Annotated in this window: 45 protein-coding genes (1 of these 45 running past the window's edge); 25 read left to right on the forward strand and 20 right to left on the reverse strand. The window is 65.7% G+C overall.

Translation table 11 applies throughout. The features are described 5' to 3' along the window. The 3 genes from DVU99_RS17495 to ahpC form a co-directional block, all read right to left on the reverse strand. Nucleotides 1-648, reverse strand: a 648-nt coding sequence (locus DVU99_RS17495) for a TonB-dependent receptor plug domain-containing protein (protein WP_198670380.1), incomplete at its 3' end; no start/stop codon positions are given. Between the two features lie 399 nt (nt 649-1,047). Then, the gene (ahpF, locus tag DVU99_RS17500; protein WP_114241521.1) at nt 1,048-2,637 is read right to left on the reverse strand and encodes an alkyl hydroperoxide reductase subunit F; all 1,590 of its coding nucleotides are present in this window, start codon (nt 2,635-2,637) and stop codon (nt 1,048-1,050) included. A gap of 157 nt (nt 2,638-2,794) precedes the next feature. Beyond that, nucleotides 2,795-3,358: an alkyl hydroperoxide reductase subunit C gene (ahpC, locus tag DVU99_RS17505; RefSeq protein WP_114241522.1), complete on the reverse strand. Its 564-nt coding sequence runs from the start codon at nt 3,356-3,358 to the stop codon at nt 2,795-2,797. Between the two features lie 391 nt (nt 3,359-3,749). On the opposite strand from ahpC, the gene DVU99_RS17510 reads away from it, so the two are divergent. The 11 genes from DVU99_RS17510 to DVU99_RS17560 all read left to right on the forward strand — a co-directional run bounded on the left by DVU99_RS17510 (nt 3,750) and on the right by DVU99_RS17560 (nt 19,754). Then, nucleotides 3,750-6,047: a TonB-dependent hemoglobin/transferrin/lactoferrin family receptor gene (locus DVU99_RS17510; RefSeq protein ID WP_114241523.1), complete on the forward strand. Its 2,298-nt coding sequence runs from the start codon at nt 3,750-3,752 to the stop codon at nt 6,045-6,047. 12 nt (nt 6,048-6,059) lie between these two features. Further along, complete coding sequence (locus DVU99_RS17515) at nt 6,060-7,148, forward strand: hemin-degrading factor (RefSeq protein WP_114241524.1); 1,089 nt, start codon at nt 6,060-6,062, stop codon at nt 7,146-7,148. Then, nucleotides 7,141-7,998, forward strand: a complete 858-nt coding sequence (locus DVU99_RS17520; RefSeq protein WP_114241525.1) for a hemin ABC transporter substrate-binding protein — start codon at nt 7,141-7,143, stop codon at nt 7,996-7,998. The genes DVU99_RS17515 and DVU99_RS17520 overlap by 8 nt, the downstream gene beginning before the upstream one ends. Beyond that, complete coding sequence (locus DVU99_RS17525) at nt 7,995-9,053, forward strand: iron ABC transporter permease (protein ID WP_114241526.1); 1,059 nt, start codon at nt 7,995-7,997, stop codon at nt 9,051-9,053. Before DVU99_RS17520 ends, DVU99_RS17525 begins: the two co-directional genes overlap by 4 nt. Next, nucleotides 9,050-9,868: a heme ABC transporter ATP-binding protein gene (locus DVU99_RS17530; protein WP_198670370.1), complete on the forward strand. Its 819-nt coding sequence runs from the start codon at nt 9,050-9,052 to the stop codon at nt 9,866-9,868. Before DVU99_RS17525 ends, DVU99_RS17530 begins: the two co-directional genes overlap by 4 nt. 230 nt (nt 9,869-10,098) lie before the next feature. Further along, nucleotides 10,099-13,545, forward strand: a complete 3,447-nt coding sequence (locus DVU99_RS17535; RefSeq protein WP_232823645.1) for a GH92 family glycosyl hydrolase — start codon at nt 10,099-10,101, stop codon at nt 13,543-13,545. A gap of 235 nt (nt 13,546-13,780) precedes the next feature. After that, nucleotides 13,781-14,557 carry a ferredoxin--NADP reductase gene (locus DVU99_RS17540; RefSeq protein ID WP_114241527.1) on the forward strand — a complete coding sequence of 259 codons (777 nt, stop codon included), beginning with the start codon at nt 13,781-13,783 and terminating at the stop codon, nt 14,555-14,557. Nucleotides 14,558-14,746: 189 nt separating this feature from the next. After that, nucleotides 14,747-16,672 (forward strand): 1-deoxy-D-xylulose-5-phosphate synthase, encoded by a 1,926-nt coding sequence (gene dxs / locus DVU99_RS17545; protein ID WP_114241528.1) that lies wholly within the window; start codon nt 14,747-14,749, stop codon nt 16,670-16,672. Then, nucleotides 16,669-17,598 (forward strand): 4-hydroxy-3-methylbut-2-enyl diphosphate reductase, encoded by a 930-nt coding sequence (gene ispH, locus DVU99_RS17550; protein WP_114241529.1) that lies wholly within the window; start codon nt 16,669-16,671, stop codon nt 17,596-17,598. The genes dxs and ispH overlap by 4 nt, the downstream gene beginning before the upstream one ends. Next, a complete protein-coding gene (ispC, locus tag DVU99_RS17555; protein WP_114241530.1) occupies nt 17,595-18,806 on the forward strand; it encodes a 1-deoxy-D-xylulose-5-phosphate reductoisomerase in 1,212 nt (403 codons plus the stop codon). Before ispH ends, ispC begins: the two co-directional genes overlap by 4 nt. 9 nt (nt 18,807-18,815) lie before the next feature. Further along, nucleotides 18,816-19,754, forward strand: coding sequence for a polyprenyl synthetase family protein (locus DVU99_RS17560; RefSeq protein WP_198670371.1), 939 nt, complete (start codon nt 18,816-18,818; stop codon nt 19,752-19,754). A gap of 56 nt (nt 19,755-19,810) precedes the next feature. On the opposite strand, the gene DVU99_RS17565 is transcribed toward DVU99_RS17560, so the two are convergent. The 6 genes from DVU99_RS17565 to DVU99_RS17590 form a co-directional block, all read right to left on the reverse strand. Next, complete coding sequence (locus DVU99_RS17565; protein WP_114241532.1) at nt 19,811-21,466, reverse strand: copper resistance D family protein; 1,656 nt, start codon at nt 21,464-21,466, stop codon at nt 19,811-19,813. A 47-nt stretch (nt 21,467-21,513) separates the two neighbouring features. Next, on the reverse strand, nt 21,514-21,888 hold the full coding sequence (locus tag DVU99_RS17570) for a copper resistance CopC family protein (protein WP_114241533.1): 375 nt from the start codon (nt 21,886-21,888) through the stop codon (nt 21,514-21,516). A gap of 27 nt (nt 21,889-21,915) precedes the next feature. Next, nucleotides 21,916-24,528 (reverse strand): MMPL family transporter, encoded by a 2,613-nt coding sequence (locus DVU99_RS17575; protein WP_114241534.1) that lies wholly within the window; start codon nt 24,526-24,528, stop codon nt 21,916-21,918. A gap of 78 nt (nt 24,529-24,606) precedes the next feature. Next, nucleotides 24,607-25,344, reverse strand: coding sequence for a purine and other phosphorylase-like protein, family 1 (locus DVU99_RS17580; RefSeq protein ID WP_198670372.1), 738 nt, complete (start codon nt 25,342-25,344; stop codon nt 24,607-24,609). After that, nucleotides 25,341-27,326, reverse strand: coding sequence for a squalene--hopene cyclase (gene shc, locus DVU99_RS17585; protein ID WP_114241535.1), 1,986 nt, complete (start codon nt 27,324-27,326; stop codon nt 25,341-25,343). Before shc ends, DVU99_RS17580 begins: the two co-directional genes overlap by 4 nt. Before the next feature lie 14 nt (nt 27,327-27,340). After that, on the reverse strand, nt 27,341-28,504 hold the full coding sequence (locus DVU99_RS17590) for a phytoene/squalene synthase family protein (protein WP_343126336.1): 1,164 nt from the start codon (nt 28,502-28,504) through the stop codon (nt 27,341-27,343). A gap of 313 nt (nt 28,505-28,817) precedes the next feature. Between DVU99_RS17590 and hpnA the strand changes: the two genes are divergently transcribed. Next, entirely contained in the window at nt 28,818-29,795 is a 978-nt protein-coding gene (hpnA, locus tag DVU99_RS17595) for a hopanoid-associated sugar epimerase (RefSeq protein ID WP_232823647.1), read from the forward strand. Here the strand turns inward: hpnA and DVU99_RS17600 are convergent. The 5 genes from DVU99_RS17600 to hpnI all read right to left on the reverse strand — a co-directional run bounded on the left by DVU99_RS17600 (nt 29,792) and on the right by hpnI (nt 35,263). Then, nucleotides 29,792-30,685, reverse strand: a complete 894-nt coding sequence (locus DVU99_RS17600) for a ferritin-like domain-containing protein (protein WP_114241538.1) — start codon at nt 30,683-30,685, stop codon at nt 29,792-29,794. The two genes, hpnA and DVU99_RS17600, sit on opposite strands and share 4 nt — an antisense overlap. A 14-nt stretch (nt 30,686-30,699) precedes the next feature. Continuing rightward, entirely contained in the window at nt 30,700-31,734 is a 1,035-nt protein-coding gene (locus tag DVU99_RS17605) for a lysylphosphatidylglycerol synthase domain-containing protein (protein WP_114241539.1), read from the reverse strand. Then, nucleotides 31,731-32,561 carry a hopanoid biosynthesis-associated protein HpnK gene (hpnK, locus tag DVU99_RS17610; RefSeq protein WP_114241540.1) on the reverse strand — a complete coding sequence of 277 codons (831 nt, stop codon included), beginning with the start codon at nt 32,559-32,561 and terminating at the stop codon, nt 31,731-31,733. The genes DVU99_RS17605 and hpnK overlap by 4 nt, the downstream gene beginning before the upstream one ends. Nucleotides 32,562-32,581: 20 nt before the next feature. Then, nucleotides 32,582-34,009: a hopanoid biosynthesis associated radical SAM protein HpnJ gene (hpnJ, locus tag DVU99_RS17615; protein ID WP_114241541.1), complete on the reverse strand. Its 1,428-nt coding sequence runs from the start codon at nt 34,007-34,009 to the stop codon at nt 32,582-32,584. An 87-nt stretch (nt 34,010-34,096) separates the two neighbouring features. Continuing rightward, nucleotides 34,097-35,263 (reverse strand): bacteriohopanetetrol glucosamine biosynthesis glycosyltransferase HpnI, encoded by a 1,167-nt coding sequence (gene hpnI, locus DVU99_RS17620; RefSeq protein ID WP_114241542.1) that lies wholly within the window; start codon nt 35,261-35,263, stop codon nt 34,097-34,099. Nucleotides 35,264-35,309: 46 nt separating this feature from the next. Here hpnI and DVU99_RS17625 point away from each other — a divergent pair, with 46 nt between their 5' ends. The 4 genes from DVU99_RS17625 (at nt 35,310) to DVU99_RS17640 (ending at nt 39,020) form a co-directional block, all read left to right on the forward strand. After that, entirely contained in the window at nt 35,310-35,900 is a 591-nt protein-coding gene (locus tag DVU99_RS17625; protein ID WP_114241543.1) for a DUF2147 domain-containing protein, read from the forward strand. A 139-nt stretch (nt 35,901-36,039) separates the two neighbouring features. After that, nucleotides 36,040-36,654 (forward strand): isopentenyl-diphosphate Delta-isomerase, encoded by a 615-nt coding sequence (gene idi / locus DVU99_RS17630; RefSeq protein WP_232823648.1) that lies wholly within the window; start codon nt 36,040-36,042, stop codon nt 36,652-36,654. 120 nt (nt 36,655-36,774) lie between these two features. Further along, nucleotides 36,775-37,917 (forward strand): adenosyl-hopene transferase HpnH, encoded by a 1,143-nt coding sequence (gene hpnH / locus DVU99_RS17635; RefSeq protein WP_114241544.1) that lies wholly within the window; start codon nt 36,775-36,777, stop codon nt 37,915-37,917. Nucleotides 37,918-37,922: 5 nt separating this feature from the next. Beyond that, complete coding sequence (locus tag DVU99_RS17640) at nt 37,923-39,020, forward strand: glycosyltransferase (protein WP_114241545.1); 1,098 nt, start codon at nt 37,923-37,925, stop codon at nt 39,018-39,020. Between the two features lie 11 nt (nt 39,021-39,031). Here DVU99_RS17640 and DVU99_RS17645 read toward each other — a convergent pair whose 3' ends face one another. Continuing rightward, nucleotides 39,032-40,123, reverse strand: a complete 1,092-nt coding sequence (locus tag DVU99_RS17645) for an XdhC family protein (RefSeq protein ID WP_114241546.1) — start codon at nt 40,121-40,123, stop codon at nt 39,032-39,034. Nucleotides 40,124-40,296: 173 nt separating this feature from the next. Here DVU99_RS17645 and DVU99_RS17650 point away from each other — a divergent pair, with 173 nt between their 5' ends. The 4 genes from DVU99_RS17650 (at nt 40,297) to DVU99_RS17665 (ending at nt 44,238) form a co-directional block, all read left to right on the forward strand. Next, nucleotides 40,297-41,091: a TOBE domain-containing protein gene (locus DVU99_RS17650; protein ID WP_114241547.1), complete on the forward strand. Its 795-nt coding sequence runs from the start codon at nt 40,297-40,299 to the stop codon at nt 41,089-41,091. Between the two features lie 158 nt (nt 41,092-41,249). Further along, nucleotides 41,250-41,789 (forward strand): molybdopterin-dependent oxidoreductase, encoded by a 540-nt coding sequence (locus DVU99_RS17655; RefSeq protein ID WP_157971476.1) that lies wholly within the window; start codon nt 41,250-41,252, stop codon nt 41,787-41,789. A 78-nt stretch (nt 41,790-41,867) separates the two neighbouring features. Further along, the gene (locus tag DVU99_RS17660; protein ID WP_114241549.1) at nt 41,868-43,190 is read left to right on the forward strand and encodes a hypothetical protein; all 1,323 of its coding nucleotides are present in this window, start codon (nt 41,868-41,870) and stop codon (nt 43,188-43,190) included. Nucleotides 43,191-43,374: 184 nt separating this feature from the next. Then, nucleotides 43,375-44,238: a fumarylacetoacetate hydrolase family protein gene (locus DVU99_RS17665; RefSeq protein WP_114241550.1), complete on the forward strand. Its 864-nt coding sequence runs from the start codon at nt 43,375-43,377 to the stop codon at nt 44,236-44,238. A gap of 13 nt (nt 44,239-44,251) precedes the next feature. Here DVU99_RS17665 and DVU99_RS17670 read toward each other — a convergent pair whose 3' ends face one another. The 3 genes from DVU99_RS17670 to DVU99_RS17680 all read right to left on the reverse strand — a co-directional run bounded on the left by DVU99_RS17670 (nt 44,252) and on the right by DVU99_RS17680 (nt 47,911). After that, entirely contained in the window at nt 44,252-44,950 is a 699-nt protein-coding gene (locus DVU99_RS17670) for a glutathione S-transferase family protein (RefSeq protein WP_198670374.1), read from the reverse strand. Nucleotides 44,951-45,130: 180 nt separating this feature from the next. Further along, a complete protein-coding gene (locus DVU99_RS17675; RefSeq protein WP_114241551.1) occupies nt 45,131-47,140 on the reverse strand; it encodes a BCCT family transporter in 2,010 nt (669 codons plus the stop codon). A 126-nt stretch (nt 47,141-47,266) separates the two neighbouring features. Continuing rightward, a complete protein-coding gene (locus DVU99_RS17680) occupies nt 47,267-47,911 on the reverse strand; it encodes a TetR/AcrR family transcriptional regulator C-terminal domain-containing protein (RefSeq protein WP_114241552.1) in 645 nt (214 codons plus the stop codon). A gap of 106 nt (nt 47,912-48,017) precedes the next feature. On the opposite strand from DVU99_RS17680, the gene DVU99_RS17685 reads away from it, so the two are divergent. Together DVU99_RS17685 and DVU99_RS17690 are read left to right on the forward strand one after the other, a co-directional pair. After that, entirely contained in the window at nt 48,018-48,995 is a 978-nt protein-coding gene (locus DVU99_RS17685; protein WP_114241553.1) for a zinc-binding alcohol dehydrogenase family protein, read from the forward strand. A gap of 181 nt (nt 48,996-49,176) precedes the next feature. Then, entirely contained in the window at nt 49,177-50,889 is a 1,713-nt protein-coding gene (locus DVU99_RS17690; protein WP_198670375.1) for a thiamine pyrophosphate-dependent enzyme, read from the forward strand. 68 nt (nt 50,890-50,957) lie between these two features. On the opposite strand, the gene DVU99_RS17695 is transcribed toward DVU99_RS17690, so the two are convergent. Beyond that, entirely contained in the window at nt 50,958-51,239 is a 282-nt protein-coding gene (locus DVU99_RS17695; protein ID WP_157971477.1) for a DUF4880 domain-containing protein, read from the reverse strand. Nucleotides 51,240-51,323: 84 nt separating this feature from the next. After that, on the reverse strand, nt 51,324-53,816 hold the full coding sequence (locus DVU99_RS17700; protein WP_114241580.1) for a TonB-dependent receptor: 2,493 nt from the start codon (nt 53,814-53,816) through the stop codon (nt 51,324-51,326). A gap of 1,114 nt (nt 53,817-54,930) precedes the next feature. Here DVU99_RS17700 and DVU99_RS17705 point away from each other — a divergent pair. From DVU99_RS17705 to efeB, 3 genes are all read left to right on the forward strand, one after another. Then, complete coding sequence (locus DVU99_RS17705; RefSeq protein ID WP_198670376.1) at nt 54,931-56,322, forward strand: carbohydrate porin; 1,392 nt, start codon at nt 54,931-54,933, stop codon at nt 56,320-56,322. Nucleotides 56,323-56,437: 115 nt separating this feature from the next. Next, nucleotides 56,438-57,493 (forward strand): hypothetical protein, encoded by a 1,056-nt coding sequence (locus tag DVU99_RS17710; protein WP_198670377.1) that lies wholly within the window; start codon nt 56,438-56,440, stop codon nt 57,491-57,493. Further along, nucleotides 57,490-57,671, forward strand: the beginning of a protein-coding gene (efeB, locus tag DVU99_RS17715; protein WP_114241558.1) for an iron uptake transporter deferrochelatase/peroxidase subunit. 1,108 nt of this gene lie beyond the right edge of the window; only the first 182 of its 1,290 coding nucleotides appear in the window; the start codon lies at nt 57,490-57,492; its stop codon lies off the right edge, out of view. The genes DVU99_RS17710 and efeB overlap by 4 nt, the downstream gene beginning before the upstream one ends.

The raw sequence follows: 57,671 nt of genomic DNA on the forward strand, positions 1-57,671 counted from the left end.
GTACTGGGCACTGTAGCCGCCGGTGTAGATCTCCTGCTGGTCGATCGCGCCGTAGGGCAGGGTGATGCCGCCCAGGCCGCGCTGCGGGTCGGTGGTGTTGAAGCCGTTGATGTAATACGCGTTCTCGCTGGCCGCCGAGCCGCCGAAGCTCACCAGCGATTGCCCGGTGGGGCCGGTGTAGCCGCCGCTGTTGTTGGTGACGCCGGGAGCCAGCTGCGCGATGGCCTCCGCCGAGCGCGCCAGCGGCAGGCGGGCCAGCTCCTGCGCGGTGATGACGGTGCGCGAGTCGACGCTGGTGACGTCGATCTGGGGCGTGGCGTTGGCGGACACGCTGACCGCACCGAGGTTTTTGGCAGATGCGGTGTCGAACGAGACTTCGGTGCCGCTGCCCACGCGAAGGCTGACGTCGCTGCGCGTATCGACCACTTTCCCGTCGTGCAGCAGCGATATGGTGTAGGTGCCCAGCGGCAGTTCGGTGGCGTTGTAGCGGCCGCGGTCGTCGACCGTCACGGTACGGCTCAGGCCGGTGGTGCTCTTGATTTCCACGGTCTGGCCGCCGTTGGCGGGGACCTGTCCGAAGATGCTGCCGGTGGTGGACTGGGCAAAGGCCGGCAAGCTGCCCACGGTCATCAGGGTGGCGAGCGCCATGGCAATGGCGCGCGGCCGTAACGCAGTCTGGTTGTTCAAGTCTCGCCTCTCGAAGGATGCACGGTAAGGTGCTGGCACCGAGCGCATCCATGCGCATGCGGAAATCGTCGACTCCCGCACCGGCGGCAGCGTCTGGAGAAATGGATCCCCTGGTGCCGGGCATGGGGATGCCCGGCGCTCGACGGTGTGCCGGGCGCAAGCGCCCCGGCGTCGAGCCGTGTTGTTATGAAAACGCGAGATTTGAACGATTGAAAGGCTTTGCGAGATGAGCGTTTCTCATGTCAGTAGAACGCCCGGTTATAAGCCTTGTGCCAGTTGGCCTGACGCAGGTTCGTGCGCGCAAAAAAAAGCCCCGCGGCATCGCGCGGGGCGAGGCCACGGGGCTCTGTGCGGGGCGGATCAGGCCGCGACGCTTTCCTTCTGCTCCTGTTCCACCGGCAGGCGGATCAGGTAATCGAAGGCACTCAGCGAAGCCTTGGCGCCTTCGCCCATGGCAATAACGATCTGCTTGTACGGCACTGTGGTGACGTCGCCGGCGGCGAACACGCCCGGCACCGAGGTCTCGCCACGGACGTCCACTTCGATCTCGCCGCGCGGCGACAGCTGCAGCGTGCCCTTGAGCCACTCGGTGTTGGGCAGCAGGCCGATCTGCACGAATACTCCTTCCAGCGCCACCGTGCGGCTTTCGCCGCTGCTGCGGTCGGTGTAGCTCAGGCCCGTCACCTTCTGGCCGTCGCCCTGCACCTCGGTGGTCTGCGCGCTGACGATGATGTCCACGTTGGGCAGGCTGCGCAGCTTGCGCTGCAGTACCTCGTCGGCGCGCAGCTTGCTGTCGAACTCAAGCAGGGTGACGTGGCCCACGATGCCGGCCAGGTCGATCGCGGCCTCGACGCCGGAGTTGCCGCCGCCGATCACCGCCACGCGCTTGCCCTTGAACAGCGGGCCATCGCAATGCGGGCAGTAGGTCACGCCCTTGTTGCGGTATTCCTGCTCGCCGGGCACGTTCATGTTGCGCCAGCGGGCACCGGTGGAGAGGATCACGGTCTTCGCCTTGAGCGAGGCGCCGTTGGCCAGCACCACTTCATGCAGGCCGCCTTCGCGGTGAGCCGGGATCAGCTTCTCGGCGCGCTGCAGGTTCATCACGTCCACGTCGTATTCGTGCACGTGCTGCTCCAGCGACGCGGCCAGCTTGGGGCCTTCGGTGTAGGGCACGGAGATGAAGTTCTCGATCGCCATGGTGTCCAGCACCTGGCCGCCGAAGCGCTCGGCCGCCACGCCGGTGCGGATGCCCTTGCGGGCCGCATAGATGGCTGCAGCCGCGCCGGCCGGGCCGCCGCCGACCACCAGCACCTGGAACGGTGCCTTGGCCTTGATCTGCTCGGCCGCACGCGCGGAGGCGTTGCTGTCCAGGCGCGCGGCGATCTGCTCGATCTGCATGCGGCCGGTGTCGAACAGTTCGCCGTTGAGATACACGGTGGGCACCGACATCACCTGGCGCTCGTCGACCTCGTTCTGGAACAGTGCGCCGTCGATCGCCACATGCTTGATGTTGGGATTGAGCACGCTCATCAGGTTCAGCGCCTGCACGGTGTCCGGGCAGCTGTGGCAGGACAGCGACATGAAGGTCTCGAAGCGGAAGTCGCCATCGAGGCTGCGCACCTGGTCGATGACTTCCTGCGAAACCTTGGGCGGATGGCCACCCACCTGCAGCAGGGCCAGCACCAGCGAGGTGAACTCGTGGCCCATCGGGATGCCGGCGAAACGCACGCTGACATCGGTGCCGGTGCGATGGATGGCAAAGGACGGCTTGCGCGCGTCGTTGCCGTCCAGGCGCAGGGCGATCTTGTCCGACAGCGGCGCGATGTCTTCCAGCAGGCCCTTCAGCTCCTGCGATGACTCACCGGCGTCGAGGGAGGCCACCAGCTCGATCGGGTGGACGACCTTTTCGAGGTAAGCCTGCAACTGGGACTTCAGATCGGCATCCAACATGGTGACTCCATCGGTTTATTCGGGGTGAGCGCCACGGGCACCCGGTATGTTGGCCGGGCGTCTGCGCGCCTTGGTCTAGGGGGTAAAGCGGACCCGGCAGGACGCCGGGTCCAGGGCGGCCCGATGCAGCGGGCCGCAAGATGGTGAAGCGATGAACTTAGATCTTGCCAACCAGGCTGAGGGACGGCTTGAGGGTCTTCTCGCCTTCCTTCCACTTGGCCGGGCACACTTCACCCGGGTGGGACGCCACGTACTGGGCGGCCTTCACCTTGCGCAGCAGCTCCGACGCGTCGCGGCCGATGCCGTTGTCGTGGATTTCGCACAGCTTGATCTGGCCTTCCGGGTTGATCAGGAAGGTGCCGCGCAGGGCCAGGCCTTCTTCCTCGATCATCACGTCGAAGTTGCGGGTGATGGCGCCGGTCGGGTCGCCGATCATGGTGTAGTTGACCTTCTTGATCGCGTCCGAAGTGTCGTGCCACGCCTTGTGAGCGAAATGGGTGTCGGTCGACACGGCGTAGATCTCAACGCCCAGCTTCTGGAACTGCTCGTAATGGTCGGCCAGGTCTTCCAGCTCCGTCGGGCAGACGAAGGTGAAGTCGGCGGGGTAGAACACCACCACGGACCACTTGCCCTTCAGGGAGGCATCGGTCACTTCGACAAACTGGCCATTCTTGTAAGCCTGGGCCTTGAACGGTTTGATTTCGGTGTTGATCAACGACATCGTTGGTTTTTCCGTTGGTTGTGGTTGGTGAGGGGCAAAGCGTAAAGCTTTCATCTTGATAGGGCCAATTGATTGTTGGCATTGTGGCCATTGACTGTATCTATGATCCAGTCGGGGTGCGCGTATCGCGCTGATCTATCAGGGAAAGCTGTCCGGCCACTTGAAAATGGCGGCGCGACGCCGTTTTTCCAAGGCGGCTGCGACGTTTCGCCGGTCTCATGCCCGATGTGACGAAAGAGTTTACGACTCATATGCAAATGCGATACATTCGCATTTGCAGGGGCGCCGGAAGGCGCTCCGTCCCCACATCGGCCGCCAGCCGGGGCACCTCTCCCAGCCCCTTTGCCAGCTAGCCGCGTGAACTCCACGCTTGGCAAAGGAATGATTTTCCATGTTGCGTCCCACTCCGTTGGCCGCCGTCATCGGCGCGCTGCTGTCCCTCCCTGTCCTGGCCGCCGAACCGGCGGCTCCCGAAGCCTCCGCTGCCACCGATCTGCCCAGCGTGCAGGTCACCGCGCTGGCGCCCACCATCCAGCTGTCCACGCCCGGCACCGTGTCGGTGATCGATCGCGTGCAGATGGATCGCCACCTGGTACTCAATATCCGTGACCTGGTGCAGTACGAGCCGGGTGTGTCGGTGATCGGTACGGCCGGCCGCTTCGGGCTGGACAGCTTCAACATCCGCGGCTTGTCCGGCAACCGCACGCGCATCGAGATCGATGGCGTGTCCATGCCGGCCTCGTTCGGCGCCAATGTGGCGGGTGGCAGCTTCCGCGCCGGGCGCAACTTCATCGACCTGGACGAGATCAAGCAGACCGAGATCGTGCGTGGCCCGGTATCGGCGCTGTATCCGTCCGACGCGCTGGGTGGCGTGGTGAGCCTCACCACCAAGGACCCTGCCGATTACCTGCGTCCGGGGCATGGCGTCTACACCTCGCTCAAGGAGCAGTACGACAGCACCGACCGCAGCCTTACCTCCACGCTCACGCTGGCCGGTGGCGATGCGCACAACGGCGTGCTGTTCGTGGCGAACCACCGTGAAGGCCATGAAACGGACAACATGGGGGACGTGGGCGGCAGCGGTGCCACGCGCACGCGGCCGGATCCGCAGACTTACGGGCAGGACAGCTTCCTGGGCAAGTACGTGCATGCCGCCGACAGTGGGCGCACGGATCGCGTGATCGTGGATGGCTCGCAGACGCGCGTGCGCACCGACGCCCTGTCGAACATCACCTCCGCGGCCAAGTACTACAACTCGCAGGACGAGGATCGCCGCGTGCGGGTCAGCGTCGGGCAGTCGTACGCGCAGCTCAACAGCGCGCTGGCCGACACGCTGGACTGGAATGCGTACTGGCAGCAGAGCCGCACGCGCACCAACACCCAGACCGAGACCGCCACGGTGGCCCGCTTCTACGAGAGCCTGCCGCTGCAGGAGTCCGTCGCTGGCGGCAAGCTGGTGGCGGTGAAGCAACTGGGCGAGGGTTCGGCGGTCAGCCAGAACATCAGCTACGGCGTGGAGCTGTCGCGCACCGATGCCGAGTCCTATGCAGGCGGCTACGGCATCAACAAGAAGACCGGCGCCACCGGCAGCACCAAGGCCTTCCTGCCCGGCAATTATCCGTTGCACCTGATTCCCGACAGCACCACCGACCGCTATTCGGTGTTCGGCCAGGACGATATCGGCCTGCTCGACGGCCGCCTGACGGTTACGCCGGCATTGCGCGTGGATCGCTACGAATACAAGCCCGACGAGGACGCGCTGTATGCGGCCTACAACCCGGGCTACGTGCGCCAGAACTACGAAAAGACCCATGCGTCGCCGAAGCTGGGCGTGCTGTGGCGCTTCAACGACACGCTGAGCGCGTACGCCGATTACGCCTACGGTTTCCGTCCGCCGCTGTACAGCGAGATTGCCGGTGCGTGGAGCGAGCAGCCGATCCCGAGCATCAACATCGCCTATCTGCCGAACGACAAGCTCAAGGCGGAGACCAGTCGTGGCGCCGAGATCGGCCTGCGCGGCAAGGGCGACGCGGGCTGGTTCAATCTGGCGGCGTACTACAACCGCTATCGCAACTTCATCTGGTCCGGTTACGCCCTGAAGGCGTCGCAGGTGCCCGACTGGGTGCAGGTCAATCCGGGCATGAACCTGTTCTACCAGGCGGTCAACGCGCCCAAGGCCTATATCAAGGGTGTGGAAGCCAGTGGTGCACTGAGCCTGGGCCGCTTCAGCGACGCACTGCAGGGCTGGACGCTCAAGGGCAATGCCGCCGTGGCGACAGGGCGCCTGGTCCAGCCGGGCGACAGCGGCTACAGCCCGCTCAATACGGTGGACCCGGCCAAGCTGGTGCTGGGCATCAGCTACGACGCGTCGAACTGGGGCGCGGAACTGATCGGCACCGGCGTGCGGCGCCACCCGCAGCTGAGCGATCCCACCACGTTCCGTCCGCCGGGCTACGCCACCTTCGACCTGTACGCGCATTACACGCCGATCGAAAACCTCGAGCTGTACGCCGGCATCAGCAACCTCGGCGATCGCAAGTATTGGGACTGGGGCAACCTCAACAGCGGTGCGCTGGGCAACCTGATCAGCGGCAACGGCCTCAACGATGCCGGCACCGGCGGCATTCCGGCCGACCGCCTCACCATGCCCGGCCGCACCTTCAGTGTCGCCGCCAAGATCGCCTTCTGACGGGAGTTCCCCATGTACAACGAAACCTCTCAGGGCGCGACGCCTGCCCATTCGCTGCCCGAACTGCTGGATGCCTGGCGCCAGTTGCGCGAGAACGAGCCCGGGCTGCGCGCCCGCGACCTCGCGGCACGCCTGGGCGTGAGCGAGGCCGAGCTGGTGGCCAGCCGATGCGGTGATGGCGTGACTCGCCTGGAAGGGCCGTGGCCTGCCTTGGTCGAGGCCTTGCCCGAGCTGGGCCACGTCATGGTGCTGACCCGCAACGACAGCTGCGTGCACGAGAAGAAGGGCTGCTTCGACCATATCGAGATCCCCGGCATCATGGGGCTGGTGCTCAACGAGGCGATCGACCTGCGCCTGTTCCTCAAGCACTGGGTGTTCGGCTTCGCGGTCCGCGAGGAGTCGCGCGGGCGCTGGTTGCAGAGCCTGCAATTCTTCGATGGCGATGGCCGCGCGGTGCACAAGGTCTACCTCACCGAACAGAGCCGGCACGATGCGTGGGCGGGGCTGGTCGCGCGTTTCGCCGCGCCGGTGCAGTCGCCGTTGCTGGAACTGCTGCCGGTGGAGGATCCGCTGCCGCGGCGCCTGGACGATGGCCAGGTGGACGTGGACGCCCTGCGCGAGCGCTGGGGCCGTATGCGTGACCCGCATGATTTCTTTGCGCTGCTCAAGAAGCACAAGGTGACGCGCACGCAGGCGTTGCGGCTGGCCGGAGGCGATTACGCACGGCGCGTCGGCAACGATGCGATCCGCGTGGTGCTGGAGTCCGCGGCCGCGAGCGGGTTGCCGATCATGGTGTTCGTGGGGTCGCCGGGCGTGGTGCAGATCCATACCGGACCGGTACGCAACATCAAGCTGATGGGGCCGTGGCTCAACGTGCTGGACGAAGACTTCAACCTGCACCTGCGTGAGGACCACGTGGTGGAGAGCTGGGTGGTGCGCAAGCCGTCGCCGGAAGGTCACGTGACGTCGCTGGAGCTGTATGACGCCGCCGGCGGGCAGATCGTACAGGTGTTCGGCAAGCGTAAGCCGGGCGTGCCCGAGCTCACCGAGTGGCGCGCGCTGGCCGACGGGCTGCCCGGCCGGGAGACCGCCCATGCGTAAGCGACTGGCAAGCTCGATGTTGTCCTGCGTGCTGGCCCTGTTGCCGCTGGCAGCGTCGGCGGGCACCGCGCCGGCGCGTATGGTGGCCCTGGGGGGCGATATCACGGAAATCGTCTACGCGCTCGATGCGCAGCAGGGGCTGGTCGGCGTGGACAGTACCAGTCTGTGGCCAGCGGCCACGCGCCAGTTGCCGGATGTCGGCTACGTGCGCCAGCTTGCAGCCGAAGGCGTGTTGTCGTTGCGTCCGCAGCTGATCCTGGCTACGCATGATGCCGGCCCGCCCGCCGTCATCAGCCAGCTGCGCGATGCCGGCGTACGCATCGAGGTGATGCCGACCACGCGCACGCCGGCGGCGGTGGTGGCCAAGGTTCGCCAGGTGGGGCAGGTGCTCGGGCGCAAGCCTGCGGCCGATGCATTGGCCGGCAAGCTCGAAGTCGAGTACGCCGACCTCGCGCGTGCCGTGGCAGCGATGCCCAGGCACCCTCGCGTGCTGTTCCTGCTGTCCGCGGGCGCTGGCAGTCCCAAGGCGGCGGGGCAGGACACTGCTGCCGACAGCGCGATCGCCCTGGCGGGCGGCGTGAATGCGGCTGGCGCATTCACCGGCTACAAGGCCGTGTCGCCGGAGTCGCTGGCAGTCATGGCGCCCGATGTCATCGTGCTGATGCGTGAGCGTGCCGAGGAACTGGGCGGGGTCGATGGCGTGCTCAAGCTGCCGGGCGTGGCGCTTACGCCGGCGGGCAAGGCGCGTCGCGTCGAGCTGGTCGATGGCCAGGCGCTGCTGGGCTTTGGTCCGCGCAACGCCGAGCACGAGCTGGCGCTGCAACGCAGCTTCGTGGCGGCGCAGCCATGAATGTCGTGGCCCTGCCGCGCGGCGAGGGGCGTGCTCTTCATGGCCTTACCCTGGGCGGGCTGGTGTTGCTGTTGCTGCTGATGGCCATGGCGGGCCTCGCCAGCGGCGCCATGCCGCTGTCCTTCGTCGAGGTCGCCGGCGCGCTTTGGCGCTGGCTGACCGGCGCGGCGGCACAGGGTGATGATCAGGTGGTGCTGATGCTGCGACTGCCACGCGTGCTGATGGCGACGCTGGTGGGAGCCTCCCTGGCGTGCAGCGGCGCCACCATGCAGGGTCTGTTTCGCAACCCTCTGGTCGAGCCGGGCTTGATCGGTGTGTCCGCGGGTGCTGCGCTCGGGGCGATCGGGATGATCGTGCTGGGGGGCAGCGTGCTTTCTGCCGCACCGGCGGTGATGGGGTCGTTTGGCATCGCCGGTGCGGGTTTTTTGGGCGGACTCACCGCCACGATCGTGGTGTACCTGATCGGGCGTCGTCGGCCCGGCGTGGCTACCTTGTTGTTGGCCGGCGTGGCGATCAACGCCATCGCCATGGCCGGCGTGGGCGTGCTCACGTTCCTGGCCAACGAACACCAGCTGCGCGACCTCAGTTTCTGGACGCTGGGCAGCCTGGGCGGCACCGACTGGTCGAAGCTGGCCGCGGTAGCGCCGTTGATGTTGTTGCCGCTGTGCCTGTTGCCGCGTTATGCGGCGGCGCTCAACGCCTTGTTGCTGGGCGAGCGGGAAGCGGCCCTGCTGGGCTTTCGCACCGAACGCCTGCGCCGCCAGCTGATTGCCATCGCGGCGCTGGCCACCAGCGCTGCGGTGGCAATGTGCGGTGTGATCGGCTTCGTCGGCTTGCTGGTACCCCATGTGATCCGCATGGTGTGGGGCCCGGACCATCGATTGCTGCTGCCTGCGTCGGCCCTGGCAGGGGCTGCGTTGCTGATCGGCGCCGATGCGGTGGCGCGCGTGGTGGTAGCGCCGGCAGAGTTGCCCATTGGCGTGATCACGGCGTTGCTGGGCGGTCCGTTTTTCCTGTGGCTGCTGCTGCGGCTGCGTATCGGGGAAAGTGCATGAACCTCGCCGTGGACTGGCAGTCGTCACCGATGGAGCGTCACCTGCTGCAGGCGCGCGATGTCCATCTGAACTACGGTCGTCGGCAGGTGCTGCGCGCGGTGAGCCTGAGCGCACGGCCGGGACGTGTGTTGGCACTGCTGGGCCCCAATGGCGCTGGCAAGAGCAGTCTGCTCGGCGTGCTGGCGGGCTTGTGCAGGCCGTCGATGGGCGATGCGCTGCTCGACGGGCAGCCGCTGGCACGCTGGAAGCCGGCGGAGCTGGCGCGGCGGCGCGCGATGCTGTCGCAACAGGTGCGACTGGGCTTCGCTTTTCGTGCGGAGGAAGTGGTGATGCTGGGGCGCAGCCCCCATGGCGCGACCACGCCCGGCGCCGTGGATCGGCAAGTCGTCGAAACGACCATGCAGCTGACGCGTACCCGGCACCTGGCGGGACGCGACTATCTGGAACTCTCCGGCGGCGAGCAGCAGCGCGTGCAGCTAGCGCGGGTCCTGGCGCAGGTGTGGGACTGCCGCGCCGAGCCGGGATGGCTGTTGCTGGACGAGCCGGAGGCAGGGCTGGACATCGCCCACCAGCATGAACTGCTGGCGCTTGCGCGCCGCTTGGCGGGGCAGGGCTTTGGCGTCATCGCGGTGCTGCACGACCTCAATCTGGCGGCCCGCTATGCCGACGAAGTGGCCTTGCTGGCGCAGGGCCAGCTGCTGCGCCATGGCAGCGCCCACGAGGTGCTCGATCCGGCAATGCTCTCGCGCATCTACGGATTGCCGCTGGCGCGGATCGCCACGCCGGACGGCCGCTGGCTGATCGAACCGGCCTGACGCGCCGGACGGATACCCGCTTGCGCGACGCAGCAAGCCTAAACCGCAGCCGCGCGATAGAGTCCGCCGTGCGCGGTGCCGATGCAGGGCGCGCGTGGATCGTGGATGGGTACGACGGACGCGCCGTCGCGGCCCGCCACATTTTTTTGGATGCGAATTTAGATCGATCCATATCGCGGGATGCGGATCGGTGCGACGACATCGCCAGGCTGGGCGTTAAGGAGAGCGGCATGAGGCATCGATCACCGGCGGCGGCAAGGTCGGGCAGGGCGAATCACTCCAGGCTGGCGACGCCGGTGGTGGCATTGCTGCTGGCGTGCAGCCTGGGTGCCGCGGCGGCGGCCGGCCCGGAGGCTGCTTCGTCAACGGACACGATGACGGTGGCCGGCGCGCCTGCCTTCGCCAGTTCGTTCGAGCCGGGTGATCCCGGCTTGGCGGCTGCCAGCGGTGGCGATTGGCGCGTGGCGGTTGTGGCTGGCCCGGGCAGGGAGGAATCGCTCACCTCGCGACCCGGGGTCGGTTTCAGCGGCACGCACGCGCTGCGCTATGACGCGCAAGCCACCGGTGCGCGTGCCGCACGTCGGCTGACGCTGTTTACGCTGCATCGCCCTGTGATGGCGGGCACGCATCTGTCGTACCGGCTGTTTCCCGTGCAGACGGTGCCGCAGGGGGTAGCGCAGTACGTGGCCGTCGATCTCCTGTTCGCCGACGGTTCGCGCCTGTCCAGCCTGGGCGCGCACGACCAGTATCGGGTGCCCGCGGAGGCCCTTGCGCAGGGTGTCGGCCACGTGCTCTACGACAACCAGTGGAATGCGCTGGATATCGACGTCGGCGCGGCGGCTGCGGGCCGGACGGTGACGGCCATCGAACTGGTGGCGGACGCGCCCGGCGGCAGTCCGGCATTCCATGGCTATCTGGACGATGTGCGGCTTGGCGAAGTGGCGGCTACCGCGACGGACGCGCCGCCCAATGCATATGTCGACACGCGGCGTGGCAGTAACGCCAACGGGCATTTCTCCCGAGGCAATACCTTTCCCGCGGTCGCCATGCCGCATGGCTTCAATTTCTGGACACCCACCACGCGGGCGGGCTCGGACTGGATCTACCAATACCAGGAGCGCAACGACGCCGATAACCATCCGCGCATCGAGGCATTCGCGCTCAGCCACGAACCCAGTCCCTGGATGGGCGACCGGCAGACCTTCCAGGTGATGCCGGCTGCCGCGGCCAAGGGGGCGCCCGTGCTGGATCGTGACGCACGCGCCTTGCCCTTCGTGCATGAACACGAGACGGCGCGGGCCGATCTTTACCAGGTGCAGTTCGACAATGGCATGGTGGTGGCGATGACGCCCACCAGCCACGCCGCGATGATGCGCTTCAGCTTCGTCGGCGATCGCTCCCAGCTGGTGTTCGACAACCGTGACGACCGGGGTGGCATCACGCTCGATCCGGTGCATGCGAGTATCAGCGGGTGCTCCGATGTGGCCAGCCGCCTTTCGACCGGTGCTACGCGGCTGTTCTTCTATGCCCGCTTCGACCAGCCGGTGAGTGAAAGCGGCCGGATCACCGGGCAGGGGCGCGACCACGTGGCGGCGTGGTTCGGCTTCGATACGCACGCGCAGCGCACGGTCACCATGCGCATTGCCACTTCGCTGATCAGCGTGGAGCAGGCGCGGCGCAATCTCGAGCAGGAAATCGCGCCGGGTGACAGCTTCGAAACCGTGCAGGCGAGGGCGGCGGCAAGCTGGAACGCGCTGCTGGGCAGGGTCGAGATTCCGGGCGCAAGCGCGGCCGACAAGACGGTGCTGTATTCCAACCTCTACCGCTTGTTCCTGTATCCGAACGAGGCCTATGAGAACGTCGGCACCGCCGCGCAGCCCGACTACCGTTATGCCAGCCCGTTCTCGCCATCGACGACAGCGTCGACGCCCGTGCAGACCGGCGCGCGGGTGCTCCCGGGACGGCCTTACGTCAACAATGGCTTGTGGGATACCTACCGTACGGCCTGGCCGGCCTATGCGCTGCTGACGCCTACCCAGGCGGGCGAGATGATCGACGGCTTCGTGCAGCAGTACCGCGACGGCGGCTGGATCGCACGCTGGTCGTCACCCGGCTATGCCGACCTGATGGTCGGCACCAGTGCCGACGTGGCCTTTGCCGATGCCTGGAACAAGGGCGTGCGCAATTTCGACGTGCGCTCGTTCTACCAGGCCGCACTGAAGGACGCGACAGTGGTAAGCGACGTGCCCGGTGCGGGGCGCAAGGGGCTGCAGCGCTCGGTATTCCAGGGCTATGTGGATACCGGCACCGACGAAGGGCTGTCGTGGTCGATGGCGGGTTATCTCAACGATTTCGGGCTGGCGCAGCTCGCGCGCGGCTTGGCGCAGTCGCACGACGCCAGCGATCCGTATGCCGGGCATTACGCCGAGGATGCGCGATATTTCGAGTCGCGCGCCCTGGGCTATGTCCATCTGTTTGACCCATCCACGGGATTCTTCGTGGGGCGTCGCGCCGACGGAAACTGGCGCATCGATGCAGCCCATTTCGACCCGTTTTCCTGGGGTGGCGACTACACCGAGACGAACGCATGGAACATGGCGTTCGAGGGCGTGCAGGACGCACAGGGCCTGGCCAACCTTTATGGCGGCCGCGCGGCGCTGGCGCGCAAGCTCGATGCGTTCTTCGATGCGGGCACCGATTTCCACGTGGGCACCTACGGCGATCCCATCCACGAGATGCTGGAGGCGCGCGAAGTACGCATGGGGCAGTACGGCCACAGCAACCAGCCTTCGCACCACATCCTGTACCTGTACGACCTGGTCGGCCAGCCGTGGAAGACGCAGGACAAGGTACGTGATGCACTGACGCGCCTCTACATGGGGAGCGATATCGGGCAGGGCTATCCCGGCGACGAGGACAATGGCGAGATGTCGGCCTGGTGGGTATTCAGCGCAGCCGGTTTCTACCCGCTGCGCATGGGTACGCCCACCTATGCCATCGGTGCGCCGTACTTCCCGCGCATGCTGATCCACCTGGAGAACGGTCGCACCATCGATATCCGCGCCCCGGCAGTGAGTGATCGCAATCGCTACATCCAGCGCGTGCTGCTCAATGGCCGTCCATATGAACGAAGCTGGCTCGCGCACGCCGACCTGGCGCAAGGTGCCACGCTGGAGTTCGAGATGGGGCCGGCGCCATCGAGCTGGGCAAGCGCGGGCAACGCCGGGCTGCCCTCGTTGACGCAGGGTTCGCACGCGCCGCAGCCCTTGCTCGACCTGGCGGATGCCGCGCAGGGCGAAGTTTCGGTTGATGGCGATCCGGCCGCCGCGAAGTCGCTCAGCGACAATACCTCCGACACTGAAGCGACGCTGCCGGGCGCGTCGCCGGCCGTGCAGGTTCGGTTCCCGCACGCGCAGGAGGTGCAGATGTATACGCTGACATCGATGGCGCGCGGCGGTTCCGATCCGGGTGCATGGACATTGCAAGGTTCACAGGACGGCGTGCATTGGGTCGTGCTGGATCGTAGGCACGATGAGCGTTTCGGGTGGCGACGCCAGACTCGGGTGTTCGCGGTCGCCCATCCCGCGCCGTTCCGCTACTACCGCTGGCAGGCGGATGTCTCCCCGTCCAACGGCGTGGGCCTGGCTGAAATCGAATGGCTGGGCGTGCCGCGTTGAATCCGGTTGGACGAGGCGTCATCGCCTCGCCCGGCTAGCAGGCGGCATGTGAGACGTGCGTGATTTTGTGTGCCTGCTCGGCGCTGCGCTTTTGCGCGCGGGCAAGGATTGACTTCGACCCGTTGAAACTTGTACCTAGGCATTGCAGGTCGCACTTCGAGGCCTCAGCCAGGTTCGCCCGAGAGGATGCCTGGCCGCTTGCGTGACATCTCTTCACTCTGAAACGGTGGCTGTGATGGTGGCATTGGCGACGGAGTACGTGATCGACGTTCATCACTGGAACGACAGCCTCTTCAGTTTTCGCACCACGCGTGACCCAGGCTTCAGGTTCGATAGCGGACATTTCGTGATGTTGGGCCTGGAAGTCGAGGGCAAGCCGCTGCTGCGGGCTTACTCGATCGCCAGCGCAAACTACGAGGAGCACCTCGAATTCGTCAGCATCAAGGTGCCCGACGGGCCGCTGACTTCCCGCCTGCAGCACCTCAAGCCGGGCGATCCGATCATGGTCAGCCGCAAGCCCACCGGTACCCTGGTGCTCAACGACCTGCGGCCGGGCAGGCATCTCTACCTGTTGGGCACAGGGACCGGGCTCGCGCCGTTCCTGAGCATCGTGCGCGATCCGGAAACCTACGAGCGCTTCGATCGCATCGTGCTCGCCCACGGCGTGCGGCGGACCAGTGACCTGGTATTCGCCCAGTACATCGAGCAGGAGTTGCCCCGGCATGATTACCTGGGGGAACTGGTGCGCGAAAAGCTGTTCTATTACCCCAGTGTGACCCGCGAGCCGTTCCGTAATCGAGGGCGGCTCACCGACGCGATCGTGGAAGGCCTTATGAGCGAGGCGGCCGGCTTGCCCCCGCTCAATCCGCAGGCCGACCGCGTGATGCTGTGCGGCAGTCCGGCCATGCTGGAAGACACCGGCGCGCTGCTGGACGGGCGTGGCTTCCAGATCTCGCCGCGCACGCGCGAACCCGGCGATTACGTAGTGGAACGCGCGTTTGTTGAAAGGTAGGCGGAGGCAAGCGCGGGGCAGTATGGTGGTCGTACGGAACGCATGTTCAGCTGGTCGTTTGCGGCAGGTGTGCTGCTATAGTCCAGTCGAAAGCGACGACACGACGACGTTGCCGTACCCAGCCACGGTTGGCGCACGTGCTTAGCCAAAACGACTAGATAGAGACTCCGGCCCCGAGGAGAATCCGTCGTGTACGATTTGCTTGGAACTGTCGATTCACCGGCCGATTTGCGCAAACTGGATGTGGCCTCGCTGCATCTGCTGGCGGGTGAGTTGCGCGCGTTCATCCTGGAAAGCGTTTCCCGCACCGGCGGCCACCTGTCCTCCAACCTGGGCAGCGTCGAGCTGACCATTGCGCTGCACTACGTGTTCAACACGCCGTATGACCGGCTGGTGTGGGATGTGGGACACCAGTCGTATCCGCACAAGATCCTTACCGGTCGTCGCGAGGGCATGGGCGGCATCCGGCAATTCGGCGGCATATCGGGCTTTCCGCGTCGCAGCGAATCGGAGTACGACACCTTCGGTACCGCGCATTCGAGTACGTCCATTTCCGCCGCGCTGGGCATGGCGCATGCGGCGCGCATGCAGGGCGATGGGCGGCACAGCATTGCGGTGATCGGCGATGGCGCGCTGAGTGCAGGCATGGCCTTCGAGGCGATGAACAACGCCGGCATCGCCGAGGATCTGCCGTTGCTGGTGATACTCAACGACAACGACATGTCGATTTCACCGCCGGTGGGCGCGCTGCGCCATTGTTTCGGGCGATTGATCGCCAGCCGGTTCTCGCCTCAGGCGCGGCCCGGCACGAATTATGCGGCGCGTCCGTTGCCGCTGGTGAGCCATCTTGCCCGGCGCATGGAGGCGCAGCTGAAGGGCGAGCCGGTGTCGGCTACGCTGTTCGAGGAATTCGGCTTCAACTACACCGGCCCGATCGATGGCCACGACCTCGATGTACTGGTGCCCGTGCTGCAGAGCCTGCGTCAGCTCAAGGGGCCGCAGTTCCTGCACGTGGTGACCCAGAAGGGTCATGGCTACAAGCTGGCCGAGGCCGACCCGATCCAATACCACGGTCCCGGGAAGTTCGATCCGGCGGTGGGGCTGGTGTCGGTCAAGCCGGCCCGGAAGAATTACGTCCAGGTGTTTTCCGATTGGCTGTGCGACGAGGCGGAACGTGACGCGCGCATCGTCGCGATCACCCCCGCCATGCGCGAGGGTTCCGGCCTGGTGGCCTTCGAGCAGCGCTTTCCGGATCGCTACTTCGACGTGGCCATCGCCGAGCAGCATGCGGTGACCTTTGCCGCCGGCCTGGCCACCGAAGGGCTGCGGCCGGTGGTGGCGATCTATTCGACCTTCCTGCAGCGCGGCTATGACCAGCTGATCCACGACGTGGCGTTGCAGAACCTGCCGGTGACCTTTGCCATCGATCGCGCAGGCATCGTCGGCGCGGATGGCGCCACCCACATGGGGGCGTTCGATCTGGCCTATCTGCGCTGCGTGCCGAACATGGTGGTGATGGCTGCCTCCGACGAGAATGAGTGCCGCCAGATGCTGCATACCGCGGTGGCGCACGAAGGGCCCGCGGCAGTGCGCTATCCACGCGGTACGGGCCCCGGCGTGGCGACAGTGGATGAGCTGACCGCCTTGCCGCTCGGCAAGGGAGAGCTGCGCCGCCAGGGGGCGCGGTTGCCTGGACAGCGAGTGGCCATTCTTGCCTTCGGCACGATGGTGTGGCCTGGCCTCGCCGCGGCCGAGGCGCTGGACGCGACGGTCGCGAACATGCGCTTCATCAAGCCGCTGGACGAGTCGCTGGTGCGGCAACTGGCGCAGACGCATGATGTGCTGGTGACGGTGGAGGAGGGTTGCCTGCGGGGCGGTGCGGGTTCCGCCTGCCTCGAATGCCTCGCTGACGCGGATATCCGCATCCCGGTGTTGCGCCTGGGCTTGCCTGATGAATTCATCGAGCATGGCGACCCGGCCGTGTTGCTCAATCAGCACGGGCTCGATGCCGACGGCATCCGCGCCTCGATCCTGCGCTTTCTCGAACGCACCTGTGGTGGCCAGTCGGTGGCGGCTACCGGTGCGCTGGCCACCCGGGAGGTGCGTTCGTTATGAAGGTGATCCTTGCCCAGCCCCGGGGCTTCTGTGCCGGCGTGGTGCGCGCCATCGAAATCGTCGAACGAGCGCTGCAGCGGTTTGGCGCGCCGGTCTACGTGCATCACGAGATCGTGCACAACCGCCATGTCGTGGAGGATCTGCGCGGCAAGGGGGCGATTTTCGTCGAGGACCTGAGTGAGGTGCCCGAGGGTGCCCATGCCATCTTCAGCGCGCACGGCGTAGGACGCTCGGTCGAGGCTGCCGCGGCCCGGCGGGGGTTGCAGGTGCTGGATGCCACCTGTCCGCTGGTGAGCAAGGTGCATGGGCAGGGGCGCCGCCATGCCGCCGAAGGACGTACGGTGGTGTTGATCGGCCATGCGGGGCATCCGGAGGTGGTTGGCACGCTGGACCAGATACCCGGCAAGGTGGTGCTCGTGCAGAGCGTAGATGAGGCGGAGGTGCTGGATCTTCCGGCGGATGCGCCGCTCGCCTACGTTTCGCAGACCACGCTCAGTGTGGACGACACGCGACGGATCATCGACGTGCTGCGCCGCCGTTTCAGCCAGTTGGTGGGGCCAAGCGTGGGTGACATCTGCTACGCCACCCAGAATCGCCAGAACGCGGTGCGCGAGCTGCTAGCGCGCGTGGATCTGGTGCTGGTGGTGGGGTCGCCGCACAGTTCCAATTCGCGCCGCCTGCAGGAGATCGCCGCGGAATCGGGTTGCCCCAGCTACCTGTTGGCCGACGGCAGCGAGCTGCGCCCGGAATGGCTGCACGGCCGGTCGGCGATCGGCCTCACCGCCGGTGCCTCGGCGCCGGAGGCTTCAGTGGAGGACGTGATCGCTGCGCTGCGGCGCCTGGGGCCCATGCAACTGGAAACCATGGATGGTCGCAGCGAGCGGGCGGTATTTCCATTGCCGGTGGTGCTGGAGAGCGTGGCATGAGCGACACGCGCCAGCGCCTGGCGATACTGGGGTCCACCGGCTCCATCGGTACCAGCACGCTGGACGTGGTGGCGCGGCATCCGGATCGCTTCGCGGTGTTTGCGCTGACCGCGCATCGCAGCGTGGACCGGCTCTATGATCAGTGCGTGGCCTTCCGGCCCGCCGTTGCGGTGGTGGGTGGTCCGGACGATGCGGCCTCGCTGCAGCAACGCCTGAGAGCGGCCGGACTGGCCACCGAGGTGTGGCATGGGCCTGCCGCCCTGTGCGCGGTGGTGCGCGCAGCCGAATGCGATACCGTCGTTGCTGCCATCGTGGGGGCGGCGGGGCTTGCTTCGTCGCTGGCCGCGGCGGAGGCGGGGCGTCGCATCCTGCTGGCCAACAAGGAGGCACTGGTGATGTCCGGCGCGCTGTTCATGCGCACCGTGGCCGCGCATGGCGCGACGCTGCTGCCGCTGGACAGCGAGCACAACGCGATCTTCCAGTGCCTGGCCAACGGCTCCGCCCGCGGTGCGGGCGTGGAGCGACTGATCCTCACCGCTTCCGGTGGGCCATTCCTGCACCGCGCACTGGACAGCCTGCATGAGGTCACCCCGGACGAGGCCTGCGCCCATCCCAACTGGGTCATGGGCCGCAAGATCTCGGTCGATTCGGCCACCATGATGAACAAGGCGCTGGAGGTGATCGAGGCGCGCTGGCTGTTCGACATGGCGCCGGAGCGGATCGAGGTGGTGATCCATCCTCAGAGCGTGATCCACTCCATGGTGGCCTATGCCGACCAGTCGGTGCTCGCGCAGCTGGGCAATCCAGACATGCGCACGCCGATCGCGCACGCGCTGGCCTATCCCGCACGCATCGATTCGGGGGTGGCGCCGCTGGATCTCGCGCGCATGTCCAGCCTGAGCTTCGAGACGCCGGATCTCGCGCGCTTTCCTTGCCTGCGGCTTGGGCTCGACGTGCTGCGTTCGGGTTGCGCCGCCAGTGTCACGCTGAATGCCGCCAATGAAGTCGCGGTCGATGCCTTCCTGCGTGGCAGGTTGCGCTTCACGGCCATTGGCCAGGTAGTGGAAGAGGTGCTGCAGCGCCTGCCGGCGACGGCGGCGGCGCATCTGGACGATATCCTCGCGGCTGATGCGCTCGCGCGCTGCGCCGCGGAACAGGTCATTCAACGCCTGCCAGTGCCTGGCGCACGCCAGGCGGCGGTCCATTAGGAGATATTCGTGAGCGAAGCCATCCCGTTGTGGTCAGCATCGTCGGTAGCCGCGTCACCGCCGGAGCCGCTGGACAGCTGGATGCCACGCATCATGGAGCGTACCGAGCGTGCGCTGGAGCGTTGCCTGCCCGGAGTGGAGGCGGTGCCGGCGACCCTGCACGAGGCCATGCGCTACGCGACCCTTGGCGGCGGCAAGCGCCTGCGCGCGCTGCTGTGCCATGCCGCCGGTGAGCTGGTGGATGCGGATCCGGCAGTGCTGGATGGTGCGGCGAGCGCCATCGAGATGATCCATGCGTATTCGCTGGTGCATGACGATTTGCCGGCGATGGACAACGACCTGCTGCGGCGCGGCCAGCCCACCGTGCACGTGCGCTACGGTGAGGCGGTGGCGATCCTGGTCGGTGATGGGCTGCAGGCACAGGCGTTCGTGGTGATCGGGAGTCTGGCGGCCCCGGCTGCGCAGCGCGTGAGCCTGTTGCAGGAGTTGGCGCATGCCAGCAGTTCGCTGGGGCTGGTGGGTGGGCAGGCGATCGACCTGGCCAGCGTGGGGGTGGCATTGCCACGCGAGGAGCTGGAACGCATGCATCGCATGAAGACCGGTGCCTTGCTGCGCGCAGCGGTGTTCATGGGGGCTCACTGCGGGTCGACGCCACTGGATACCGGACTGCGGCTCGCGCTGGACGAATACCAGCGCTCGGTGGGCCTCGCCTTCCAGGTGGTGGACGACGTGCTGGATGTCACCACCGACGCCGCCACGCTGGGCAAGACCCCCGGCAAGGACGCGCAGGACCATAAGCCGACCTACGTGTCGCTGCTGGGTCTGGACGCCTCGCGTGCACTCGCTGAGCAGCTGTGCGAGCGGGCTCGCGCGGCAGTGGCGCCGCTGGGGGCGCGCGCGGCGCACCTCGATGCACTTGCCGACATGGTGGTGCACCGCGTCCGCTGAGGTGGTGGCGGCTGGAGCCCATTCGCGATTTCCAGGTGGAGGTCGCGGGCAGTCGCTCAGGCTTCGCGGTACCAGAGCAGGATCACGCCGATCAGCATGAAGCACAGCGGCCACACATAGCCGGCGATGCGCCCGCCGCGGCCGGGCAGGCGCAACTCCAGCCAGCGTGCCCAGCCCGCGGCAACGCCGGCCAGCGCCAGCGGAGTGTGCGTCAGCTCGATCAGCATCTGGTCCTTGACGTTGGAAATCTGGTGGCTGTGGGTGAGCAGCATTCCGCCGCCGATGGCGACCAGCAGCGGAAACACCAAGGCCGCGCGCGGGCTGCGCAACCGTCCGGTTCGAACCGCCCATTCGAACGCGCCGAACAGGATGATCAGCAGCACGAAGAAGCGGTGCTGCGTCACCTCCACGTCGCGCCATGCGGCCCACCAGCCTTCCTGGCCAAGCGGCCATACCTCCGGGTCGGAGCGCACCAGCAGGAAGCCGGCCATCAGCAGGAACAGCAATGGCCAGTGCCTGGCCCATCCCACGCCTGCGCGGCTGAGCAGGGCAAGCAGGCCGATCAGCAGGACGAAGATGCCGGCCCAGTGGTGGTTGTACTCGGACCACGCGATGTCCTCCGCATTGCGTGGCGGCAACACGCCCGAGCCCGGCACGGTGGCGGCCTGCACCGCCTGGTGAGTGCGCTGCGCCTCTTGGTCCAGTTGCGTCTGCAGTTGGGAGATCGCCAGCGTATCGTGGTCGGGTGAGCTGAGCCGGGGCCATGCCGGTGCGTTGCGGACGGCAATCTCGTGCAGGCTGACGCGGTCCACGGTGAGGTCGATGGCCGGCGGCACCGAGGTGAGCGAGGCGGCGGCAAAGAAAATGGTGAAGCCGATGCCGATCTCCACTTCGGCGAAGCGGCGCATGCGCAATACCTGCGCCGTTTCACCCCTGCGCAGGCGTTCGGTCACGCGGAAGTTGCCGAAGCCCAGGGCCAGCAGGGCGAGGAACATGGCGATCTTGGCGCCCACCATGACGCCGTAGGCGGTGCCGTAGAAGCCCTGCGCGTCGCCGATGTAGAACACGCACATGGTCACGCCGGAAAGCAGGATGCAGGCCACGCCCGCCATCGAGATGCGCGAAAAGCGCGTGCCGACCTGGCGCAGCCCTTGCGGATCGTCCAGGTAGTGCAGCACCAGCACGAAGCTGGGAATCGCACCGACCCAGATCGCGGCGCCAAACTGGTGCAGCCCTTCGATCAGCATCAGCAGGGTGTTGTCGCCCAGGCGTGCATAGGCGTGCGTGGTCATGGTGGCTGCGGCCAGTTCGAGCAGTGCCAACAGCACCAAGGCCAGTCGAGCGATCGGTTGGTCGAGTACGCGCGGATGCAGGCCGGCCAGGATGAGCAGTGCACACAGCATCTTCGCCGCGCCCGACAGGGCAAACGATGCCTGCAGTACGTTGCCCAGCGGCAGGTCCACCGTAGCCATCAATACGGAAACCTGCAGTGCAGTGGTGGCCAGTTCGGCAAGGATCAGGCCTGCCGCGCTCCAGCGGGCAAGGCGCAGTACGCGCCGGAGCAACTGCTCGCCCTGGGCTAGCTGATTGCGCAACGGATACAGCAGCAATATCACGAAGAACAGCCCACCCAGCATCATCGACTGGGCGACAATTACCAGCCCATGCAGGATGACGCTGAGATAGCCGAAAAGATCGACAAGCAGGCTCACGGAATCACCCGTCGGTCAGCGGTGGAAGGCTTGCCTCGAGGGCGTGCTCAGGGCGTGGCCGCGGTGACCGTGAAGGGCAGGTCGCCACGCGTGATGTGGCCATCGAGCGCCAGTGCCTGCCAGTGGATGACATAGCTGCCAGGCTTGAGTTCGGCCACGCTGTCCAGCTCATTGGGCTTGCTGGCGTCGACGCTGACCTGCAGTGTCGTGTCGTTGTGGCCGGGACCCGAGAGCACCAGCTTGGAGCGCCCCTGGTCGATCTTGCTGTTGTACTTGAGCGTGAGTGCCAGCTTGCCTGCCGGCACGCTGCCACTGGCCTTGGGTGAGCTGTCGACCAGGATTGCGTGGGCACTGGCGCCCAGGCTGGCCAGGGTGATCGCGGCGGCGAAGGCGGCGGTGGCAAGACGACGAAAAAGACGCATGAACGGCTCCGGGCGGTGGAGGGGATATCAGCGCTTGTCGATCGGTTTGTCGCACGGGCCGATCGAATAGAGCATGGCGGGCAGGAAGGCGAAGGTGGAGAGCAGCACCGCCAGCAGGCTCAGCAGCAGTACCAGTCCCATGCTTGCGGTGCCGGGGTGACGGGCGATGGCCAGGCTGCCGAAGGCCGTGCCAGTGGTGAGCGCGGAGAACAGGATCGCACGGGCCGTGGGTGAGCCGAGGAACAATCGCATGCCGTGGCGCCAGTTCATCACGAAATAGATGTTGAACGACACGCCCACGCCCAGCAGCAGCGGCAGCGCGATGATGTTGGCGAAGTTGATCGACAACCCGCACAGGCGCGCCAGCAGCGCGGTGAGCAGGGCCGACATCAGCAGCGTGGCGATCACCAGCCCCGCATCGCGCAGGCGACGCAGCACCAGCAACAGCACCACGCCGATCGCCAGCGTGGCCGATACGGCGGCCTGGCGGAACGCGTCGAGGATGGTGTCGGCGGCCTTGATGGTGTCCACCGCCGAGCCGGCGGCGTCCGGCGCCACCTTGTGCACGGCCTGCACGAAGTCGCGCAGGCCCTCGGTCTTCTGTGCCTTTGCGGTGGGCGTGACCTGGACGCGAACCTTGCCATCGGCGGTGAACCAGTCGCGCCGCAGGTCCTCGGGAAGGCTTTGCAGCGTGATCTTTTCCGCCGACAGTGAATCGGCCAGCTGCTTGAGCGTGTACGGCAGGAACTGCGTCAGCGCCTGGTTGGCCATCGCCATTTGCGTGTCGTTGCCCTTGGCGAGCGCGGCCAGCGCCTTGCCGATGCGCAGCAGCGGCGAATTCGCCGGCAGCTGGTTGGCCACGCTGGCGATGCTGTCGCTGGTCTCCCTGGCGGCGGCGCGCATCTCGTCGTAGCTGGGCTTGGCGGCCATTTCACCGGGGTTGAGCACGGCGAACATCAGGTCGGAGGCCTGGCTGATCTGCTCCAGCTTCTCATCCTGGTCGGTGGGTACGAAATCCACGCCCGAAACCACCTGGGCGACCTCGGGCAGGTCGTCCAGTCGCGCGCTCAGCGCCTTGGCGGAAGGCAGGTCCTTGGCGAGCGCATCCATGGTGAAGGGGTTGGTGTTGGGGTCGTCCATCAGTGAGGTGAGCGTGCGCATCGCCTCGCTGTCGGTGCGTTTGGTATGCAGCGGGTTGGCGTCGAACGGAATGGTGATGGCGCCCCACAGTCCGGCCAGGCCCAGCACGATGAAGATGGCCAGCACCGGCTTGCGGTTGCGGCTCAGCCAGGCGTCGGCTTTGGCGCCGCCGGGTAGCGCCACCTCGGCATGCGGCGAGCCCTTTTCCAGCAGGCGCAGCAGGGCAGGCAGCACGGTCAGTGTGCACAGCAGGGCCAGCAGCATGCCGACGCCGGCGATGATGCCCAGCTCGGCCACGCCGGTGAAATCGGTGGGCGCAAACGCGAGGAAGCCGCAGGCGGTGGCCAGCGCGGCCAGGCCGATCTGGCTGACCACGCGATTGGCGGTTTCATGCAGTGAGTCGTCGAAAGTGCGGTCGCTGTACTGGCGCGCGTGCAGGCGTACGCCGAACTGGATGCCGAAGTCGACGGCCAGGCCGACGAACAGCACCGCAAAGGCGACCGATATCAGGTTGAGTCGTCCCACGGCGATGGACGCAAAGCCGAGCGTGTAGATCAGGCCGACCACCAGCGTGATCAGCACCGGCACGATCAGTCGCCACGAGCCCAGCGCAAGCACCAGCCAGAACACCAGCAGCAGGCTGCTGCCCAGTGCAATCGGGCCGGCGCGGTCGGTGAGCGACGCGAACTCTTCGTCGGCGAGCGGCACCGAGCCAGTGTAGTTCACGCGCACACGGCCGGACTTCACCCCGGGCAGTTCCTGCGCCAGTTTCATCATCGCCTCGGTGGCCACCTGGCCAGGCTCCAGTGCGCGGTGATCGAGCACGGGATGGATCAGCACGAACTCCTGCCCGCCACTGGCGCTCACCAGGTTGGGGGTGAGCAGGGCCTGCCACGACAACGGCACGGCATGGCCGGCAACGGCGTCTTCGATGGTCTGGGCGACATTGCCCAGGGCCGCGTCGTAGGAGGACAGGTCCTTCGCCATGCCATGGCGAACGCCCTCGACCATCAGGTCGACACCCTTGAACAGGCCGCGGGCGGACGGGTCGGTGGCCAGCGGTCCGAGCAGCGGCTGCGCCTGCAGCATGCTGTCCAGCGTGTTGTTCAGTTCGTCCTGCGGCAACAGCAGCAGGCCTTCGCGATTGAGGAACGGGCTGATGCCGGGCGTGGACGAGGAGTGAAAGTGTTCCTTGTCCTGCAGCAGTTTTTCGTTCAACGCCTGCGCGGCAATGCGCGCCTCTTCTGCCGTGGGTGCGCGCACCACCGCCGTAAGCGTGTCGCTGAACTGCGGGAACTGTTTCGCGAACGCCATGCTCTGCTGCCGCCAGGGCAGTTGTGCGGAGAACAGGTGGTCGGCGTCCGTGTCGATGCTCAGGCGGGTGGAGGCGCCATACAAGCTCACCGCAGTGACCAGGGCGGCCAGTGCCAGCACGATGAAGTGGTAATGGCCGCTTCGGTCGACCAGCCACACCAGGCCTTTCTGGATCGCTCGGAACACGCGGTGATATCTCCTGGCTTCGAAACGCCCGGCCGTACGTCGAGGCCGAGCCTGACATCCGCAATCACGCGGTCAAGGTTAGCAGGGCCCGGACGGTTCGTGCCCCAGTTGGTGTCCGGCAGCGCCTGCTGCGTCGCGCAGCGCACGGGTGGCCTTGCCCATGCGCGTGGCAAGGCCGGGCAGGCTGGCCAGCAGGCCGGGATGGCGCCCCAGTGCGGCGAGCAGGGCCATGGGGCGCGGGCGTCCCCAGGTGTCGATGCCTGCCTGCAGCGCCGCCGGCACGTCGTCATGGTGTTCGTCGACGATGGCGCGAAGGACGATGAATGGCAGCCCGTGCTCCGTCGCAACGGCGGCTACGGCGGCGCTCTCCATGTCCACGGCAACCGCCATGTGGCGGTCGCGCATGGCCGTCTTCTCATGCGCGCCCAGCACGGGGGTATCGGCGCTCAACAGGATGCCGTGGGTCAACACGGGCCACTGCGTGCCCGCCAGTTGCGCGCCCAGGGTGGTGTGCCAGGCAGGGGAAGGTTGGTAGTCCCGTCCCTGTGCGTCGATTACCAGTGAAGGGCAAAACAGCGTGCCGTTGCGCAGGCCGGGCGCCAGGGCGCCGGCGACGCCAAATGCCACCAGCGCCTTCGCGCCGGCATCGAGCAGGGCCAGTGCGCCGCGCCGCGCCGCCGGCGGCCCCATGCCGCTCAGGTAGAGCAGGCCGCCGTCACGCAGCGGCGTGCACTGTCCCGGTGGCACGGCACGATCCGCCAGTGCTCTCGCCTCGGAGGACAGGGCGGTGACGATGCCGACCGGTTGGGCGTTCACCCGATCGCCTGCGGGGGTGCTTCGGCGCTCAGTTGGCGATAGCGCGCCAGGGCCCACAAGGGGAAGTAGGCGGTGTAGCCGTGGTACTTCAGGAAGAACACGCGAGGAAAGCCCGGCGCGTTGAAACTGGGGTGATGCCACAGTCCCGCCTCGGGTTCGCCTGGCGCCTGCTGGTCGTCCAGCAGCCATCGGATGCCTCGTTGCACCGACTCGCTGGCGTGTTCGCCGGCGGCCAGCAGGCCGAGCACGGCCCAGGCCGTGCTGTGCGGTGTGCTGACTCCGCCATTGCGGCCCCGCAGCGAAGCATCGAAATAGCTGTCGTTGGTTTCCCCCCAGCCGCCATCGGCATGCTGCCGCTCGCGTAGCCAATCGACCGACTTGCGGATCCATGGCTGCTGCATGTCCTCGCCCACCAGGGCCAGGCCTGCGAGCACCGACCAGGTGCCGTAGATGTAATTGGTGCCCCAGCGCCCCCAGTACGAGCCATCCGTGAGTTGGGCCTGTCGGAGATAGGCGATGCAGCGGGCAATGGCGTGGCGGTCCTGTTCGCGGCCCAGCACGCCCAGGAAAGCCAGCACGCGCCCTGAGACATCCTCCGTGGGCGGATCGAGCATGGCACCGTGGTCGGCGAACGGAATCTCGTTGATGTGGTAGTGCGTGTTGTTGCGGTCGAACGCGGCAAAGCCGCCATTGGCCGACTGCATGCCGACCAGCCAGTCGGCGGCACGCTCGATGCGTTCGCGATACGCGCCATCGCGCGTGGTGCCGCGCGTGGCGACATGCAGCAGGCCGGCGACCACGGCGGTGTCATCGAGGTCAGGGTAATATGCATTCGCGTACTGGAAGGCCCAGCCACCGGGCGCCAGGTCGGGCGCCTGTGCCGCCCAGTCGCCCTTGAGTTCGAGTTCCTGCAGGGGTGTCAGCCAGTCAAAGGCCTTTTGCACGGCGGCCTGCGTGACGGCGTCGCCCGAGGCGCGCAGCAGGGCCATCGCGGCCCAGCCGGTGTCCCATACGGGCGATACGCAGGGCTGGCAGAACGCGGTTCCGTCCTCGCGATGCACGATCAGCTTCTGCAGTGAGCGCAGGCAGGTCGCGCGTGCCGGGTCGTCCTTCGCATAGCCGAGCAGGTCCATGGCCTCGAGCGCATTCACCATCGGCGGAAAGATGGCGCCCAGGCCGTCCTCGCCATTGAGGCGGGGCAGGAACCATTGCTCGGCCCTGCGGATCGCCTTGCGGCGAAGTGCGGCGGGAACCAGTGGATCGCAGGCTCGCCCGATCTTGTCCAGCAGCAGGAACAGCCGGCTGACCCGCGTGGTGCTGCTGAAATACTGGCGTTCCAGTTCGGGTGGCGTGACGAACAGTTCGACAATGCCGATGTTGCGCGGATTCTTCGCGCGGGCCTTGAGCGAGCAAAGGATGAACAGCGGAACCATGGTGGCGCGTGCCCAGTACGACACCTTGTCCAGGTGGAACGGGGCCCAGCGCGGAAACAGCATGATTTCCACCGGTACATAGGGCGTGGCGCGCCATGGCACCTGGCCGAACATGGCCAGCAGGATGCGCGTGAACACGTTGGCTTTTGCGGCGCCGCCCAGGGCGAGGATTGCCTCTCTCGCACGGCGCATGTGGGGTGCCGCGGGGTCGTCGCCGGCTGCTTTCAGTGCGTAGTACGCCTTCACCGTGCATGAGATGTCGAGCGCGCCATCGTGATACAGCGGCCAGCCGCCATGCGTGTCCGTGCGCTGCTTGAGGCGGATATAGCGAGCCAGTTTCTCCTGCAGCACGTCATCGATCTCGTCGATGAAATGCATCATCAGGATGTATTCGGAAGAAATGGTGCAGTCCGTTTCGAACTCGAAGCACCAATGCCCGTCCTCGCGCTGTCGCGCGAGCAGGGCGAGCCGGGCACGCTCGATGGCCTGGTCCAGGCGGGTGTCGCGGGCCTGCGTTCGGTGCTCGTCCAGGGTGGCGGCATCATCCATGGAGGAGCCTTGGGTCATAACGTATGGGCGTCCTTGGCGTTTCGCGGGTGAGGCAGTTCGTCGAGGTGGGTCGTGCGGCGGCGGGGCCAAGCGTGCCCGGTCTGCCTGGGTTCGCCCCACTCGGGCGCAAGCGGCGTCAGAGGCAGCTTGCGGGCCGCCGCGGCAAACAGCCAGCGCACGGCGGGGTCGTATTTGTCGGTGAGTCGGGTGAGGCTGATGGTCTGCGCGACGGCGGTGCGCGAGACCTTTACTTCCGAGCCGGAGGCAAAGTCCAGGCGATCCTGAAGGTTGCGCAGGGTGAGTACTGCCAGGCCGATGCTCCACAGGCAGAAACGACGGAAGCCGGCGTGCCTGGCAGGCACGATCAAGGTGTACTCGACGGCGCGGCACAGGTGGGCATGGGCGATGCCGATCAGTTCGATCATGGCCTTCGCGTAGTTGACGTCCTGCTGCCCGGCGCGCAGTTCCTGCAATTGCACGCCGTGACGGGCGAACACATCCTGCGGCAGCCAGCACACGCCATGGCTGCGGTCTTCCCATTGGTCCTTGAGGATGTTGGTCATCTGCAGCCCCTGGCCGAACGAGATGGCAAGGCGCATCAGGGTCGCATGGCGCGGAGCCAGTTCCGGTTCGAAGTCGATCAGGAGCTTGGTGAGCATCTCGCCGACCACGCCGGCCACGCAGTAGCAATAGCGATCCATGTCGCGTTGCGTAGGCAGTCCGTGCAGGCCGACCACGCGTTGGAAGTCATGCATGCCTTGCGACATGATCGTCAGGCATTCCACGATCGCGGCACGCTGGGTTCCGTTGAATGTGCGCGTCACTTCCAGCACCAGCGGAAGGCGGGACAGCAGTTCGCGCTCGCTGTCCGACGTGGCCGGGGATAGCTTGGGCGTGATGTCGGCGGCAAAGCGTTGCGCGTCGCTGCGGCCGGTGACGGCATCGACGAAGGCTGTCTCGTACTGGCCCTTTTGCTGGGCGCTGAAAACCGGTTCGTCCTCGATGGTGTCGGCGATGCGACACAGCAGGTACGCATTGGCGACCACGCCACGCAATGCCAGGGGCAGTTGCGGGATGGTCAATGCGAACGTTCGTGAGACCTTGGGAAGAATCTCGTCCTGATAAGCGCTTGCGTGGCTTGGGGCTACAGCAGCTTGCTTCACTTCGAACATTGGCATGCCTCGGCCTTCTTATGTATTCACATACAGAGAAACGCGCGACGCCGGCATGGTAGCACCCGAATCTCCATAGACGCAGCCTCCCTGGTCAGTCGATCTGAGCAGAGCGAATGTGGTGGAATCGTCGAGGCAGGGTCGCGAGGCCGAGCGGCTGGCGTGACATGTTGCGGATTCCTGCGGGTGGCGTTGCGTTGGCGCGGCTGCCTGCGTACATAATGAACCGCGAAGCCTCGGCGAGTTCACGGAATGCCCGATCTATGTGTTCAGGCTCCATGTGGGTGAAATGCAGGCGGGACGACAGGGTGCGCCTGTCGTGAGGTCCCTGGTTACCGGGGCGACCGGCTTCGTGGGCTCGGCGGTGGCGCGAAGGCTGCTGCAGGAGGGGCATCGGGTGCGCGTGCTTGCGCGCCCGGGGTCGGACCGGAGCAATCTGCAGGGCATCGAGCTGGACGTGGTTGAGGGCGATCTCACGGACGCCACCTCGCTGGCACGTCTTTGCGACGACTGCGATGCGGTGTTCCACGTTGCGGCGGACTACCGCCTGTGGGCTCCCGAGCCGGAGCAGCTGTACCGAACCAACGTCGATGGCACGCGGGCCCTGCTGGATGCCGCGCGGCAGGCGGGCGTGCCGCGCATCGTCTACACCAGCAGCGTGGCAACGCTGGGCATTCCCCTCGATGGTCGGCCGGGCGATGAAGCGACACCGGTGACGGAGGCGGACATGGTGGGTCACTACAAGCGTTCCAAATTCCTTGCCGAGGTGCTGGTGCGGCGCTACGCGGCGGAAGGGCTGCCGGTGGTCATCGTCAATCCGTCCACGCCGGTGGGGCCGCGCGACGTGAAGCCCACGCCGACCGGCAGGGTGGTGCGTGACGCGATGAACGGGCGCCTGCCTGCCTATGTCGATACCGGTCTCAACGTCGTGCATGTGGATGATGTTGCGCGCGGCCACTGGCTGGCCTGCCAGCATGGCGTGGTGGGCGAGCGTTACATCCTGGGCGGCACCAATCTGAGCCTGCGCGAACTGCTGGGTGAGATTGCGGATATCGTGGGTCGCAAGCCGCCGCGCTGGCGTCTTCCGCACGCAGCGGTGATGCCGGTGGCCTATGCTGCGGAGGCGTGGGCGAGACTCAGTGGCAAACCCCCGATCGCCACGGTGGAAGAGGTGCGCATGTCGCGCAAGCGCATGTTTTTCAGCAGTGCCAAGGCTGAGCGCGAACTCGGTTACACGGCCGGTCCCGTGCGGGTCGCACTGGAAGATGCCGTCAACTGGTTTCGCCAGCAGGGCTAGCGCACGAACCGTCGCGCAAGGCGTGCCATGCGAGGGACGAAGGTTGGACGAAGCAAGCGTTCGTCGTAACCGTCCATGCGGTAGGCATCCTGTTCCAGGCACATGTCCAGCAGCTGGCGCAGATTGAGGTCGAGCCCGATCTGCTGGTGGCCGGTTAGCGTGAAATTCGCGTCCTGCATCTCGCCGTTGCCATCGAGGCCCTTGGCAATGCCGATGCGCTCCCAGATCAGGAACATCCACACGCGCATCACTTTCAGCTCGAAGCCGATGCGCTTCCACCAGGGCAGCTGGCGTCGGTACCAGGCCACCCAGTTGGCGAAGAACAGGATATGGCGGGCCTCCTCCTGCATCACCGGCTCGAAGGTTTCGACCAGTTCCGTGGGGAAGTAACCCGTGCGCTTGGCCGATTCGAACAGGCCGAACGCAAAGAAGCTGTCGATGCATTCGCTGTAACCGGTGACCAGCCAGCCCCATTCGGGGTCCTGTGCCACCTCGTATTCCGGCTCGGGGGCGAGTGCGATGCCGTAGGCCGCCACCATCTTGCTCAGCACCACCTTGTGGCGCGCCTCCTCGTCGCCGTCCATGGTGAGCGCCTCGTGCAGCAGCGGGTCGGCCACGGTGGTGGTGTAGGTGGCTACACGGAGCTTGGCCTTGCCCTCGGTCTGCACGGCGATGTCCCAGATCGGCAGCGATGTGATGCGGTGCAGGGCGTCCGGGTCCAGTGCGGGCCAGTCGATCACCGCGGGCTTGTAGGGGTTGTGGGTGTCCAGCAGCATGCGGCAGAACAGCCGCTTGTGGGCGTCCGATCCGATGCGGATGCGCCCGGGTTCGCCACCCGCCCAGTGGCGCATGGCGTGGTCGGCGGCTGCGACGGTGGCTTGCTGGGTCATCGATCACCTCCGGGTCAGGTCAATCCGCTGTCCTGCGGCTGCTTCAATGCTTGCTTGCGCCTTGCACGCCAGCCCTTGTGCAGGCGCCGCGCCTCGGCCCATTGCCAGGAAAGCAGGGCAGGCACGCCAAAGCCGACTTCGCGTGCGCGCTTCACCAGCGACAGTGCGATGGCCGCGTCGGGTGGCAGGCCGATGATGCCGCCAAACAGCACCAGGCCGCCCTCCTGCACGCCGAGGCCGGCGGGGACGAAAAAGATGATGTGGCGCACCGCCTGCGTGACGGCCTCGATGGCGATGGCATCCCACACCGAGATGGGGAAGCCCAGCAGCTGCAGGGCCAGCCAGCTTTCGAAGCTGCCCACCACGAAGCCGGCCAGCTGCCACAGGCAGGCCGCGCTGAGGCGCCAGGGGTGCGCATAGAGGGCGTGGATTTCCTGGTCGAGACGGTGGCCATCGAGCAGCTCGGTGAAGCGCGAAGGGCCGCCCAGCACCTTGCCGGCAAAGGCCTCCAGTCGTGAAAACAAACGTCCGTGGCGCAACAGCACGAACAGGCCGATGGGTAGCGGCAGGCTGGCCACCAGTGCGCCGATGACCGAGTTGAGGGTGCCGATGTGCTCGGTAAGGCCGATCAGCAGCAAAATGCCCAGTGCCGCGAACAGGTACTGGCTGACTAGGGTCAGCAGCACTTCGATCACCACGCTGGCCGCGACGGCGGCACCATCGATGCCTCGCCATTTTACCAGGCGGATGCCGACGATCTCGCCGCCGATGTTGGCGACGGGCAATAGGCGGTTGCAGGCTTCGCGTACGGTTGCCGCCCAGAACAGGAACGGTATGCCGGCGCGCCCCTGCGGGTCGCGAGGTGCCAGCAGGGCGCGCCAGCCGAACACATCCAGAAGCAGTGGAGCCGCATGGAAGGGCAGCAGCCACAGCAGCGCCCAGCCGGCGTGGTCGAACGCACTGCGGATGGCGGACCAGTCCTGGTGAACCACCAGCACCACCGCGGCGATCAGGCCGGCGAGTCCGGCGAGGTAGACGAGATACTTCATGCAGCAGCCGGATCCCCGAAGCCATGGCAAAGCTCGCAATGCAGGGCGATGGCGGCGCGCACCCTGGGCGAGAGCAGCGCCGCCAGTTCGTCAGCATGGCGATAGCTCGCCATGCTGACGGTGAGTTCACCATGCGTGGCCGGATGCAGGTACAGCTCGGACAATCCGTCGGGCAGTTGCTCCACTACATCGAGCAGGGTTTGTTCATCCATGCCGCCACTGTGGCGGATGCCGAAGACATGGTCGTTGCAACGCACTCCGGCGCGCCGCAGCCGGTGGCGCATGAGGGCAATCCAGGGGCGCAGCCACGGTCCGGTGCCCGGCTCGGAGGGAAGGCGTACGGCGCGCAGCCCGTAGTCGCGCCCAATGGAGAGCAGCAGCGAAAGCACGGTGGGATGAAGGTGGAAGTGCTTGTGCGCGTTGACGTGGTCGAGCGCCAGGCCCGTAGCCGCATAGGCCTCGAACTGCGCACGGATCTCGGCGGCCAGCTGGCGCCGCACGCGGGGCAGGAAAAAGAAGCGAGCGCCATCGCGGGCCATGGCGTCGCCGAAGCGTCCCTGTGCGTCCACCAGGTCCGGGATGCGCTCGGGCGGCAGTGCAGCCTGGCCATCCGCCAGTACCAGGTGCATGCCCACGGCCAGGCCTGGCAGGCGCCGCGCGCGCTCGACGGCATCTTCGGCGGCGGGTGCCGTCACCATCAGGCTGGCGGCGCGCAGCACGCCGTCGCGGTAGCCTCGTTCGACCGCCTGGTTTACCGCCTCGTGCAGGCCGAAATCATCGGCCGTCACGATAAGGCGTGGTCGCGCGCGTGCCTGCGAAACGCTCATGGGTGACGCTCGGTTGTCGCTCAGGCCTCGTGCGCATGCAGGAAGCGGAAGAACTCCACGCCTTCGCGCAGCCTGCGCCGGGTCATCTCCCAGCTCCCGGCCATTTCCTTGACGATCTCCCAGATCTTGGACGGCCGGAAATAGAAGCTGCGGTAGAAGGTTTCCACGCCGTGGAAGATCTCTTCCTTGGACAGGTGCGGGTAGCTGATCAAGGCCAGCTGCACGCCCTTGTCATTGACCAGGTTCACGGCCTCGTTGGGCTGCAGCCAGCCGTTCTCGATGGCCTGCTTGTACAGCGTGGTGCCCGGATAGGGCGCCGCCAGCGACACCTGGATGGTGTGCGGGTTGATTTCCTTGGCGTACTGGATGGTGCGCGCGATGGTTTCCTTGGTTTCGCCGGGCAGGCCGAGGATGAAGGTGCCATGCACGGTAATGCCCAGCTTGCGGCAGTTCTCGGTGAAGGTGCGGGCGATGTCGGTGCGCAGGCCCTTCTTGATGTTGTGCAGGATCTGGTCGTCACCCGATTCGTAGCCCACCAGCAGCAGGCGCAGGCCGTTTTCCTTCATGATCTTGAGCGACTCGTAGGGCACATTGGCCTTGGCGTTGCAGCTCCAGGTCCAGCCCATGGCGTGCAGGCCGCGGGCGATGTCGTGCACGCGGTCCATGTTGGAGCTGTCGGTAAAGGTGTCGTCGTCGAACATCAGTTCGCGCACCTCCGGCATGTTCTCCTTGATCCAGCGTGCTTCGGTCAGGACGTTGGCTGCCGAGCGCACACGGTAGCGATGGCCGCCCACCGTCTGCGGCCACAGGCAGAACGTGCATTTGGAGCGGCAGCCGCGGCCCGTGTAGATCGACACATACGGGTGCTTGAGGTACCCGATGAAATAGCGGTCGATCTTCAGGTCGCGCTTGTAGACTGGTGCCACGAAGGGCAGGTCGTCCATGTTCTCGATGGTGGCGCGTGGCGGATTGTGTTGCACGCTGCCGTCCTCGAGCTTGTAGCTGAGGCCGGTGATGTCCTTGAAGGGGCGCCCCTCGGCGACCTCCTTGCAGGTGTAGTCGAATTCCTCGCGGGCGACGAAATCGATCGCAGGGGAGGCCTGCAGCGAGCCGGTGGGGTCGACCGCCACCTTGGCGCCGACCATACCGATCAGTATCCCTGGCCGGCGTTCCTTCAGTAGCTCGGCGAACTTTGCGTCAGTGGGAAACGAGGGGGTGCTGGTATGAATGATCACCAGGTCGTAGACGGCCGCAAGGTTGAGGGTGTCCTCCACCGACAGCTCCTCCACCGGCGCGTCCAGCACCCGCGACCCTGGCACCAGTGCGGCTGGCTGCGCGAGCCAGGTGGGATACCAGAAACTCTTGATCTCTCGCTTGGCCTGGTAACGCGAGCCCGCGCCACCATCGAAACCGTCGAAGGACGGGGCCTGCAGAAAAAGCGTCTTCATGGGTTTGGCAAGCTCCTGCAGCAGTCTGACCTGGGTCCGCAATGAGTCCTCAACCACACATCTACCACAGCACATGACCAATGCCGCTCAAGGCGGTCGCGTAGGCGCGTGCTTGCGCGCATGCAATACCTGTCCGCGCCAGTGCACCCGCCAGCGAACCAGTGCGCCCGCCCATTCCAGCAGCAACAGCCCATCTCGGAAAGGGGTGAGCCAAATGTCACGCCAAGGTGAAGGGCGAGCGGTGTCACGCCAGGACACACCATACCGCAAAATGCGTGCGCTACAGCCGGCGATGGCCAGTAGTGCATTCAGTGTCGATGGAGCGAGCGCTACTCCAAGCAGCAGCACCGGCCACGTGAAACACACGAAAGTCATCGCAAAACCCAGCGGTGAGATGGCGCGTATCGTGCGCAGCCAGCGCAGTTCATGGGTCCATAGGCTGTGCATCTCGCCTTCATTCACGCGGGTGCCGACCACCAGTGGCGACAGCACGGTACGCAAGCCCCTGGCGCGGCTCAGTTCGCCGATCCAGAAGTCGTCCGCGAGCGTGTCCCGCAAAGCCTCGAGGCCGCCGATGGCATCGAGTGTTTCGCGGCGCAGTGCGATGGTTGAGCCGAATGCAAAGCGGCTTGAGCCAAACGCGTGCGTCAGGCGCACCGAGGGCGCGAACCAGTCGTCGATGAACAGGCAGCCCAGGCGCGACCACAGGTTACCCCGGGCGATGCCGTGATAAAGGCAGGTGACGATGCCGGTATCGTGCTCCGCGAGCGGCGCAGTGACCTGCGCCAGGTAATCCGTTGGCACACGGATGTCACTGTCGGCCAATACCAGAAGGTCGTGGCTCGCATGCTCGACGAGGTTGATGAGGTTGCTTACTTTCAGGTTGGCGCCGTGGACGCGCGTGTCGATCACCAGGGTGATCAGGCGCCGGGGGAACTCGCGCTGAAGCCGTTGCACGATCGCTATGGCCGGGTCTTCGGGGTCACGCACGCCGAACAGCAATTCGTATGCCGGGTAATCCTGTTCGCAGTAACCGCGCAAGTCCTCGTAAAGCCCGGGTTCGGCGCCGTGCAGGGGCTTGAGCACACTTGTCGGTCGGCCTGGTCGCGCGTTCACGTCCGCCTGGGGATGTTCGCTTCGGCGCCGGCTTGCGATACCCGCCCACAGGCTGCAGCACGCGTATCCCGTTGCGGCGATGCATAGCGCCGTACCCAGCCATGCTAAGAGGTTGTCGGCGACGATAGTGGGTGGCATGGAAGATCGTGTGGTCGCATTCCAGCTTTCAGCCTAAAGTTAACTCATGAAACCGTTCCGTAGTGCACTTTCATCGTTGGCGCGGTTCGCATGGCAGGCGCGGACGCTCCTGCTGGCGGGATTGGCGCTCGGGTTTTGCATCCCCCTTGCGCGCGCATCGGCGCCGTCGCCGACACCGGCGCCGGAGGAGAGGGCGGTCATTCCCGCTGCCGCGTCGGCCATCGTGGGCGACTGGATGGTGGCCAGCAAGGACGCCATCATCCGGATCGGGCGGGTCGGCGATACCTTCGAAGGGCATATCGCCTGGCAGTTGCACGATACGTATGGCCCGGAAGATGGCCCCGAACTCAATGGCAGGATCGTCACGGACCGACATAATCCCGACCCCGCATTGCGAGAGCGTCCACTGACTGGGCTGAGGTTGGTGTGGGGGCTCCGCTACGACGCTGGCAGTGGCGAGTGGCTGGATGGCCAGGTCTATGACAGCGACAACGGAAAGACCTACCACTGCCAGGTACGCCTGATCGATGCCGATCACCTGAGCCTGCGCGGCTACATCGGCATCAGCCTGCTCGGCGGCAGCACCACCTGGAGCCGCTCGCAAGTGCCTGCGGCCGCATCATCGAGTGCGCCCTGAACGGCGAGGGGCTACTCGGCAGTACCCATCCTTTGCTAGCCTCAACGCACGGTCTTGCCGTGACGTGTCGGCGCTGGCGCCATATGTGACGACGGCGTGACGACGAGGCCGTCCATATGTCCGCCGGAACGAGAGAGGTTTGACCTTGAGTAACCGCGAGCTGGACTACTCCGTTGGGCAATGGTCCAGCGAGATCGTGTCGTTCCAGGACGAGCCCCTGGTGTTGGTCGACGAGCACGACCGCGAGACCGGGTTTCTCGACAAGGCTGCTGCGCACAGCGGGCAGGGCACCCTGCACAGGGCTTTTTCGTTGTTCATCTTCAATCGCGAAGGCAAGCTGCTGCTGCAGCAGCGTGCAGGCGGAAAGCGCCTGTGGCCCGGCTTCTGGTCCAATTCCTGTTGTAGCCATCCGCGCCGCGGCGAATCCATGGAGAGGGCAATTCATCGCCGCCTTCATGAGGAGCTTGGCCTGCAATGCGAGCTGCGTTTCGTGTTCAAGTTCCAGTACCAGGCCCAGTTCGACAACGAAGGGGCCGAGAACGAGTTGTGCTGGGTCTACGTGGGGCATTGCGACGACGACCCGGTGGTGAATGCGAACGAGATCGAAGCGCTGCGCTATGTGGCGCTGGACGAGCTCGATCGGGAGGTTGCGGCTGACCCCGCCGCGTTCACGCCATGGTTCAAGATCGAGTGGGAGCGCCTGCGCAGGGATCATGGGGTGCTGCTCGCGGGAGCTGCATTGTCCTCGGCCTGAGCTTCGGTGCTTGCGGATGGCAATGGGTGACATCACGGTGTAAAACGTCCACGTGCCACGACGTCATCGAGAAGATGGTGGTCGGGCCTGGATCCATCGATATGCGACGAGGAGATTCCGTTGGGCATTCCTCTTATTCAGCAGATCAAGATCGCGCGCTACATCATTGGCAAGAAGCTGAGCGGACAGAAGCGCTATCCGCTGGCGATGATGTTGGAGCCCCTGTTCCAGTGCAATCTGGCGTGTGCAGGTTGCGGCAAGATCGATCATCCCAAGGAAATCCTGCAGAAGCGCATGAGCGTCGAGCAGGCGCTGCAGGCCGTGGATGAGTGCGATGCGCCCGTGGTGTCCATTCCCGGTGGTGAGCCACTGATCCACAAGGAGCTTCCGCAGATCGTGCAGGGCATCATCGCGCGCGAGAAGTTCGTCTACCTTTGCACGAATGCGATCCTGCTGCCCAAGCACATCGATGAATACACGCCGTCGCCGTACTTCACCTGGTCGATCCACCTGGATGGCCTGAAGGAGCGGCATGACGCCTCGGTGTGCATGGAGGGCGTATTCGACAAGGCGGTGGCCGCCATCAAGCTGGCGCTGTCGCGCGGATTCCGCGTCACCATCAACTGCACGTTGTTCAACAACGAGCAGCCGGAGGAAATCGCGGCGTTCTTCGATTACGCCACTTCACTGGGCATCGAGGGCATCACGGTTTCACCGGGCTACAGCTACCAGCATGCGCCGCGCCAGGACGTGTTCCTCGGTCGCACCGAGAGCAAGCAGTTGTTCCGCGATGTGTTCCGCATCGGCCAGGCGCGCAAGAGCAAATGGGTGTTCAACCAGTCCTCGATGTTCCTGGACTTCATTGCGGGCAACCAGAATTACCAGTGCACGCCCTGGTCCAATCCCACCTACAACATCTTCGGCTGGCAGAAGCCTTGCTACCTGTTGGTCGACGAGGGCTACGCGAGCAGCTACAAGGAGCTGATGGAAGACACCGCGTGGGAAAAGTACGGTGTCGGCATCAATCCCAAGTGCGACAACTGCATGGCGCATTGTGGCTTCGAGGGCACGGCGGTGGATGACACCTTTGCCCATCCGCTGAAGGCCGCGCGCGTGTCGATGTTCGGTCCGCGCACCGAGGGTGCGATGGCGCCGGACCTGCCGGTGTTGTATGGCGACCGGGTCGATGCCACGGCCATCCATATTCCGGTCAGCGCCATTACGCGGCGCGGGGCGACCTCGGGAGTGGATGTGGGTCGCTGAGCGTGATGCTTGTCACCATCTGTGCGGTGATTTCCGTCCTGATGTGGGTGGGCCTGCTGGCCGCCCCGTGGCGGCCATGGAGTACCCGCGAGCACCTCGAGGCCGGCGGGGCGCCACTGGATCTGTCGGGTATCACGGTGCTCATTCCGGCGCGCAACGAGGCCGAGGTGCTTGGGTCGACTTTGGCCGGCCTGCGGGCGCAGGGGCCGGGCTTGAGTATCGTGGTGATCGACGACCAGTCCACCGATGGCACGGCCGTCATCGCGGCCGGCGTGCCGCACGTGACGGTCATTCCCGGACAGCCACTTCCTGAGGGCTGGGCCGGCAAGCTGTGGGCGCTGGAGCAGGGGCTCCAGCACGTGCGCACGCCCATGGTGCTGCTGCTGGACGCGGACATCGAGCTGCGCCCCGGGCTGCTGCCTGCCTTGCTGGCACTGAAGCTGCGCGAGCACCGGCAACTGGTGTCGCTGATGGCGGACCTGCGGCGCACCAGCTTCTGGGATCGCCTGTTGCTGCCGGCCTTCGTCTACTACTTCAAGCTCATCTATCCGTTTGCGCTTGCCAATGGACCTTCGCGCCGGGTCGCGGCGGCGGCAGGCGGGTGCATCCTGGTCGATGCCGAGGCGCTGCAGCAGGCAGGGGCCTTTGCCAGCCTGCGCGATGCGTTGATCGACGACTGCACGCTGGCCCGGTGCGTCAAGCAGGCGGGTGGCAGGACCTGGCTCGGCCTGAGTCGTGACGTGGTGAGCCTCAGGCCTTACGGCCACTTTGGTGCGATCCACCAGATGGTGGCGCGTTCGGCATTCACTCAGCTCGGCTATTCGTTGGCGCTGTTGCTGCTGGTGACGCTGCTGTTTGCGCTGGCCTATGGCGCACCCTGGCTGGTGCTGGTTACGGCCGCGCTGTGGCCCTGGGGTCTGCTGGCCCTGGCGGCGATGATGCTCAGTTACCTCCCGATATTGCGTTACTACCGGATGTCGCCGTTGTGGGCGCTGCTGTTGCCGGTGAGTGCGGCCTTGTACCTGGGCATGACCTGGAGTTCGGCCATCCGTTACTGGAGGGGCGTGCGCTCGCAATGGAAGGGGCGGGTCTACAGCAGCTGAGCGGCTTCGTGTCACCCGTGGAAGCTGTGCTGGATGCGGTGCAGCTGGGTGTTGCTGCGTCGATGCAGCACGGCAAGGATTTCGGTGACGATGGCCATCGCGGTTTCCGTCGGGGCTTCGGAGCCTATGTCCAGTCCGGCTGGTGCGTGCAGGCGCAGCCCCTGGTAGCCCGCCTCGTCCCGCATGCGGCGGGCCCGGTCACGCGACGCCGGTGCGCCGATGTACACCACGGGCGTGTCCCGCAAGGCCTTGAGGTAGGCGATGTCCCGCTCGAGGTTGTGGGTCATCACCAGCACGGAGCTGTACACGTCGAGGGCTAGTTCGGCGCGGATGCGATCGGGCGTGGCGCACAGGGTGGTCGCGCCTTCGGGTATCGGGGCATGGCGGAGCCGCTGGGGGTCGCCGTCCACCAGGGTGAGTCGCCAGCCGAGCGCGCCGGCCACCTTCAGTACGGCGCGGGCGTCGGCATCGCTGCCGATGACGATGAGCGAATGCACGGGGTTGATCGTTTCAAGCAACACTTCGAAGCGCCGCGCGCCGACGGCCAGGCGGCGTACGGCCGGGGCCGCGAAGTCGCTCGGTCCGACGGCAGTCACGATGGCGTCCGCCAGTGCAGGGTCGTCCAGGCCGTCGTGCAGCACCTGTGAGCCGCACAGCACCAGGTGGCGCGGCGCGAGCGTCTGGCCATCGGCGGCGAAGAGCGTGGCCAGCCACGGTCCATGTCGCCGATCGAGGCCGTCGGCCAATGCGTCCGCGAAGGCGACGCCCGTGGCGGGCAGGGGTTCGATCAACACGTCGAGCTCGCCATCGAGCTCTGTCGCGAGGTTTTCGCCAGGCCCCTGTCTCGTGCCGTAGCTCAGCCGCTGTGGATGGGTGCTGTCGATCGCCTCCAGGCAATGCAGCACGATGTCCTTCTGCAGGCTCCCTCCCGCCAGCTCGCACAGCACCTGGCCATCATCGAATACCAGCATGTGCGTTCCGGTGCGCCGAAACGTGGGGCCCTCGGCCCTGACGATGGTGGCCAGCGCGGCCTCGCGTGCATCGTTGCGGCCCAGCGCGCGCAGTGCGTCGATCAGGTCTCGCCATTCCTCTGCCGAATTCATCGATACCTCGGAAATGGGTCGGTTGGGGCGTGCCCCCCGGCGGCGGGCGAGGACTGTGCCTCAAGCGGGGTGGTTTTCGCGCGAAGGCGTGCTGCCCGCGGTGGTGCGATCCACGAAGCGGTCGCAATGGCTAGACTTCGGGGTGGGTTTGCCAGTCCGACGGCGAGGATCTCATGTTCGAGCTCAAGGGTATGCTTTCGCTTCAGGCGGGAGGGCGGATGCTGGGTGGTAGCGATCGCATCGAGCTGCTGGCCCGCATCGGCGAAACCGGGTCGATCACTGCCGCCGCCCGCGCGGTGGGCATGAGTTACAAGGGGGCCTGGGATGCCGTCGATGCCATGAACAACCTGGCCGACGAGCCGCTGGTGGTTCGTGCGGCGGGCGGCAGGCATGGCGGTGGCACCCGGCTGACCGCACGCGGTGAGCAGTTGGTGAGGGCGTTTGCCGCGCTGGAGCAGGAGCACCGGCGCTTCGTCGAGCGGCTGAGCGCGCTGGACGAGGTATCCATCGAAAACATGGCGCTCGTGGGGCGTTTGATGATCAGGACCAGTGCACGCAATCAGTTGGCCGGCAAGGTCGCCGTGGTGCGCAAGGGCGCGGTGAACGACCTGGTGGAACTGGAGATTGCCGGCGGCGATCGCATCGTTGCCACCATCACCAGCGAGAGCACCGAAACCCTGCGCCTGGCGCCGGGTGCGGAGGCCGTGGCGCTGATCAAGGCTTCGTCGGTGTTGATCGGCCTGCCTGAACCGGGCATGCGGCTGTCGGCCCGCAACCAGCTGGCCGGGCGGGTGACACAGGTGACCCGCGGGGCGGTGAATACCGAGGTCAGGCTGGCCCTGAGGGGCGGCAGCGTGGTGGTGGCGATCATCACCAACGACAGTGCCCAGGCCCTGGGGCTGGCCGAGGGGCAGGAGGCCATCGCCGTCATCAAGGCATCCAGCATCATCCTCGGCACCTCCGGCTGACGACGGCCGGGGAGCCTGTGGCGGCCAGTGCGTCTGGACGTCGATATGTAATGCGTTATATAACGCCAGCAGTTGCGCCAAGCCTGTCGGTCACCCCTTTAGTCCCGCCCTCCGGCACCTCTGCCGCGGGGTCCGTGCGTCGAAGAAGGATGTGCTTCATGCCGAGGAAGATCGCGACCCGACTCCATGCCCGTGCCACCTGGTTGTTGCTGGGCTGTTGCCTTGCCTGGGGTGTCATCGCGGCCGATGCGGCCGCTCCTGCGGCGGTGGGCGCGGTCGAGGTGGTCGTGGCTGGCAAGCCCGGGCTGACCCTGGGCCGGGAGGCGTTGTCCGGCCTGCCGCGCACCACCATAACGGCCGCTGCGCACGAGGAAGCCGCAAGCCAATGGCAGGGCGTTGCGCTCGACGAAATCCTGCGTCGTGCCGGCGCCCCGCTGGACAAGCCCCTGCGCGGACGCAATCTGGCCAGCTACGTACGGGTGACGGCGTCCGACCACTACCAGGTGGTTTTCGGGCTGGCCGAGCTGGACCCCACCCTGGGCCATGCCCGGGTCATCCTGGCGGACCAGCGGGACGGCAAGCCGTTGGGCGACGATGGTCCGTTCCGCCTGGTGGTCGAGGGCGACCAGCGGCCGGCGCGCTGGGTACGCAACGTGACCCGCATCGAAGTGATCGACGGCTCCACCAACGCTCCCTGAGTTGCGACAGAGACGGTGGGGCGGCGCCGTGCGCCGTTCCCGCTCCCGACCTATGGGCATGCCCTGGAGGCTTCCTTGATGAGCAAGAAACTCCTCGTGGTGATGTGCAGTGCGTGGCTGGCGGGTTTGTGCGGACAGGCGAGGGCGGATGACCTGTCCGATGCGCTCACCCAGGCCAAGGTGGACGGCGAGTTGCGTGCCTACGACTTCAGTCGCTGGTACGACAGCGACAAGACGCCCGATGCCCATGCGTTCTCGATGGCGGCCTTGATCAACGCCCAGACCGGCGCGTTCCTTGGTGGCTTCAGCGTGGGTGTCTCGGTGTTTTCAGCCACCTCGCTGGGCACCCACTCGGACACGCTGGCAAAGATCGACACCACCCTGGCTGGCCCCAACAACAGCATCACCGGCGCCAGCCAGGCGTTCCTGCAGTTCCAGAACTACGGCGTGCTGTTTCGAGGCGGCTACCAGTACCTGGACAACCCGTGGATGGGCAACAACGACTCGCGCATCATTCCCTCGTCGTACAACGCGGTAAGCCTTGCCTATTCGATCCAGGACAACTGGAAGATCATCGGCATCCGCGAGTTCGAGTGGAAGAGCCGCACGTCCACCGGCATGTTCAAGGACAACCTGTACTACCCGTCCACCTATGACGGCGACTCGATGTATGGCAACAACGGTTCGCTGCCCATCACGGCGCCCAAGGTCAACGGCACCTGGTCGGTGGGTACCACCTACGTCAGCGATTCGCTGAAGGCCGAGGCCTGGTACAACAGCTTTCTCGACCTCACCCGCATGGGCTACCTCAACGGCAGCTATACCTTCCATACCGATACGCCGTTCAATCCGTCGGTGGCCCTGCAGTACCTCAACGAAAATGGCGGTGGCGACAGCGTGCTGGTGGAAACCCACACCAAGCTGTTCGGTGAGGCGGGTGACCGGGTGCGGGCCGAAGCCTGGGGCGCGGATGTCGGCACGACCATCTTCGATGGCCGCATCGACTTTGCTTACAACAAGCTCAATCACGAGGACGGGGCTGTCGGCGGCGGCGCCCTGATTTCGCCCTACACCTCCAACTACGGCACCGACCCGCTGTTCACCACCTCGATGATCCGCGGCCTGGTGGAGACGGGTCCGGGCCATGCCTGGAAGGCCAAGGCCATGTACAACTTCTTCAACAAGCAGCTGCAGCTGGTCGCTGCCTATGCCAAGTACGACACCGACTATCGTGGCGACAGCCATGACCTGTACTTCGACATCATCTATCACCTCGACGGCTGGCTGAAGGGTCTCACCTTGCGCAATCGCTGGGAGCGCTCCGCCGGAGGCATCGACAACCTCAATCCGAACAACCAGGCCTTCACCTACGATCGGGTGATGATTTCGTACAAGTTCTAAGGTGGTCGTGCTGACAAGCTGCATCCAGCCGCGCCCCTCGGGTGGTGACGGGGGTGCTCGCGCCGCCGGGCAAGCTGCCGGCGGCAATACTGCCAAAAGTCTGGATTGCCCATTTCGTCCACTCCGGGTAGCTTCGCCGCTTGACCTGCGCGCGGCATGGATTCGCTGACCGGAGACCACCATCGTGAAACTGCTCAACTTCCATGCAGAGGGCGGTGTGCGGGCTGGGGTGTTGCATCCCGGCGGCGTGGAGGATTTGGCCACCACGGGGCGCTGGTACGGGGCCTTGCCGGTAACCCGCGATGGGATCGAGCAGCTTGGGCGTCAGGTGGGTGGACCGCCTGATGGTTTGCTTTCGCTGGAGGGCCTCCAGCTGGCCCCGGTGGTGATGGCGCCGGAAAAGGTGATCTGCGTCGGTCTCAATTACCGCCGGCAGGCCACGGCGGCGCAGGCAAGCCTGCCCAAGGTGCCCTCGATCTACGGCAAGTTCGCCAACAGCCTGAGCGCGCACGGCGCGGAAGTGGTGCTGCCGCCGATCGACCACAAATACGACTACGAAGCCGAGCTGGGTGTGGTGATCGGGCAGGAGGCCCGCGATGTGCCGGAGGCGAAGGCGCTGGATCACGTGGCGGGTTATTGCTGCGTCAACGACCTGAGTGCGCGTTCGGTGCAGCTGGCCACCAGCCAGTGGACCGCCGGCAAGATGATCGACGGCTTCTTGCCGATCGGTCCGTTCCTGGTCACGCACGACGAGATTCCCAATCCGCAATCGCTGGGCATTCGCAGCTTCGTCAACGGCCAGCAGCGTCAGGGTTCGTCCACCGGGGACATGATCTTCAGCGTGGCGCGGCTGATCTCCTATCTTTCGCGGCTGGTCACGCTCAAGCCGGGTGACGTGATCGCCACCGGCACGCCCGAGGGCGTGCAGGCCAGTGCGGCGCGCCCCGAGTGGCTGAAGCCCGGCGATGAGGTGGTGGTGGAGATCGACGGCGTGGGTCGCTTGTCCAGCCGGCTGGTGGCGCCACGACGTCGGCGCGCCCAGGCGTAGCGCATGGGCCTGTCTAGCCGTTAACCCGTTCGTGCATGGATTCGCAGTGGCGAATCAGGTTGGGGCGATCGAGCACGAATTGCCTGAGTGGCGTGCGGATGTCGTAGTAGTAGATGTTGGCGACGAATCCGTAGATGGCGGCATCGACCGAGTGCGGGCTCGCGCCGAACATGTAGGCCTTGGGCCCGAGCAGTTCGCCGATGACGCCCAGGTCGGCGATGCCTCGCTCGTAGACCTGCGCCGGCTCGTAGCGGCCAATGCCCTGGTAGTAGTAGCGCTGCTGGTTGTAGTCATGGGCCGCCGCCATGTCGCTTTCCGTGATGTCCGGATGCGTTGAAAGCACCAGTTGCCGGAACGCTGGCCAGTACCGTTCGTCGCTCCAGCGCGAATAGCTCATGGGCCAGTAAAGGTCGTCCAGGGTGCGGCCTGTCAGGTACGCAAGGTTTTGCTGTTCGGGTGAGAGATCGTCATCGATCGCAAGGCTGTAGCGTTGCTTGAGGTAGGGGATGATCGCATCGCTGTCTCCGATGCTCTGCTCGCCGTCGACCAGGTAAGGCAGCTGCCCGCGCGGGGCGAGGCGGGTGTCGAGGATATGCCGTTGCTCGAACGGCAGCTCGCACAGCCGCATGAAGGCATAGACCTTCAGGCCAAACGGATTGTTGTCCGCGACGCCGCACAGTTCCGGGTAGGAATACAGGATGGGCTTGTTCACGTTGCGGGCCTCGTCAGCGGCGTTGCGGCAGGGTAGAAGGGTGGGTGGTGGCCATTGCCTTGGGTCTCATCCTGCCGCATGGCGACCTGGAGTTCTTTCCAGATCGCAGCGGCCGTGCGGTGCGCCGCATGCCGGTAGCGGTGGTTTCGCTGCGCGGCTTCGTTGATGCGGCAGTACCGGTCAGGTCTCCGTCGGCCGCCCGCGGCTCCGGCTCAGCAGGTGCGTTTTCTCGTCACCCGCCAGGGACAGGTAGCGTTCGTACTGGCGCAGCGCGTCGGCGATGATTTCCTGCTCGCGCAGATGGCTGATGTCGTAGCCGCTGCGGGCATCGGCAAAGAACGTGACGACCCGGTACAGGTGCTCCTGGTCCGACTCGACGGACTCGCGCAGCAGGAAATATGGAGAGCGTTTGCGCACGACCCTGGCGCCGTAGGCGAACTCGCGCAGGCTGACGGAGGGCACGATGATCCGCACCTCGTCGTCTCCGTCTTCCGTGCGCGCCTCGATCCCGGCTCTGGATAGCTCGGCCGCCACCTTGGCCAGCGCGGAAAGCACCGTGCCCCGCAGGAACTGGCGCGCTTCCTGTTCGCTGGTTTCGCGGACGATGCGCGACAGGCGCAGTCGCCAGTGCTCGCCGGTCCAGTAGCTGGTGGCGGCCCCCACCTCCTGCATCGAGTGCGCCTGGTCGGCCTTCAATCCCTGCCAGAGCCCGTAGCAGAGCGCGAGCATGATGGCCGCCACGGGAAGTGCCGCCACCAGGGTCAGTGCCTGCAATGCCTTCAGTCCGCCGGCTGCGAGCAGGAGTGCCGCGGTGAGGCCGAGCACTCCTGCCCAGAACAATCGCTGCCACACGGGAGAGCGCGGGGCGCCTCGGGTGGCGATGGTGTCGATGACGAAGGCGCCGGAGTCGGCCGAGGTGATGAAGAACACCGCCACCAGCACGATGGCGACCAGGGAGAGCAGTTTGCTCAGCGGCAGGTAGTCGAAGAAGCGGAACAGCAGGTCGTCCACGTTGGCGGCGGTCTGCGCCAGCGCGCCGGCGGCACGATGCGTGTCCAGCCAGATCGCGGTGTCGCCGAACACGGTCATCCATACCAGGTTGAACGCGGTGGGCACCAGCAGCACGCCGGTGACGAACTGCCGGATGGTGCGTCCGCGCGAAATGCGCGCGATGAACATGCCCACGAAGGGTGACCACGATATCCACCATGCCCAGTACTGGATGGTCCAGTCGCCGAACCAGCTGGGCTCGCGCGTGGGTTCGTAGGCATAGGTGTGCAGCGACAGCTGGGCCAGGTGCGAAAGGTAGTTGCCGATGTTGTCGCCCAGTGCGCTGAGCAGGTACGAGGTGGGGCCAGCCAGCAGCACGAACACCATCAGCGAAACGGCCAGCAGCAGGTTGATCTCGGAGAGTATGCGCACGCCCTTGTCGAGCCCTGAGGCCGCCGATGCGCCGGCCAGCATGATCACCACGACGATGAGCGTGATGCGGAAACCCTCGCCGCTGGTATCCCAGTCGCCGACGGTGTGCAGGCCGGCGCTCAGCTGCAGCACGCCGTAGCCCAGCGTGGTGGCGATGCCGGCCACCGTGCCGACCAGTGCGAAAGCGTCCACCGAGTGGCCGATCCAGCCATGCACGCGGTCGCGCAGCACGGGGTAGAGGCCCGAGCGCAGCGTGAGCGGAAGGTGGTAACGAAAGCCGAAGTACGCCAGCACCAGCCCCATGACGCCGTAAATCGCCCATGCGCTGAAGCCCCAGTGGAAGAAGGTCATCAGCATGGCCTGCTGCGCGGCCTGCGGCGTGCTCCCGGTTGCCGTGGGCGGAGCCACGTAGTGCTGCATCGGTTCGCCCACGCCGAAGTACATCAGGCCGATGCCCATGCCGGCGGCGAACAGCATGGCTGTCCAGGAGATGAAGCTGAATTCCGGTTCCGCGTCGTCAGGGCCCAGCTTGATGTTGCCGAAGCGGCTGCACGCAATCAGCACGAGGAACAGCAGGAAGGCGGCCACCGCCATCACGTAGAACCAGTCAAAGCGTTCCACCACCCATGCCTGGGCGCCGCTGAACCAGCGGTCGGCCAGCGTCGGGCGAATGGCGCACAGCGCAAGCAGGCCGCCGAGCACCAGTAGTGAAGGCCATACGATCGGGGCCTTGAGGGTGGTTCTTGGGTGCGATCTGCCGGCGACCATGTGGGGCCTCGCTTCGCCATGTCCAGGACGGGTGTTCCGTAGAACCACCTACGGAAGTCCGGCGCGATGAGCGCACATGTACCAATGGGCATGTGGTTGCGAGGTGGATTTGCCTGGCGCCAGGGGCTATGCGGTGGAAGCGACCTGTGCCACGGCGCCGCCGATGATGAGCTTCATGCTCTCCCGGTAGCGCCGGTCGAACTGATCGAACAACACCGCGCCGGCCTTGCGCATGAACGGAAAGCGGCCCGCGTCCAGCGCCTTGTTGCGTTGTTCCAGGTCGTATGCGGGGGAGCGCTCGCCGGGGCGGGGGAACACGGCCTGCTCCTCGACCACGAAGCCGATGGTGAAGGTGTATACCGTGCTCATCAGCACCACGGTCTGCCGGTGCGACAGGCCGGTGCCTTGCAGGTGGATTCCAATGCGTTCGGTGGTTTCGTGGAACAGCGCGTTGGTCAGCCGGGAGCCGGCCACCATGCGCCCGCCATCGCGGTATTTCAGCAGGTTTTTGCGGATGCCTTCACCGAAGGCGAGGGCCCATGCCGCCAGGTCACCGGTTTCCCTGGCGGGCACCAGGTCGGGTGCGGCCTCGGCCAGTACCAGGGTCGCCATTTCGTCGATAAGAGCCTCTTTGCTCTTGAAATGCCAGTACAGCGTGGGTGCCTGGATATCCAGCCGGGATGCCAGCTGTCGCAGCGTGAGTGCATCCAGCCCGATGTCGTCGAGCAGTTGCAGGGCGGTGCGGACAATGAGTTCCCGGTTCACTTTCATGCTTGGCGCCTTCGAGGTTGCGAGCAAACTCTAACACGAGTAGAGTAAATCTAACGATGTTAAATTTACCCCGGTGATCGGGGTGTACCCACAGAGAGGTTTCCCCATGAAAGCAGCCGTTGTTTACGGGGCGGGCCAGTCGCCCCGGTATGCCGATTTCCACGAGCCCTTGCCGCTTGCCGGCGAGGAGCTGGTGTCCGTGCGCGCTTCCGCGCTCAGCCAGTTCACCCGCTCCCGCGCCTCGGGGCGCCATTACAGCGCGAGCGGCGAATTTCCAGCCGTGGCTGGATCCGATGGCGTGGGCGTCACGCAGGATGGCCGGCGCGTCTATTTCGCGCTGCCGGAGGCGCCGTTTGGCGCCATGGCCGAGCGCTCGCGGGTATCGGCCTCCCGTTGCGTCGACCTGCCGCCGGACATCGACGACGTCACCGCCGCGGCCATCGCCAACCCTGGCATGTCCGCCTGGGCGGCGCTGGTAACTCGCGCCGGCATCAAGCCGGGAGAGACCGTGCTGATCAACGGCGCCGCGGGTATCGCCGGGCGATTGGCGGTGCAGTTGGCCAGGTACCTGGGGGCGTCCCGGGTCATTGCCACCGCCCGCAACGCGGCGGCGCTGCAGGAGGTTCGGGCGCTGGGCGCCGATGTGGTCATTCCATTTGACTTGGAGTCGGGCGCCGCAGGCGCGCAGGCGTTCGAGCAGGCCCTGAAGGAGCAGTTCGCCCGCGGCGTGGACATCGTGGTGGACTACCTCTGGGGCAAGAGTGCCGAGGTGGTCATGGCGGCGATTGCCAAGGCCGCGGAGGACTGTGCGCCCGTGCGTTTCGTGCATGTGGGGGCATCCAGCGGCGCGGACATCTTGCTGCCGGGTGCCGCGCTGCGCTCGTCCGCCATCGTGCTGATGGGCAGCGGCATCAAGAGCGTGCCGTTCCAGGACATGCTGGACGCCGTGCGCCACGTCTATGCGGCGGTAGGTCCGGCGGCCCTGAAAATCGCGACCAGGGTCGTGCCGTTGTCGGAGGTCGAGAATGCCTGGGCCGACGAATCGGGCAAGGAGCGCATCGTGTTCGTGATGGACGAGGCCTGAAGCATCGCCGGGACCCCGACGCCCTTCGGCGTGAGGCCGCCATGTTCCGCAGTCGGTCGTTGTCTCTTGCGGGGTTCTTGACCGGCAGTCCACCCGGGGCTGCCTATCCTGCCGGGCGAACGTGACGGGTGCTGCCTCACGGCAGGCCCGTTGCGCCCTTTCCCCGTGCGAGGAGAATCCAGTGGCGCGTAAAGTTGCGGATGTGATGGTCGAAGTCCTGCTGCAGGCAGGCGCCAAGCGGTGCTATGGCGTACCCGGTGACACGCTGAATTTCTTTACCGATGCCGTGCGGCGCTCCGAGTTGCGCTGGGTGCACGTTCGTCATGAGGAGGCCGGCGCGATGGCGGCCGGCGCTGACGCGCTGCTCAGCGACGAGTTGGCGTTGTGCGCGGGCTCTTGCGGGCCGGGCAGCCTGCATTTCATCAATGGCTTGTGGGAAAGCAACCGCAACCGCGCGCCGGTGGTGTTGATTGCCAGCCAGATCACACGCGATGAACAGGGTTTCGACTTTCCGCAGGAGGTCGACTTCAAGTCGATCTATAGCGTGGGCACGGTGTTCTGCGAGGAGATTCGCACGCCGGCGCAGGCGCGCCGGATGACCGCCATGGCTGCGCAGGCGGCGCTGTCCCACAAGGGCGTGGCGGTGCTGATCGTGCCGATCGACGTATCGCGCGCCAGTGCGCCGGAGGAGCCCGATTTCGCCGTGCATCGCGCAGCCCCCGTGGTTCACCCCAGCGATGCGGAGCTGGAGCGGATCGCGGAGGCGCTCAACAGGGGCGGGCGCATCACCATCTATGGCGGGTCGGGGTGTGCCAAGGCGCATGACCAGGTGGTCGCCCTGGCGCAGAAGTTGAAGGCCCCGGTGGCCCGTACCTCGCGCGCCAAGGATTTCCTGGAGCATGACAACCCCTGTGACGTCGGCATGACCGGCGTGTTTGGCGGCAAGGGCGGCTACCAGGCACTTACCGAGTGCGACACCCTGTTGCTGCTGGGTTGCGATTTCGCCTGGCGACAGTTCTATCCCGAGCGCGCCACCATCATCCAGGTGGACATCGATGGCGCGCACCTGGGGCGTCGGCATCCGGTGGACATTGGCGTGGTGGGTGATGTCGCCCCGACACTGGATGCGCTGCTGCCACGGGTGAAATCGCGCGAGGATCGCCAGTTCCTCGACGACTGCCTCGAGGAAACGACGAAGAGCAAACAAAAGCTCGAGCAGCGCGCAGTGGCGAAGCCCGGCCCGATCCACCCGCAGTACCTGGTCGAGACGATTGCCGCGCATGCCCAGCCGGATGCGGTCTATACGGCCGATGGCGGATCGCCGATGGTGTGGTGCCTGCGCCATGTGCCATCCACCGGCCGCAACCGCACCATCGTCAGCCTGAGCCACGGCACCATGGCCAACGCCATGCCGCAGGCGCTGGGCGCCCAGGCGGCGTTTCCGCAGCGCCAGGTGATTTCGCTGTCCGGCGATGGCGGCCTCGCCATGTTGCTTGGCGACCTGCTCACCACGGTGCAGGAAAAGCTGCCGATCAAGGTGGCGGTATTCAACAATGGCGCGCTGGGTTTTGTCGAAATCGAGCAGAAGGTGGAAGGCCTGCTCGATGCGTATACCGATCTGCACAACCCTGACTTTTCGCGCGTGGCCGAGGCGATGGGCATCTGGGGGCGGCGCGTGGAGCACGCCGACGCCCTCGATGATGCGGTGCGCGAATGGCTGGCCGCCCCGGGTGCCGCGCTGCTGGATGTCGTGGTGCGTCGTAGCGAACTGGTGATGCCGCCGAAGATCGAGCCGGGGCAGGTGCTGGGTACGGCGCTTTATTCGGCCAAGGCGCTGCTTTCCGGGCGCACCGACGACGTGGTCGACCTGGTGAAGGATGCGCTTGGCGATTGACGGGCCGCAGCTGCCGTGGAACGTGCGATGACCCGGCCGTTGCGGCCGGGTGGGTCATGGGCCCCGGATCAATAGCCGGGGCCGATCAGGGTCCACAGCAGTGCGTAGAGCATGTGCAACCCGAGTCGCAGCGGTTGCCGTGGCTGGGGCTGGCGTGTGCTGGCATGGGCCATGCTCACGTGGCGTCGCACATCGGCCACCAGTCGCCATGCACGCTGGTGTTCGGGTTTCGCCGAATGCCATAGCGCCCACGCATGGTGGTCGGCGTGGCTGAATTCGCGTGATTGCATCCGCCCGAGCCAACAGGATGCCTCGAGTATCGCCTGGTGCTCGGTGTCGTCGGTGAGCATGGCGTGCATTTCCGAGCCGGCAAGCCGGCGCGCTGCGTGGACGACGGGGTCGAAAGGGGAGTCGCCCACACAGCGCGCGTTGGCTTACTGGAACTCGGTGCGGAACGTCACCACGTAGGCGCGAGGCTGCAGCAGGTAGTAGTTGGTCAGGCCGGACGCGTAGATGGCCTGTCCGTCGTATACCGTGTTGCCGGAGGCGTGCGAATACTCGTTGGCGACCGCATAGGTGTAGGCCTTGCGGTTGAGCAGGTTGCTGCCGTTGATGCGGATGGACGAGTGCTTGAACAGCTCCGTATCCGGCAGGTGCCAGCCCGCCGAGGCGCTCACCGTGGTGTAGCCGCCGGCCTTTTCGCTGTTGACGTAGTCGCCCCAGATGGCGCTGGAGTACTTGGCGCTGATGCTGGCGAAGAACGGGCCCTGGTGGAAGCGCAGGCGCGCAAACAGCATGTTCTTCGGCGTGGACGGCATGGTCTTGCCCTTGGTCGGGAAGATGCCGTCGTCGCCTTCGTCCATGTTGCCTTCCATCTTGGCCTGCGTGTACGTGTAGGCGCCGTACAGCGTGAACTGGCGCGACATGTTCCAGCTGGCTTCGGCGTTGAGGCCACGCATGCGCATCTTCGGGATCTCGAGGAAGTAGGTCTGTCCCGAGGTGTCGTCGTAGGCGCTGACGGTCTTGTTGCGGAAGTTGCTCTGGTACAGCGACGCGTTGAGGGAGAAGCTGTCGCCGTAATAGCGGTAGCCCAGGTCGTTGTTCCAGGCGGTCTCCGGCTCGTTGGCCTGCTTGCCCAGTACCTGGTTCATGAATACGGCCAGGTTCGGCGGCACGCGGTAGCTGGCGCCGATGCCGTAGTAGAACTGGCTGCGCTCATCCAGTGCGTACTTCACGCCCAGCGTCGGCAGCACCTTGTGGAAGGTGGCGCTAAGGTCCGACGAGCCGCAGGAGACGCGAACGGTCGGGTTGTTGCACTGGTTCGCCAGGTCGTACTTGTCGTAGTTCGAGTTCTTGGTGCCGTAGTCGGCGCCCGGGTACTCGTAGGCCGAGCCTTCGCGGGTGACATAGAGGTAGGCCAGGCCGGCGGAGAACGTCCACTTGTCGTTCGGCGTCCAGGTGTCGGTGAGGAAGCCCTTCTTCACCTCGGTGACGGTGTATTCGTTGTACTTGAGCTGTGGATCACCGTTGGGGTAGGTGATCAGGCTGTCTTCGTTCGACCAGTTGTCGTACGGCACGCCGGTGGCGGCGTTCACCATGCTGTAGCCCTGCCACTGCTGCTGGCGCGAGCGCTCGTACCACACACCGTATTCCAGGCTGTTGTCCATGCCCAGGTCCTGGTTGAGCTTGATGGTGACGCCGGGGCGATAGGTGGTGGAGTTGCTGAAGGCGTACACCTGGGCTTTCTGGTTGTTGGTGATCACGCCGTTCTGGTTGAGGTCGCCGTTGTAGTAACCCCACTCGTTGTCGTTGTACTTCGTCTCGGTGAAGTAGTTGCCCGTGCCCGAACCGCCGTCGCCCCAAATCATGTACGGCACCACCGACATGCGCAGGTTGTCGCTGAGGGTGAACTCGCCGTCCACGCTGGCCACCAGCGTCTTGAACGCATTGGTGTGCAGCTTGTAGTAGTTGCTGTCGTAGGTGCCGAGCTTGGTGGCGGTCCAGGTCTCGTCCCAGTTGTAGTCGTAGCCGTTCTGCGCCACGTCCTGCTTGGACACGGTGCGGTAGCGGTTCTTGAACTGGCGGTTGTACTGGAACGACGCCGTCACGCTGTTGCCGTCGTTGATGTCCCACAGCAGCTTGCCGTCGTACTTCTCAACGTGCTGGTGGCCCTTGCCGCGCCACAGCAGCGACTCGTTGTTGGAGTAGGAAAGCCAGCCGCGCACGGGGCCCATGTCGCCGGTGTTCAGGCGGACGAAGCTGCGGCGATAGTTGTTGCTGCCCAGCGACTGTTCGAAGTTGACGCCGAACTTGTGGTACGGCGTGAGCGTGGCCCATGCGATATGGCCGCCGGCTGCGCCGGTGTCGGGCATGTCCACGTCCGGGATGCCCTGCAGCACGGTGATGTCGCCCATGTTGCTGGTGTCGCCGTACTCGGTCGCGTAAGTCTGGTAGCTGCCCGAATCATTCAGAGGGGCGCCATTGACGCTCACGCCGATCTCGTCCGAGGTGAAGCCGCGGATGTTGAACTGGCCGTCCTGCATGCCGGTGATGTCGTCACTGGCGGAATAGGCACCCGGCACGCTTTCCAGCATCTGCGTGAAGTTGCTGCCCGGAGGAGCCTCTTCGATGGCCTCGCGGGTGATGGTGGATACGGCCTTGGGCGCATCCTGCACCGACATCAGGCCTGCGCCCAACGAGTTGGCCGTCACTTTCACCGTTTCCAGCTGTTCGGCTGCACGCTTGGTGGCGTTCGAGTTGGTGGTGTTGGAGGTTTCGGACACGCTGACCGGCTTGCGCTCGGTGGCGTTGGCATCCGTGCCGTTGTTCGCGCTGTTGTCCTGCGCGTTCACGCTGTGGATTGCGCCAAGCGAAAGCGCGATGCCAATGCTGATGGCGATGGTTTTCTTGTTGCTGAAGGTTTTCATGGCGAGTAGGTCGAGGTTGGTCAATGGTGGAAAACTTGGTCGCGCGCTTGCGCGGGTGTCATTGCCGCTGCTCGTTCTTGATCAATCCGGGGCTCCAGCAGGCGCACGAGTCCCCTGGCTGCTTTGCGAGGCAAAGCAACACGGAGCCGGCCCGGTGAGGAGCCGATGCGACCTGGATGGGCGTCAGTGCCGGACGGGCCGAGGCCCGGGATCCCCTGGGTGAAGCAAGTGATGAGCGCGGCAGAACCGGCGTCTGCCTGGTCTAGGTGCCCCTAACTTGTTTGAGCGGTCCAATCCCCTGCATTGGAGAAAACAAGGCCCGCGCCCGTCTGGCGCGAATCGCGCACGAATCTCGAGCGAATGGGTCGCGTTGGATGCTTCGAGCCCGCCTGTGGCATCGCGCCTTGCGATGCCGGGGGTGGCGCCGACTGCCGGGTCGGGACCTGTCCGTGCTTCGAATGCCTGGAGCGCCGCGGCTAAATGGTGTGCCAACACCCCGAAAACCTGACGCGGCACTGACTGTAGCCGTAGGTATGTGACAGTTCAACGCAATATCGCAAGAAAAATATGACGTTTTGTATTTTATTACGCCAAGAACCTGCGTCAACGCGGGGGTTTGCGGTCAGGGCGATGGCGACGGCGGTGGCAAAGCCAGGTCCATGGTTGCTCGTTTTGGGTCGTGCAGCGCCATTTTCGAGCGGAAATCCGGCGGGGTTGCCATGCGGGCAGGGTGCGCGCGCCCACGCGCGCTCGGCGCAGCGGGCTCGCGGCGCGGTCCCTTGCCGGTGGCGCAAGAAATGTCCAATTTCGCAGGTTGTTTTCGTCAGTTCCTGCGAATGAAAGTCTCGCGCAAGCTATTGAATTCACGCGCGTTTATGCCGCAATTAACGGGTCAATTTCTACATTGCGAATAGGAATGATTCGCGATAGCTTTTTGTCGAAAGGGCGGTGATTCGACGGCTATCCGGTCGTGCCCTAGGGCCAATCAAAAGGGGCGGACATGCGTGAACAGTGCGGTGCTTGCAAAGGGCCGGGGCGTCGACACGGCGGACGGAAGTGGCGTGCAGCGCTGTCGCTGGGTGGCTTGCTCGTCGCTGGTGCTGCGCATGCGGGCGTGCCGCCATTATCGGTGCCCATCACCTCGGACGAGGTCAACGGCCAGCCCAAGAACCTCGCCAGCTTCCTTGGCGATCTCAAGCGCAGCAACTTCATGCTGGGCGACATGTTTGGCTTGCGCACCGGCCTGAGCAAATACGGCATCTCGCTGGCCATCCAGGAAACCAGCGAGGTGCTCGGCAACGCCACCGGCGGCACGCAGCGCGGCGCCCAGTACGACGGGCTGACCCAGATGATCATGCAGTGGGATACGCGCAGAGGCATCGGCTGGTACGGTGGCCTGCTCAACGTCAGCGCCTTGCAGATTCATGGCCAGAATCTCAGCGCCGACAACCTGTCGACCATACAGACCGCGAGCGGCATCGAGGCCGATCGTGCGACGCGCCTGTGGGAGCTCTGGTACGACCAGAAATTCCTGGAGGAAGATCGGCTGGACATCAAGGTGGGGCAGCAGAGCGTCGACCAGGAATTCATCGTCAGCAGCAATGCGTCGTACTTCATGAACACGATGTTCGGCTGGCCTGCGCTGCCTTCCTACAACATGCCCGGTGGCGGCCCGGCTTACCCGCTGTCGGCGCTGGGTGTCCGCTTTCGTTATCGACCCGTCGACTCCATCAACCTGTTGCTGGGTGTCTTCAACGGCAGCCCGACCAGCAACAACGAGGGCGATCCCCAGCAGACCAATCCTTCCGGCACCAGTTTTCCGCTGGGCGGCGGCCGGCTCATCATGGCCGAACTGCAATACGCCTATCCCGCGCTGGGTAGCATGGTGTATCCCGGCGAGTCCGCGCCACTGGCGCGTACCTACCGCATCGGTGCCTGGTACGACACCGAGAGCTTCGCCGACGTGCGCTACGACACGCAGGGTTTGCCGCTCGCCAGTCCCGCGAGCAGCGGCGTGCCAGGACAGCACAAGGGCAATTTTTCGTTGTATGCGGTGGCAGACCAGATGCTCTGGCGCAGCAGCAGTGATCCCAACCAGACCTTCAACGCGTTTGGCCGCGTGATGGGAACGCCGCAGAACGACCGGAACTTCATCCGGTTCAGTATGAATGCCGGCGTCGTGCTGCATGAGCCGTTCCGCAATCGCGCCGACGACACCTTCGGCGTGGGCATGGGCTACGTACGCGTATCCACCGGCATATCGGGGCTCGATCGCGACACCGAGCACTTCGCGTTGTTGTCCGATCCTGACAGTTTCAACGTGGTTCGCAGCTCCGAAACCTATGTCGAAATGACCTACCAGTACCAGCTCAGGCCTTGGTGGCAGCTGCAGCCGGACCTGCAATACGTATTCAACCCCGGTGGTGGCCTGGTCAATCCGAGCGATCCCACCCGCCGCATCGGCAATGAGCTGGTGCTTGGCCTGCGTACGAATATCCTGTTCTGAGGTGATGGCAATGAAGCAGTCGATTTCCGCTCCCACGCACGGCCTTCGCGGGTGGCTTGTTGCCGCCGGCGTGATGCTGGCCCTCGCGGCGCACGCCTCGGACGAGCCCAGGGGCATGCTTGAAAGCATTCATCGCCACGTGACGCTGACCTCCTCGGTTACCGACAACGGCGACCTCAACCCGTACGCCGTGGTGGTTGCACCGGTGTCCGCCGGCACGATCCAGAAGGACGACGTGCTGGTCGACAACTTCAACAACCTCTCCAATCTCCAGGGTACCGGGACGACCATCATCGATTACCGGCCGTCGACCAAGCAGACCACGCTGTTCGCCAAGCTCCCGCAGCATCTTCCGGAGTGCCCTGGCGGCGTTGGCCTGACGACGGCGATGACCATGCTCAAGACCGGCTGGATCATCGTGGGCAGCACGCCCAGCACCGATGGCACCACGGCAACCAAGGGCGACGGCTGCCTGATCGTGCTCGATCCCAACGGCAAGATGGTGGCTGCGTGGTCGGGCCCGACCATCAACGATCCGTGGGGTGACATGGCAGTGGTGGACAATGGCTCGACCGCCACGCTGTTCATCAGCATGGCGGGTTTTGGCCTGCCCAGTCCCGATGTGATCGACAAGGCCACGGGCTTCCCGGTGGTGATCCACAAGGCCACCGTGCTGCGGCTCAACCTGAAGATTCCCGACGGCAAGCCGCCGGTGCTGGTTGACCAGACGGTTATCGGTGACGGCTTCGCGCAGCGAGCCGATCGCGACAACTTCCTGCTCGGCCCGACCGGCCTGGCACTGGGGCCCGACAATACGCTGTATGTCACCGACGGCCTGGAAAACGTCATTACCTCGATTCCTGACGCGTTGAGTCGTACCGACAGCGCAGGCACCGGCAGACAGCTCACCAAGGATGGCCTGCTGAGCTGGCCGCTGGCGATGGTCTACACGCCAGTCGGGCACCTGCTGGTGTGCAACGGCAAGGACGGGCAGGTGGTGGAGATCGATCCGGTCAGCGGCAAGCAGATCTACAGCCAGTGGATCGACTCGGACCAGGCCCAGTCGCCGCCGGGCAATGGCGACCTGTTTGGCATCGCGCTGACACCGGATGGCCAGGGCTTCTACTACGTCGAGGACGACATGAACACGCTGGTGAGAGGTGGGAAATGAGTGCAAGCGACGAGCCCCTGGTGAAAGGGCGGCGACACTTCCTCGCCTCGGCGACCACCCTGGCTGCGGCGGCATCGGTGGCCCCCGCGCTGGCCCATGCGCGCGCCAGGCAGCCGGCGACCGCCGAGCCGGTCGAGGCGGCCGTGGTGCCGTTCTTTGGTGAGCACCAGGCCGGCAT

It is taken from the genome of Dyella sp. C9 (assembly GCF_003332825.1).
GTDB lineage: Bacteria > Pseudomonadota > Gammaproteobacteria > Xanthomonadales > Rhodanobacteraceae > Dyella.

What these genes read in the sequence shown, in the direction of transcription:
- DVU99_RS17515 (WP_114241524.1), top strand. Translation starts at nt 6,060, where the DNA reads ATGTACAACGAAACCTCTCAGGGCGCGACGCCTGCCCATTCGCTGCCC.
- DVU99_RS17695 (WP_157971477.1), bottom strand. Translation starts at nt 51,239, where the DNA reads ATGCTCACCGACGACACCGAGCACCAGGCGATACTCGAGGCATCCTGT.
- ispH (WP_114241529.1), top strand. Translation starts at nt 16,669, where the DNA reads ATGAAGGTGATCCTTGCCCAGCCCCGGGGCTTCTGTGCCGGCGTGGTG.
- DVU99_RS17605 (WP_114241539.1), bottom strand. Translation starts at nt 31,734, where the DNA reads ATGAAGTATCTCGTCTACCTCGCCGGACTCGCCGGCCTGATCGCCGCG.
- DVU99_RS17660 (WP_114241549.1), top strand. Translation starts at nt 41,868, where the DNA reads ATGAGCAAGAAACTCCTCGTGGTGATGTGCAGTGCGTGGCTGGCGGGT.
- ispC (WP_114241530.1), top strand. Translation starts at nt 17,595, where the DNA reads ATGAGCGACACGCGCCAGCGCCTGGCGATACTGGGGTCCACCGGCTCC.
- DVU99_RS17525 (WP_114241526.1), top strand. Translation starts at nt 7,995, where the DNA reads ATGAATGTCGTGGCCCTGCCGCGCGGCGAGGGGCGTGCTCTTCATGGC.
- DVU99_RS17540 (WP_114241527.1), top strand. Translation starts at nt 13,781, where the DNA reads ATGGTGGCATTGGCGACGGAGTACGTGATCGACGTTCATCACTGGAAC.
- hpnJ (WP_114241541.1), bottom strand. Translation starts at nt 34,009, where the DNA reads ATGAAGACGCTTTTTCTGCAGGCCCCGTCCTTCGACGGTTTCGATGGT.
- DVU99_RS17650 (WP_114241547.1), top strand. Translation starts at nt 40,297, where the DNA reads ATGTTCGAGCTCAAGGGTATGCTTTCGCTTCAGGCGGGAGGGCGGATG.
- DVU99_RS17700 (WP_114241580.1), bottom strand. Translation starts at nt 53,816, where the DNA reads ATGAAAACCTTCAGCAACAAGAAAACCATCGCCATCAGCATTGGCATC.
- DVU99_RS17645 (WP_114241546.1), bottom strand. Translation starts at nt 40,123, where the DNA reads ATGAATTCGGCAGAGGAATGGCGAGACCTGATCGACGCACTGCGCGCG.
- DVU99_RS17600 (WP_114241538.1), bottom strand. Translation starts at nt 30,685, where the DNA reads ATGACCCAGCAAGCCACCGTCGCAGCCGCCGACCACGCCATGCGCCAC.
- hpnI (WP_114241542.1), bottom strand. Translation starts at nt 35,263, where the DNA reads ATGCCACCCACTATCGTCGCCGACAACCTCTTAGCATGGCTGGGTACG.
- hpnK (WP_114241540.1), bottom strand. Translation starts at nt 32,561, where the DNA reads ATGAGCGTTTCGCAGGCACGCGCGCGACCACGCCTTATCGTGACGGCC.
- ahpF (WP_114241521.1), bottom strand. Translation starts at nt 2,637, where the DNA reads ATGTTGGATGCCGATCTGAAGTCCCAGTTGCAGGCTTACCTCGAAAAG.
- DVU99_RS17530 (WP_198670370.1), top strand. Translation starts at nt 9,050, where the DNA reads ATGAACCTCGCCGTGGACTGGCAGTCGTCACCGATGGAGCGTCACCTG.
- DVU99_RS17590 (WP_343126336.1), bottom strand. Translation starts at nt 28,504, where the DNA reads ATGCCAATGTTCGAAGTGAAGCAAGCTGCTGTAGCCCCAAGCCACGCA.
- DVU99_RS17675 (WP_114241551.1), bottom strand. Translation starts at nt 47,140, where the DNA reads ATGGTCGCCGGCAGATCGCACCCAAGAACCACCCTCAAGGCCCCGATC.
- DVU99_RS17520 (WP_114241525.1), top strand. Translation starts at nt 7,141, where the DNA reads ATGCGTAAGCGACTGGCAAGCTCGATGTTGTCCTGCGTGCTGGCCCTG.
- DVU99_RS17625 (WP_114241543.1), top strand. Translation starts at nt 35,310, where the DNA reads ATGAAACCGTTCCGTAGTGCACTTTCATCGTTGGCGCGGTTCGCATGG.
- DVU99_RS17685 (WP_114241553.1), top strand. Translation starts at nt 48,018, where the DNA reads ATGAAAGCAGCCGTTGTTTACGGGGCGGGCCAGTCGCCCCGGTATGCC.
- DVU99_RS17535 (WP_232823645.1), top strand. Translation starts at nt 10,099, where the DNA reads ATGAGGCATCGATCACCGGCGGCGGCAAGGTCGGGCAGGGCGAATCAC.
- DVU99_RS17680 (WP_114241552.1), bottom strand. Translation starts at nt 47,911, where the DNA reads ATGAAAGTGAACCGGGAACTCATTGTCCGCACCGCCCTGCAACTGCTC.
- DVU99_RS17655 (WP_157971476.1), top strand. Translation starts at nt 41,250, where the DNA reads ATGCCGAGGAAGATCGCGACCCGACTCCATGCCCGTGCCACCTGGTTG.
- ahpC (WP_114241522.1), bottom strand. Translation starts at nt 3,358, where the DNA reads ATGTCGTTGATCAACACCGAAATCAAACCGTTCAAGGCCCAGGCTTAC.
- DVU99_RS17640 (WP_114241545.1), top strand. Translation starts at nt 37,923, where the DNA reads ATGCTTGTCACCATCTGTGCGGTGATTTCCGTCCTGATGTGGGTGGGC.
- shc (WP_114241535.1), bottom strand. Translation starts at nt 27,326, where the DNA reads ATGGATGATGCCGCCACCCTGGACGAGCACCGAACGCAGGCCCGCGAC.
- DVU99_RS17570 (WP_114241533.1), bottom strand. Translation starts at nt 21,888, where the DNA reads ATGCGTCTTTTTCGTCGTCTTGCCACCGCCGCCTTCGCCGCCGCGATC.
- DVU99_RS17710 (WP_198670377.1), top strand. Translation starts at nt 56,438, where the DNA reads ATGCTTGAAAGCATTCATCGCCACGTGACGCTGACCTCCTCGGTTACC.
- DVU99_RS17510 (WP_114241523.1), top strand. Translation starts at nt 3,750, where the DNA reads ATGTTGCGTCCCACTCCGTTGGCCGCCGTCATCGGCGCGCTGCTGTCC.